Genomic DNA, 57671 nt, shown 5'->3' with positions numbered 1-57671 from the left:
GTTTGGCTGTAACCTGCCCATAACCAAGGAAAGCCTGTGAGTACCCAGCCTCTAGCCCACTCAGTGAGTGTCCACAGCGCGGGGAACAGCATTAAGTTTCGGCTGAGACTCGTTGTTGGGGCTAATTTTTGTAGCAGATAGCCAGTAATGGCTGGATATATCGCCAGATAAAGCGCCAATAGAGCCATTAAAGCGATTGATGCTATAAGTGGCATGCCGCCAAAGGTATCCATACTGACATGCACCCAGCTAATGCCTATGGCAAAACAGCCGAAGCCGAAGCTCAACCAGTATTGCATCCCTTGTTTGGCTGACAAGCCTGCACTTTGATACAGCGCAAATGCCATGGCAATTAAATATAACGGCCAGTATGAGTAGGGGGCAAAAGCAAGGGCTGTCATGGCACCAGCCGCAAAGGCTAGCACCAATCTAAGATAGGTATGATGGGCGGCTGCCCGAATGTTATTCAGCATACTGCCTCATCATGGGGGCTGTAGACGGATTATTGCTAGGCAATACTCTCGCTTACAGTTTTATCGGGAAATTTTACACGTAGTTGAATCAGTCTACGGGTATCTGCATTAACAACTTTGAACTCTATACCTTCGATCGTGACCTTTTCATCACGCTCTGGCAAATGGCCAAAAGCATGAGAAACTAAACCACCAACGGTATCAAACTCTTCATCACTAAATTGTGTTGCAAAAGCTTCGTTAAAGTCATCAATAGGCGTGAGTGCCTTGACCATAAATACTTGCTTTGCAACTTGCTTGATTTCCGTTTCTTCTGCAGAGTCATGATCAAACTCGTCTTCAATATCACCGACAATTTCTTCGAGGATATCTTCAATGGTAACCAAACCTGATACACCACCGTATTCATCGACAACAATAGCCATATGATAACGCTGAGAACGGAACTCTTTTAGTAATACATCGACTCGTTTACTTTCTGGGACAACCACAGCAGGGCGGATAACTTGGCCAAGCTCAAAAGGTTTTTCACTATTTTTAAAGCCATACTGAAGTAGATCTTTGGCGAGTAATATACCCTCAATATGATCTTTATCTTCATTGACTACTGGAAAGCGGGAGTGTGCTGAGCCGATAACAGTAGAGAGTAGCTCTTCTACCGTATTGTCTATTTGAAGTGCAACGATTTGCGCGCGTGGGATCATAATATCCCGCACTCGAAGATCGGAAACTTCTAAAACACCTTTAATCATTTCGCGGGTATCTTCACTGATCACTTCACGTTGCTCTGCATCGTGAATTACATCAACCAAGTCTTCGCGATTTTGGGGTTCGCCCTGGAATAACTGACTTACTTTGTCCAACCAGCCCTTCTTTTGGGCGCTGGTACTCGGGGGGATATCGTCACTCATAGTTTTTTATCGACTCATTTGAGTCAATTATTGCTCCTGATAAGGATTGTTATAACCAAGACTTTCAATCAGTTGGGTCTCTAATGACTCCATCTCTTCAGCCTCAATATCTTCAATGTGATCATACCCTAGCAGATGGAGACAACCATGTACAACCATGTGTGCCCAATGTGCGTTAAGGGGTTTATTCTGATCAATTGCTTCTTGCTTTACTACCGCTGCACAAACGACTAAGTCGCCCAGCAGTGGTAGCTCTATGCCTGGTGGTGCTTCAAACGGAAATGACAAGACATTGGTCGGTTTGTCTTTCCCACGATAGGTACTATTGAGCATCTGGCTCTCCGCCACATCAACTATGCGTATCGTCAACTCGGCTTGGTCCATGCTATCTCTGAGCGCTGTTTTTACCCAAAGTTCCATCTCTTGTACTGATGGAAGTTCAACGCCCTCAACTGCGACTTGCAGATCGAGCTCAACACTCGTAGCGGTATTAGTCATGGTTTGGCACTTCCTGTAGTTGATATTGGCTGTCTTTATTACCTTTGCTTGTCTGAGCTTTTAGGTCGAAAGCTTCATAGGCTTCCACAATTCTCGCAACAACAGGGTGGCGAACTACATCCTTTGCTTGGAAGAAGTTAAAGCTAATTTCACTCACCTCTCCTAATACTTCGATTGAATGACGAAGTCCTGATTTTTGATGCTTAGGTAGATCTATTTGAGTGATGTCTCCAGTAATGACGGCACGAGAGTTAAAACCTATCCGCGTGAGAAACATCTTCATCTGCTCAACCGTTGTGTTCTGGCTCTCGTCGAGAATAATAAAGGCGTCGTTTAGAGTACGGCCGCGCATATAAGCTAACGGTGCCACTTCAATCACGTTACGTTCTATCAGCCGTTCGACTTTCTCAAACCCCATCATCTCAAAGAGTGCGTCGTAGAGAGGACGCAGATATGGGTCGACTTTTTGGCTTAAATCTCCTGGTAAAAAACCGAGTTTTTCACCGGCTTCAACAGCTGGCCGCGTTAAAAGAATTCGGCGAACCTCTTGGCGCTCGAGTGCATCAACCGCAGCAGCGACTGCCAAATAGGTTTTACCTGTACCTGCAGGACCAATACCAAAGGTAATATCGTGGGAGACAATATTACGTACATAATCGCTCTGATTCGGGTTACGTGGCTTAATCACTCCACGCTTGGTTTTAATATAGAGCTCTTTCTCATCACGAGGGGCTTCTAAGTCAAGCGCGACGGCTTCTTGAATGGCTAAGTGCACGGTATCTGGTTCAAGATCAGGTGTACTGCCTCTTACCGCTTGAGTCTCTATATATAATTCTTTTAATAAGTTATTGGCTGTTAAACAGTTCTGCGGCGCACCCACAATCTGAAAGTGATTGTTACGGTAGCTGATCTCGACACCAATACGGCGCTCTAGTTGCTTAATGTTGTCATCAAATGGACCACAAAGAGAGACTAATCTACGTGTTTCAGCGGGCTCTAAATACAGGTTGAGCGTCGTTAACTTATTTGACAAGAAATAACTCCAAATATTAAGAATAAAATTGTACGCTAGCACTCTAGTTTACGAGCGAAAATCAATAAATGCGAATGGTATTTTTTAATGGTTATAGAGACGAAAAAAGCGGCATCTAAGATGCCGCCTTATCAGCTTATTTACCCGCTTTTATTCAGTCGATTAAGACGGGGTAAACTGAGTGACACCCAAAGCATCATCTAGCTTATATTTCGCTACAATATCTGATGGGCGTAGATCGCGACGTAGATCCATCTCATCTTCAGCGCGAACAAATACACCGCGAAGTGAGTTGGTGTAAACATCGACAATCTCTACATCAACAAAGCCACCAATATGTTCAGGCTTACCTTCGAAGTTAACAACGCGGCTGTTCTCAGTACGACCACGTAGCTCCATTGGATTCTTAACTGACGGGCCTTCGACTAAAATACGTTGAACTGTGCCTACCATATGGCGGCTATAACGCATCGCTTGCTGGGTAATACGATCTTGCAAGATAGCTAAGCGCTCTTTTTTCTCTTCTAATGTCACATCATCAGGAAGATCTGCTGCAGGCGTACCTGGGCGTGCGCTATAGATAAAGCTAAAGCTGTGATCAAATTGAACATCTTCGATTAACTTCATAGTATCAGCAAAATCTTGCTTTGACTCACCAGGGAAACCAATGATGAAATCAGAGCTAATCTGAATGTCTGGGCGAGCTTTACGTAGACGACGAATAATTGACTTGTATTCAATTGCCATATGGCCACGTTTCATCTGCGTTAAAATCAGGTCAGAACCGGACTGAACTGGCAGATGCAAGAAACTCACGAGCTCAGGAGTGTCTTCGTAGACGTCAATAATGTCTTGAGTGAACTCAATTGGGTGGCTGGTGGTGAAACGTAAACGGTCAATACCATCGATTGCCGCAACATAACGAAGAAGCTCTGCGAAAGTACAGATTTCATCATCATGAGTCGCACCGCGGTAGGCATTTACGTTCTGCCCTAGAAGGTTAACTTCACGCACGCCTTGGTCGGCTAATTGTGCAATCTCTAGAATGATGTCGTCTAATGGACGGCTTACTTCTTCACCGCGCGTATAAGGTACAACGCAGAAAGAGCAGTATTTGCTGCAACCTTCCATAATTGATACGTAAGCGCTAGGGCCATCGGCTCGTGGCTCTGGTAGGCGATCGAATTTTTCGATTTCTGGGAAGCTAACGTCAATAACCGCTTTCTTGCCATCTTTAATCTGATCAAGCATTTCTGGTAATCGGTGTAGCGTTTGTGGGCCAAAAATAAGATCCACACATTGAGCACGCTCTTTAATTGCTTTACCTTCTTGTGAAGCAACACAGCCACCCACGCCAATAATAAGCCCAGGCTTTTTGTCTTTTAATGTTTTCCAACGCCCTAGCTGATGAAAAACCTTTTCTTGTGCTTTCTCGCGAATAGAGCAGGTGTTTAATAGCAGCACATCCGCTTCTTCTGCTTCATCTGTCAGCTCATAGCCTTCGTATTCGTCGAGAAGGTCTGCCATCTTTGATGAGTCATACTCATTCATTTGACAGCCCCAAGTTTTAATATGGAGTTTTTTACTCATCAGTTTGTATCACTCTAGAGGCACCGAAAAAATAGCGCAATATTTTAACGCTAATACAAGCCGCTGGCTAGCATTTAGCCTATGTTTGAGTGAATTTATTCTGCTGAGCTCATTACCCCTGTACTTGCTAAGGATTCATCATGCTGTTGTTCCATTGAGAGCTTATTGCTTATAAGGCTATGTTCTTTGGCCATTTGTAGGCTACTCATGCGGGCTTGAATATAGATGTCAGCAAGTAATTGAAGGTTAAAATTACTCAGTACCTCAGTTGTATATTGATAAGCTGCGTACTCAAGTGGCGCTCTATATACGACCGACATACGATCCATATCTTGTTGGTCATTTGCAGCTAGGGCCGTAAAAGGGCTAATTATGATGATCATCAGTGCCGCGTAAATTGACTTTTTCATATCATTCTCACTCATTCCGTTGTGGGTAATTGGCTTGTAGGTAATAGGTTTGACAACTTGAGTTTATGATATGGTTTGAATCTGCGAATGAGCAGGATGTAACCAGTTGTTAGTAATTTGGCTCTCAGACACATTTGAATACGTTAGAGTGCGCGGAGACATTAAACGACATATTTGCTAGAGACATTTTGCGGATTGCAAAGGGCTGTTGATCTTTCACGGTTGTTTTTGCCTTAGCTTATTGGCTATTTTGATAAGGCGGAGGCTAAGTCGTTTAGTCATTTGCCATAAATAACCTAAAACAAAGTCAAAATAGCCAACAAGCGCGGCCCTTCGGGCTCGTTTGAAAGGTTTTATTCTTTAATGACTAGCATGCGTGACGAGGTTTTGCTTAGCCTGCTAAGCTCAAGCCTTGTACTAAAACAATTGAATTCGAACAAAAACTAAGCTCGAAAGATCTACAGCCCCTAAACAAACACAACTTTTAGATCAAATTTTGTGGTTCAAAAAAATTAAATAGGTGAGTTTTGAGTGTAAACTGGCACCAATAAAAATTACTGGCGTTACTTTTTGGAGTTAAGTTCTGTGGAACAGCTGAAAAATAAGAACCATAGTTACGATGCCGTTGTCGTTGGCGGCGGCATGGTTGGAGCGGCGACGGCAATTGGCTTAGCGCAGCTAGGGCTAACTGTTGCGGTAGTAGAAGCGTTTGCCCCTAAAGCTTATGAAAGCTCTCAACCACTCGACTTAAGAGTCTCTGCTATAAGTGCTGCATCTGAAGAACTATTGTCACGTTTGGGGGCATTGAAGTTTTTGAAAACTATGCGTCAAGTGGCTTACAAAGGTCTTGAAACATGGGAGCTAGATGGCTGCATTACCCAATTTCACAGCGACCAAATAGGCGCTTCACACCTTGGTCATATTGTAGAGAACCGCTTAATTCAGCTCTCGTTGTGGGAGCGCATAACGCAGTTAGACAATATTAGCCTCTATTGCCCTGTTAAAATTAATCAACTGCAACGTAGTCATGGTGATGATGCCATTGACGTTTCTTTAGAAGACGGACATGTATTCTCGACTAAACTGTTGATCGGCGCCGATGGTGCTAACTCCTATGTTAGGCAATGGGCGAATATAGGTATTACAGGTTGGGATTATGCTCAGTCGGCGATGCTTATCAATATTGAAACTGGTAGCGATGAGCAAGATGTTACTTGGCAGCAATTTACACCTCAAGGCCCACGCTCCTTATTACCATTACCAGGTAAGAATGCTTCTTTAGTTTGGTATGATGATGCCAATCGGATTGCACAGTTGTCACAGTTAAATAATACGGCACTGAAGAAACAGATTGATCAACACTTTCCTGAGCGACTAGAGCGTGATTTTACAGTCGTAAATAAAGCTAGCTTTAAACTTACCCGTCGCCATGCACAGCGTTACTACAGTGATAATATAGTGATCCTAGGCGATGCTGCACATACCATAAACCCGCTAGCGGGGCAGGGAGTTAACCTAGGTTTTAAAGATGTAGATGCACTTATTACAACTATTGAGTCTCAACTGCACAATGAATCAGGCTGGTGGAACTCTGAGGTTCTTAAACAATATCAAGGGTGTCGTTACCGCGATAATCAGTTAATGATGTCCGCCATGGATATGTTTTATGCCAGCTTTAGTAATGATATTTTACCGTTGAAACTGTTAAGAAATAGCGCACTCAAACTGGCGAATATAGATAGCCCAATTAAGAAGTATGTACTGAAGTACGCCATGGGTTTTTGATTCGTTAGTAAGCGAACTTGGCAAACGGAAAGCGAGTGATGCTTTCCGTTTTTTTATGCTTTGTTAAGCATGAATAAATGCTTAAATTGGCCTTCATATACCAATAACGAAATGGCCAATTTTGCGTATAATTTGTTGGCAGGCATTTTGAGTGCTAAAATGCCGCGTTTTTAATTTTGTGGCTAATGGCGGCAAAACATCAATAAGTAAACACAGACTGAGTATTATGAGCAATATTAAACTTATTGTTGGGTTAGCAAATCCCGGCGCACAGTATGAACGAACGCGCCATAACGCAGGGGCTTGGTATGTTGAAGAGCTCGCCAGAGTGTGTGGTGCGTCCTTAACATTAGACAGTAAGTACTTTGGTATGACGGCAAGAGCCACACTTCATGGTAAAGATGTGCGTTTATTGATCCCGACGACTTTTATGAACTTAAGCGGCAAGTCGGTTGGCGCATTAGCAAACTTTTTTCGGATTGCACCAGAAGAGATCTTGGTTGCCCACGATGAGCTAGATATGTCGCCAGGGGTGGCGAAATTTAAGCTTGGTGGTGGGCATGGCGGTCATAATGGTCTGAAGGATATTATTGCCAAGTTAGCTAATGATAAAGGCTTCTACCGTTTACGAATTGGTATTGGTCATCCAGGCGATAAAAATCAGGTGAGCAATTACGTGCTCAGCAAAGCATCGCCAACGGATCAAGAATTAATGGATGCCGCGATAGATGAAGCAGTGCGCTCCACAGAGATATTATTTAACGAAGATATGGCAAAGGCGATGCACAGGTTGCATTCTTTTAAAGCATAAACAAATACTTGGAGTTAGCTCTAAGTGATTCATTGATATAAAGGTAACAATATGGGTTTCAAATGTGGCATCGTAGGCCTGCCAAATGTTGGTAAATCAACACTTTTCAACGCGTTAACTAAAGCAGGCATCGAAGCGTCAAACTTCCCGTTCTGTACAATTGAGCCAAATACAGGTGTTGTGCCTGTACCTGATTCAAGACTGGATGCATTGGCCGAGATTGTTAATCCAGAGCGCATCATGCCTACAACAATGGAGTTTGTTGATATTGCTGGCTTAGTTGCTGGTGCATCAAAAGGAGAAGGTCTAGGTAATAAGTTCCTAGCTAATATCCGTGAAACAGACGCAATTGGTCATGTTGTCCGTTGTTTTGAAGATGACAACATTGTCCATGTAGCGAATAAGGTATCACCTGCTAGCGATATTGAAGTTATCAATACTGAATTGGCACTTGCTGACTTAGATTCATGTGAGCGTGCGATTACTCGTCAAGCTAAGCGTGCTAAAGGCGGAGACGCTGATGCTAAGTTTGAAGTAGCAGTGCTTGAGAAGATGCGTCCAGTATTGGACGAAGGAAAAATGCTACGCTCAATGGAGCTAACGAAAGAAGAGTTAGCTGCAGTTGGTTATTTGAATTTCCTAACCATCAAGCCAACCATGTACATTGCTAACGTATCTGAAGATGGATTTGAAAATAACCCACATTTAGATACCGTTCGCGCTATTGCCGCAGAAGAGAACGCCGTCGTTGTTGCAGTATGTGCCGCGATAGAGTCTGAACTGGCGGAAATGGATGCGGAAGACCGCAATGAATTCATGGCCGATCTTGGTTTAGAAGAGCCAGGTCTTGATCGTGTTATTCGCGCTGGTTATGACCTACTGACCCTACAGACATACTTTACTGCTGGCGTTAAAGAAGTGCGCGCTTGGACGGTTCGAATCGGCGCTAGTGCACCACAGGCTGCAGGTGTCATTCACACCGACTTTGAACGTGGCTTTATTCGTGCGCAAGTGATGGCATACGATGACTTTATCACTTATAAAGGTGAAGCTGGCGCGAAAGAAGCGGGTAAACTACGTGTTGAAGGTAAAACTTATATCGTTAAAGATGGCGATGTAATGCATTTCTTATTTAACGTATAAGTTTATTGCGGCGCCATCGCCGCAATAAATGACGAAAAACGCGGCGCTTGGGTTTATCCTCAAGCGCCGCGTTTGTATTTTATAGCAGACCAGTTTGTTCATTTTGGTGGCTAAGCTTCGGCTTTGGTTGAATTTCGGGCATTCTGTTTTTCTAATTTCAGCAATAGAGTAACTGTTGGAACAGCTTTTTTGTGGTCGAATTGTTTTAAATTAGCATATATTGCACATCTGTTGCCCAGTTTGGCGAAGTAATAGCCTAACAGTGTATTTAGTTTAAATTAGCGAAAAAAAGCAGTTGACCTGCATACGCTGAATAAGCATAATACGCCCCGTTCCTCAGCAAGAGGGACAGATAAGTAGATGGCAATGTAGCTCAGCTGGTTAGAGCACAGCACTCATAATGCTGGGGTCGCAGGTTCAAGTCCCGCCATTGCTACCATCTTCTCTGGATGTTAAGTCCCGACAATATGGCTACCATCTCCTCTAGATGAAAAATAGAGAATAGCCGATTAGTTGATTTATTAAATCAGAAATATGATTGGCATCATCTTAATCTAGATGTAAAATTGATGCAGTGCGGGAGTGGTGGAATTGGTAGACACGCCAGATTTAGGTTCTGGCGCCGTAAGGTGTGAGAGTTCAAGTCTCTCTTCCCGTACCATTTATTTTAAAGTAATGAGCTTAGGCTTGTTATTAGCAAGAAAGATTAATTGGGATATCGCCAAGCGGTAAGGCACCGGGTTTTGATCTCGGCATTCCCAGGTTCAAATCCTGGTATCCCAGCCATCTTTGGCAATGTAGCTCAGCTGGTTAGAGCACAGCACTCATAATGCTGGGGTCGCAGGTTCAAGTCCCGCCATTGCTACCATCTTTCTCGGGATGTAAAATATAGAGTATGTAGCAATAACGGTACGTAAGTCCCGGCAATATGGCTACCATCTTTCTCAGGATGTAAAAATGAGTCATCTTAATCAAGATGTAAACTAGATGCAGTGCGGGAGTGGTGGAATTGGTAGACACGCCAGATTTAGGTTCTGGTGCCGTAAGGTGTGAGAGTTCAAGTCTCTCTTCCCGTACCATTTATTTAAAATAATGAGCTTAGGCTTATTATTAGTTACAAAGCTTTAATTGGGATATCGCCAAGCGGTAAGGCACCGGGTTTTGATCTCGGCATTCCCAGGTTCAAATCCTGGTATCCCAGCCATTTTTAAAAGGTTAATTTATTGACCTTGTCAGCATAACAGCAGTAATTTATTACTAGATGTTATAATGATGAAGTAGGGAAACCTACAGTAAAGTTCGATGCGGGAGTGGTGGAATTGGTAGACACGCCAGATTTAGGTTCTGGTGCCGTAAGGTGTGAGAGTTCAAGTCTCTCTTCCCGTACCATCGAATTTTATATTGATACAAAGAGTTAATTGGGATATCGCCAAGCGGTAAGGCACCGGGTTTTGATCTCGGCATTCCCAGGTTCAAATCCTGGTATCCCAGCCATAAACAAAAAGCCCGTCTATATGACGGGCTTTTTGCCGTTTAGGGTTTGTGAATACTGCGATTTATACCAATTGCATTAACAAGTTTGACCATTCAGCGGGAATTCAAAACGTTGTAGCTAAGTAGTGGGATTTGAGCTAATAGTTATTCTCGGCTCTGGCATCCTGCTTCGCTCTCGATAATTGCTCCTGCATTATTCTACCTTCGACCATCCTTGGTCTCGTACCTCCTAAATCTGACCGCCAAGGAGGGCCGGAATGTCTTATTTTGTATGGAACAAAATAGACCATTTAGTCGTATATCCAAATCCCATAGCGAAGCATATAGCGTTTTGCCAATTTGTTTAACCTCAGCCGCACTACGTGCAGCCCCTCAGTCTTTCCACTTCTGCTTTGCATTGGCTTAAAAGGGAACAACCATTTCTTTACCAATGCGCTTTGAATTGAAAAGACTGAGGGGCTCTGAACTGGTCAAATACTTAATGCAATTGGTATTAATCATCTAACTTCTATTTCTACGTTTCTGATACTGATTGATACTAACAGTTGTCCTTTCTTTGGTTAGCAGCTCAGGTTTTTTTGCTCAAACAATACTGCTAGTGCTAATCAAGTCGCCAACCTAGATGTCCAATTTTGTAGTTAAAATTCGCAGCTGGGTGCTTATGTGCAGACACGTGCTGAAGTAGGCCTCAAGTACATCCCTTGAGGCTCAACGAAAACATCAGACCCCATGGACGGAGGGAATGCCAAATTATGTATGGAACTGAATTGGCCATGTTTTCGACGGCTTCAGGCGTAGCTACACTTGCTTATTGGTGAACTCATTGGACTGAAAGGCTTAGTTTTTAACTTGGAAGTGCACTAAAGTGCGTTGACCTTCGAATGAAGACTGATGATATTTTTATTGGTGTTACCATAGCCTGTTTGAATTTGTGATTTCATGGCTATTAATCACCTCACGCGGGGGATGTGCTTACACAATACGTCCGTGTAAGCTCAACGAAAACATCAGACCTCCATGGACGCAGGGAATGCCAAATTATGTATGGAACAGAATTGGCCATATTTTTTCGACAGCTTCAGCCGTAGCTACACTGGTTAACTGGAGTTTCAATATATTCTCTTGCGGTTTGATGCTTAACGCGGAAATGCCCCATTCCTTGCTCGAGATACAGCTCTCCAATTAACTGCAGCATTGCTTTTCTTATTGAAGCTAGGATCCGGCTCCATTCAATTAGTACCCAGTTAATAAACGAAACGCTTGCAGATGAACGGCTAGGGATGCCAATACGCCGATTTTAACTTACTGAATAATTCTCAGTCCATTCGGGTAATAAAGGTTTGCTCGTCATCCACAAAAGCCACAAAACCACCGCAATATATAAACACCCGGCCACGCCCCTCAACTAGGCAGGCAAGCTGTGGGTTCAAATCTTCTTCGTTATCCTGACTTTGGAAGGTGCCAGTATCGGTGATTACGCCGCTGAGTGTAGGTAAATATCCATAAGTGCGCTTGGCTTGATCAATCAGGTTCAATTCGCTGGCAGTAGAGAAGCAAAAGGGGATCGCACCAGCTTCTTCGACAAATATAGTTTTCAGTTCTTCAAAAGCTGTAATCACCAGCCAGTCGATGCCGTTAACATTATGGATAAACATAGAGTTTCTCGGAAATTTTGATGCGGAGATTCTATCACTATCAGGGGGATAACGTAGTAGAGATTTAGTTGCCATACTGTGCCATTTCCAGGCATTCACTAGGCCAACTTGAAACACGTTTTTGCCCAAAAGTGAGTTAGCCTTCGAATGAAGACTGATTACATTTTTTTGGTAGTGTTACCAAGAAGAATGTTTGAAGCTGTAGTTTCATAGCTATAAATCGCCTCCAGCGGGGCATGTGCAGATACTGCCGTGACACGCAGCAAGTCCATCCATGGAGGCTCAGCCATGACGTCCATGTCATGGACGGTCACGGCCGTATCTACACTTGATAGTTGGAGTAATCATTAGGCTGTAGAGTTTGGGTTTCTAGCAAGCTTTTGTCCAATAATAAGTTAGCGACTAAAGTGGGCTTACTCGTTATTCATCTGATTTAGGCTGTGCAAGCTTCTAAATCATGGATGATTTAGCAGAGCCTATAGGGATATATTCACGGCGACTTGCAAAAGCTCAATACAGCTGAATTACCATATATTTTCTGAACCCTTATACTGACCTTTAAACTCTTTGTGCTAAGGCATTCCAGTCCATTAATGAGCTTGCCCGTTGGGCAAATACCTAGCGACTAACAGCCATTACAGACTCACCTAATACACCCACTCCCCATCGGAGTTGCCGAATTACGTTGAAGAAATAGCCGTAATGCCCACACGGACGTGGGCATAGCTTTCGCGGGACAGGATGTCCCATCGGAAGCGTTAGGCTATTTCGAATAAGTATGAGGAAGACAACTTCGTTTGGGGCGCTGAGGGGGGTGACTAATGTGAAATCAAGAGCGGGCGCAAGCGCTTTGCCCCTTGGCTCGACTCTTTGTTGCAAGAATGGGCGAAGCGCCACGATCTTATATCAAACGAAGTTTGATTGGTTTGGCTTATAGATGTCGAAGTGCTCAAGCACAAACAAACTTTTGTCCAAAAACGAGTTAACGGTTAAAATAACCTTGCTAGCAATTCATCAGAATTGGGCTGTGCAAGCTTCTAAATCAAGGATGATTTAGTAGAGCCTATAGGGATATATTCACGGCGACCTGCGAAAGCTCAAGGCAGTTGAATTGCATTCAATTACCCTATTCCGCAAACCACAATACAGCCCTTTAGACTATTTGCAGTAACTCGTTTTGGCCCTGCCATGTGCCAGTAAAATGCTGACATATCTATACCATCTCTTTATGCAAAAACGATTTTAGCACTCGAAAGGGAAGCAAAGTGATTTGCTGCCGAGTCCCATTCTTGGATGAAATCCTAGTGTTTGGTAACAAATCAGAGTTTTGTTAACTATTGTCAGCTTAAAATGTGCTAACAATCACATGATATTTGCAGTTATTAACGGTTGTGTTGCTTCCTGGTTACATTTTTAGTGCTTTTTTAATGCCAGTTGTTTACCTAATTCGAAAGTTATGTGGCATACCTCTCAAGAGGTAATATTGTCAGAATTGCAATCGAAGTCATCACACTAAATCACTCGCTAAGCAGATAAATTTCACTTGCCCCAATAAAGAGGGCGGAATATAAGTGAGTGGAATTGATGATGAAAATATTCGATATGAAAGTTGCAACACTAGCAACCCTCATCGGGTTGGCCTTAGCGGGTTGTTCTGGAGATGATGGCACAAATGGTAAAGATGGTGCTCCGGGTACACCTGGAACGCCAGGCACTCCTGGGATCCCGGTTGCTACCGATGCCAAGGCCTTGACTGTTGCTGTTGACACTATTGCTGTTGGCGCAACATCCGATGTTACTTTTACCGTAACTAATGAAAAAGACTTACCGGTTGTTGGCTTAGAGAAGTTTGGTTTTATACTGTCAGGCCTTGAGCAAGGCACTGATGGTGATGCGAGTAACTGGAAGCTATTGAGCTCTGAAGCATGTCCAGCAAGTAAGTACTCTAAGTGTGGCAATTTGGTTGATAACCAAGATGGTACATATACTTATAGCTTTGAGAAAGATGTTACAACTGAGAGCGCTTTCGCCATCACCGATGAAAAGACATTAAGATTGGTAATGAGAACGGGTGGCGAAGCTGTTGGGGCAACAGAGCTTAGCTACGAGAATATGCATTATGACTTTAGAGGACAAGGTCTAGAGCCGCTCTACAGCAAGAATGTGGTCAATAACCAGAACTGTGTAAGTTGTCATGATGACTTTACTATTCATGGTGGCAAATATACAGAAGTAGAAACTTGTGTTGCTTGTCACGCAGACAATAAAGTGAGTGATATCAGCAAAGTGTTCCCAATGCTGGCTCATGAAGTTCATATCGGAGTGATCCCTGCACCAGTTGGTGGTTGTGATAATTGTCATGCAGAGAACGAGCAAGCAACTGATTTTGCAAACTGGAAGAACGTTCCTACGCAAGAAACCTGTATTACTTGTCATACAGACGTAAACTTTAAAGAGGGTATTGGTCACTGGCCATATCAAGACAATGCACAATGTGCCAATTGTCACACGTCAGATACGCTTGAAATGGTGCATTTGTCGACCTATAAAGGTCAGAATGAGCGCCGTGAAAATCTGCACTTGACCGTTACCGAAGCAAAAATGGTTGATGCGCCAGAAGCAAAAGCCAATATCGATGCCAATCTAGATACTGATAAGACTGGTTATGTACAGTTGACCGTCGATATTTTGGACAAAAATGGTAACACCCGCAATGAGCAGTTAGATCTGGTGAAGTACATGTACTACGCGGAGTTCTATATCAACTGGGGTGGCCAAGATATGGGCATGGATCGCGGTAAAGTTTTACGCGTTCACACCAACAAAGAAAACTTCCCAGGCTACGTAGATGAGCCAATCGTACTTAACTATGAAAATGGTAAGACGACCTTTGAAATCGGTCCATTCGATCTTGAAGACGATTTCGATGGTGACTTGAACGACAGCTATGGCATGGTGACACCGCGGATCTGGTTCTGTATCGACAAAGATGGCGAAACAATCCAAGACTGTGATGGCAAAACCGATTGGAGCAATGGTGCTGCAGGTTATAACTGGCAACACTTTTTCAATAAAGAAGGCATGCTAGAAGAGCGTCCACGTCGTCAGATTGTGACAAATGCGCTTTGTGGTGATTGCCATGGTACCACTACCTCTGAAGACGGCTTTGTACAGATGACGCTTAACTGTCGTAGCTGTCACTCTGTGGTTAAAAACGATAGCACCTATTTCGGTACAACCTGTGCTTCTGGCTCGGTCGACTCTGATGGTGACGGTTCTTTAGACCCAATGGTTATGATGAAGGATCTGATGCCTCGTGCAGAGCGAGACTGGACGACTGCATCAAATGCTGGTGAAGAGTGTGTTGCTTGTCATAATGCCAACAATATGCCAACTCAGGTCATTCGTAATTCACAAACCAAACAAGGTGATGAGGATTACATTGAGCAGTTGACGATGAGCCATCCAGATCAAAAAGTCTGGATCCATGCTATGCATGCCAACAACCGTGCTAACCAAAGTGGTGAAGGTTGGAAGCGTAATGTTGAGTACTCTGCTGATTTGGCTAACTGTGCTAAATGTCATGTTGAAGACAGCTTTGATGCTAAGTACCTCGTTGGTCGTAAGCCATTAGCGCTTGATCTTGATTACATGGATACCTATGACGGTCTTGACCCTGCAAATGGCAAAGACACTAGCGGTAACAAACGTTATGCCGTCGATGCTGTTGCAGATGCATTTGTATCGCCAACTGCTGCTGTATGTTTGAGCTGTCACGGAAAACGAGCTGCTGAAGAGGGTGAAGATCGCCGTCAGGTTCGTAAAGATGTGGTTAGCCATATGAAGCAAAATGGCGCTCAGTTTGGCGTAGAGATGGGCCAATACACAGGCGAAGAGTCATGTGCAGTTTGTCATGATCTTAACAACCTAAAGGAATCTCATAACCTCAAATAAAGTTTATCCCCCTGCAATTATTTTGGCCCTAGCATTTTGCTAGGGTCTTTTTTTAACAGGGTCACAATTATTAACAAAGTCTCAACTCTTTTTCTAAAACCTTTAATCGGGTCAGATTAAAAAGAGCGTCAAAGACTTAGAATAACCTAGGGGAAGCTACAGGGATGGTAGGAAGTAGGGGTTAGCTTGTGAAAATTACCGAATTTTTAATTATAGATTTAGATGCAAGAGACTTAGTCGATTTGCGCACGACAGAACGGCATGCTCTTTCTCTTGCTGAATTAGAAGTTTTAAAATGCTTAGTCAGCCATGTAGGTGACGTTGTAAGCAAAGAGCAATTGAATACTGCGGGTTGGCCTGGGCGTGTTGTCGCACCCTCATCTTTAACCCAGTGCATGAGCAGTTTGAGAAAAAAGCTGGTGGCACAAACTGACATCGAGCTGAAGAATATTCCACGTTATGGCTATAGTTTGTGTATCGTTGATGAACACGATATTGCTACTGATGAAACTAAGGCGGAAACGGTATCAACCGCTGTTCAACCACAGACTGAAGAGGGGCATGTTGCATTTAAGAGTAAGCGTCTTAATATCAATCTAGCAAGCCGCATAGTATGGTCTACGCTGGTCGTTTTGGCTGGCATTATCATCACGCTGCATTTTTCTGGTGGGCTGAAAAAGGCTGTTAATTATATTGCGCTTCTCGCCAAGCCACAGATCGCAGCCATCACAACTCAAAATTTTGAGTTTAATCATACTTCTTCTCTAGTCAGTAAGGTCTTCTTAGATTCACAATCAACCGACACCTCTCAGCAAGCGACGAGCGCTGATGAGCTGATTGCGAACTGGTTCAATTATGAAGACGTCCTAGCTGCTTCCAGTGAAAAACAGTTATTTACTTATGACAATGGTCAGTATGAGTCAATAGCACTGTGTAATGACTTTGGCAGCACTTGCAGTGATAGGCAGCCACTTAACTTAGTGAGGACTGCTGATGCGCCAGTGACCCCGCTAGACATTCAGTGGTTGGCTGATACTAAACTGAGGATGGAGCAAGTTACCTATAACAAGATTTTGCTCGACAAGTTTGAAACAGAGAATAGCGGCGTGGTTGAAGATGTTTATCGGGCGGATGTTTATTACTACTCAGATACAAAAAATGTTGTCAGAGCCGATGTTAGATTATCAATGATATTTGATTCAGATAACCGCGGTAAGCTGGTGGCTGCAGCTTGTATAACCGATGATATGCTCAGAGAGATCTCGATAAGGTATCAATTTAGCGGTGACTTTAAACTGAAGCAGTCTCTTATTGATGGCAAAGTCGTCAAAACATTTCTAGTCGACGTTGATGAGCGCAGCTTTACCAGCCCTCAGCAAGTTTCAAAGGAATCGGCAACGATTTATAGAGAGATCCGCAAGAACGTTTTGCAGAATGAGCAGATGGTGATCAGACAGGTTTACCAAGATGATGATAGCGGTGTATGGATGCTTCCCCTCTGGGGAGAGACAATGGTCTGGGCGCATAGAGAGCAAGTGTCGCTATAATGTCAGTGTGCTCGGTGAGGGAATATCTGCTTAGCAATAAATGTTAGGGATAAAAAAACGCACTCAATGGAGTGCGTTTCTTATTTCAGCATTAAGCCTAAGCGAAGTTATTAGTGCTTAAACATCGCTGAGATTGACTCTTCGTTGCTTACGCGACGAATAGCTTCAGCCATAACCGTAGACATGGTTAGCTGAGAAACTTTTTCAAGCGCTGCAATTTCAGGGCTTAATGGGATCGTATCAGTAACAATCACTTCATCGATGACAGACTCAGCGATATTTTTCGCTGCATTACCTGAGAATACTGGGTGAGTTGCATAAGCAAATACGCGGTTTGCACCGTGCTCTTTTAATGCTTCAGCCGCTTTACAAAGCGTTCCGCCAGTATCAATCATGTCATCAACAATGATGCAGTCACGGCCCTGAACATCACCAATAATATGCATTACTTGGGCAACGTTTGCTTGTGGACGACGTTTGTCGATAATTGCTAAGTCAGAATCGTCAAGAAGCTTAGCGACCGCACGAGCACGTACTACGCCACCGATATCTGGAGAGACAACCACTGGGTTCTCTAAATTCTTTGCTAACATATCTTCAAGTAACACAGGGCTACCGAATACGTTATCAACAGGAACGTCAAAGAAACCTTGGATTTGTTCTGCGTGTAAATCACATGTCAATACGCGGTCAACACCAACGCTTGAAAGGAAATCTGCAACGACTTTTGCGGTAATTGGTACACGAGCACTGCGAACACGACGGTCTTGGCGAGCATAACCGAAGTAAGGGATAACTGCCGTAATACGACCAGCAGAAGCACGACGAAGTGCGTCAACCATAACGATAAGTTCCATTAGGTTGTCGTTAGTCGGCGCACAAGTAGATTGAATGATGAATACATCCGCACCACGTACATTTTCATTTATCTGGACACTGATTTCGCCGTCACTGAAAACGCCTACTTCTGCGTCTCCAAGTTTACAAAATAGACGATCGGCTATCTTCTTAGCGAGACTAGGTGTTGCGTTACCGGCAAAAAGTTTAATGTCAGGCACTGTATGAACCTCAGGCGTATGCTTCATGATAGTGGCTGGGACTTAAAAGGTATCCCAGATATAGTTAACACTGAGCTAATCTCAGCATTAATGGCGATTTATTTGCCCCTTTGGCAACAAAGCCATTCATCGACGTAGGCAGTTTTGCCAAGGCGTCTTTAGCTTGTTGCTCCTGTTCGAATTGACCGAAAACACATGCTCCGGTTCCGGTCATTCTGGACGGCGCATATTCTAGCAGCCACGCTAAGGCTTTGGCAACTTGGGGAGAGTGTTTTGCGACCAGTTCTTGGCAATCATTTTTCCATGGGCTTTCCATTAAGGAAGTTAATGAATGCTTGGGAGTATTGCGAGGCAATGCTGGATCTTGGAAAATTTCGGCTGTTGATACATGCACATCTGGCACCACTACAAGGTACCAAGGCTGAGGAGGGTAAACGGGCTGTAATTGCTCACCAACACCTTCAGCAAAAGCTGAGAAACCATTAATAAAAACAGGGACATCAGCGCCAAGCTTTAGTCCTATTTTGGCAAGTTCATCTATGGGGATATTCAGCCCCCAAAGCGAATTTAGTGCGACTAAAGTGGTTGCCGCATCGGATGAACCTCCACCTAAACCGCCTCCCATGGGCAAGCGTTTATCTAACCAAATTTCAGCGCCTTGTTGGCATTGGCTATACTCTTGCAACGATTTTGCGGCTCGCAGAATTAAGTTATCGTTATCGGCGACAACAGTAGACATATTTGAATGCAGTTTCAAATTTGTGTTCTCAGTAACCTTAAAGTCGAGAAAGTCACAATGCTCGATAAATTGAAACAGTGTTTGCAGTTCGTGATAACCATCTTCGCGGCGACCATTGATATGCAGGAAAAGGTTGAGTTTGGCTGGTGCAGGCCAACCTAATGAAAGTGCTGCTGTCATAAAGAAGACTCATTGGCAGTGGAATTTGGTTGATTGGTCACTATTTGTTTTTCAGGAAGAAGAGCTTGCCACTTACTGACCTGAATTTTAAGTCGAATATCATCACGATTTATCTCTAGCAATCGCGGTAACTCAGCGCCACTTTGGGTTTGCCAACTCTTAAAGCTGACTTCCCAAGCAGGACGTTGATTTAAATTGATGAGCTTGATAGGACGATTGAGTGAATCTTGGCTCATCACTTTATCCCCCTCGCTGAGTTGTCCTGTGATCCAAAGCGGTAAGGCATCGATAGGAATCGTCCAACCGGTAATACGCGCGAGTAGGCGTTGGGCATTGGTATCGGTATAGGTCTTACCATCGAGTTCTAATAATGTATCACCGGCAGTACTGGATAAACTCAGTACCGTAGTACCTAACATTGTGGTTAGTGTTAACTCATCGGAAGTTTGTGTGTGCAACCAATACAGATTCGTACTAAATTTATCGTCAGCGGTACGCACCGCAAGTTTGCCTTGCATTTCCCAAGCTTGCGCTTGTTCGGCCTGCTCGACAGAGACGGGAACTAAGTTGTCTGGTATGGTAGTTGAGCAACCGCTAATGAAAATAAAGCTCAATATCACCCATGCATAAGTGTTTTTTGTGAAGCTGCTCAAATTATTCATCTATTACTGATATAAAAGAGCCCTTATGATACGAGGGGTTGGTAAATTTACCAATGCCCTAATGCAAAAAATAACCATTTGCACAATGTTTATTGTCGTCAATTGCTGTCATAGCTATTTAAAAATAGTTAAAAAGGTGACGCTAATTGGAAAAATGGGTAAGAACAGAGATTATTATTCGGTTTTGTTAAGCGTATTCTGTTTTTAACAAAGCCAATTCAGTAGAATGGCACCAATAAATAAGATGCCCAAGAGTCCAGAACGAGTCAAATGAGCCTTGTAGCAATCGGAATAAATCATAAAACGGCCACGGTCGACCTACGTGAGAAAGTCGCTTTCGCACCAGACAGAATTCATGATGCTATGAAGAGTCTTGCAACGCACACTCAGTCGGGCGAAGCCGTCATTATCTCTACCTGTAATCGCACAGAGCTTTACTGTAACAACGGTGAAGAGGCTGACGTTGTCCAATGGTTAGAAGATTATCATCAACTTTCTCATGCCGATGTAGAGCCCTGTCTGTATCAATTTAAGGATCAGGAAGCGGTTAAACATTTAATGCGCGTTTCTGCTGGACTGGACTCGTTGATCTTGGGCGAGCCTCAAATCTTAGGTCAAGTTAAACAGTCTTTTGTAAAAGCTAAAGAAGCGGGCACTGTTGCAACCACAATGGATCGCTTATTTCAGAACACTTTTTCAGTGGCTAAAAAGATTCGAACCGAGACTGAGATCGGGGCTGCTGCTGTATCGGTTGCCTTTGCTGCTGTGAGTATGGCTAAGCATATCTTTTCATCGCTGAGCACCACGCAGGTATTACTTGTAGGCGCAGGTGAGACCATAGAGTTAGTGGCACGTCATTTAAAAGATAATGGCGTTAAAACAATGGTGGTGGCAAACCGAACAATTTCACGTGCTGAAGCCATGTGTGACGAGTTCGGTGCAACTGCAATTACACTCGAACAGATCCCAGACTTTCTCCCTAAGGCCGATATCGTGATATCCTCTACGGCTAGCCCATTACCGATCCTTGGTAAAGGCATGGTAGAAAAAGCGCTTAAGCAGCGTCGTCATCAACCTATGTTGTTGGTAGATATAGCAGTTCCTCGAGATATTGAGGCCGAAGTAGCGGATCTGGATGATGCGTTTCTATACACCGTCGATGACCTGCAAAGCATCATTGAACAGAATATGGCTTCTCGAAGAGAGGCTGCCGAGCAAGCAGAATTAATTGCAGACGATCAATCTTATCAGTTTATGGAGTGGATCCGCTCATTAGAGTCGGTTGACAGTATCCGTGAATATCGTACTCAAAGTATGGCGATAAAAGATGAATTGGTAGAGCGAGCGGTCAACAAGTTGGCCCAAGGTGGTAATAGCGAGCAAGTGTTACTTGAACTTGCTAATAAGCTGACCAATAAATTGATCCATGCACCGACCCAAGCGCTTACTGCTGCGAGTCGCCAAGGTGATCTCAATTCACTTGGACAATTAAGGACGATGCTCGGACTAGATAAAGACTAAGGTTAGCGTTTTAATGAAGGACAGTGTAATTCGCAAGCTTGAAGGCTTGCTTGAACGTAATGAAGAAGTATTGGCGCTACTAAGTGATGCAGGCATTATTGCCGATCAAGAGCGTTTTCGCGCCTTGTCTAAAGAATATTCTCAACTAGAGGATGTTGTTAAAGCTTTTAAATCTTTTCAGCAAGCAGAAGAAGACCTTGAGTCTGCTAAAGAGATGATGGAAGAGGATGATGCCGAGCTGAAAGAGATGGCTCAAGAAGAGTATAAAGCGGCCAAAGAGACGATAGAAACGTTAGAATCTGAGCTACAAATTCTGCTACTTCCAAAAGATCCTAATGATGATAATAACTGTTTTATCGAAATTCGCGCTGGTGCGGGTGGTGATGAAGCGGCTATTTTTGCTGGCGATTTGTTCCGTATGTACAGCAAGTATGCTGAAAGCAACCGTTGGCAAATTGAAGTCATGAACACCAACGAAGGTGAACATGGCGGCTTTAAAGAAGTGATTGCTAAAATCAGTGGTGAAGGCGTATACGGTAAACTGAAATTTGAATCTGGTGGGCATCGTGTGCAACGTGTTCCAGAAACAGAATCTCAAGGCCGAGTACATACTTCAGCTTGTACAGTGATCGTTTTACCAGAAATCCCTGAAGCTGAAGCGATTGAGATCAATAAAGCAGACTTAAAAGTTGATACTTTCCGAGCATCAGGTGCGGGCGGACAGCACGTCAACAAAACTGATTCTGCGATTCGTATTACTCACATTCCAACTGGGATTGTTGTTGAGTGCCAAGACCAACGCTCGCAGCACAAAAACCGTGCTCAAGCGATGAGTGTTCTTTCTGCTCGAATTCAAGCGGTTGAAGATGAAAAGCGCCGTAGTGAAGAAGATAGTACTCGTCGTAACTTAGTCAGTAGTGGTGACCGTTCAGAACGTATTCGTACTTATAACTTCCCACAAGGTCGAGTGAGCGAGCATCGCATAAACCTTACCTTATACCGCTTAGGCGAATTTATGGAAGGTGATATCGATGTGGTGATTGAACCTCTAATCCAAGAAACCCAAGCTGATATGCTTGCAGCTCTTGGCGAAGGTTAACGGCTCAGTTCTATCGTTATTCGATGAATAAGGACATTCCTTGCAATTGACTATATCAGGGGCCCTAAAGTGGGCCTCTTCTCAATTAGAGACTATTTCAGATTCGGCTATGCTGGATGCTGAAGTGATGCTGCTGCATATTATTAATAAGCCACGCAGTTACCTCTATACTTGGCCTGAAAGAGACTTAGATTCGGCGCAAGTCTCTGAGTTTAAACAGATGCTGGCCAAGCGCCTCCGGGGAAACCCCATCGCGCATATTGTTGGTGAGCGAGAGTTTTGGTCACTGCCATTTAGAGTCAACCCAACCACTTTGATCCCAAGGCCTGACACCGAAATCTTAGTCGAAACGGCGCTCAATCTTCCTTTAGCTGAGAATGCGCGGGTATTGGACTTGGGCACTGGCACTGGCGCGATCGCGCTGTCATTAGCGCACGAGCGTAATGAATGGCAAGTGTGCGCCATCGATAAGGTTGAAGAGGCGGTTGCGCTAGCGATTGAGAATCGAGTTAACCTAAAACTTGAACATGTTGACGTGTTTCAAAGTGATTGGTTCGATGCGGTCGAATGTTACGACTTTAACTTGATTGTGTCTAACCCGCCATATATCGACGAAGAAGATGAGCACCTATCACAAGGCGATGTGCGATTTGAGCCGCAAAGTGCCCTAACTGCTCCGTTAAAAGGCTTTGCCGATCTGTTTCATATCGCCAATTGTGCCCGTGATTATTTAGCCCCTGGCGGTTACTTGTTACTGGAGCATGGCTACCAACAAGCGATTGAACTGAGAGAAAAGTTGATTGAACTAGGCTTTGAGAATGTCGCGACTGTTAGAGACTTTGGCAGTAATGACCGTTGCACCATAGGTCGTTGGCCAAGATAGAGCGTTAATACTTCTGATAAAAAGGCACTTTATAGTGCCTTTTTGATATCTCTTCGCCACAACAATTGGGTTATAAGGTTTTAACCATAAAATATTTACAACCCGTCTTTGGGTACGCTGCTTGTGTCCACTGCACTTGATAACCCCTCGCTTCATAGAAGGGCTTAGCTTGAAAGTTTAACGTATCTAGAATGGCAAATTTGCAGCTTTTCGCAAGTGCTAGCCGTTCAGCTTCTGCTAATAGTTGGTGGCCGATATTTTGCCCTCGTAGACCCTCCGATACCCACAGGTAATCAATCATTAACCAGTTGCCAAAAGTGCGTCCTGAAAAAACTGCCAACAGTTCACCGTTGTCACCTTGCATTAGCTTGCCAAATACACTCTGAGTAGATCAACTTCTTATACTGATTGGTATAGACTCTGCAATTTTATCTTCGACGGATAGGGCAAACTCTTTGCTGTTATCGGTAACAAACTGGCTCATCGGTATACGGCTCCAGGGGCTTTAAGTGAGGATGTTGAACTTTAAATCGGTATATTTTCGCTGTGTGTTAGCTGATAAGTGTTTATAAAAAGCGTTACTCGTCATTGTTGCTCTGTGCTCTAATATATTTTCATCTAGTGATGAACTAAATCCGCGAATAGTCGGTCTTATCTTTTAATAACTGCAAGGCATTGGTAATCATTGATACATCGGGAGTGCGTTATCCGTTTTTTTTGTAAAGTAGCAATGGCTAGAAATTCGATCGTCATGGTTTTTACTGTGTTGGTCATTTTGTGTTTGATGCAAAACAGCGGAATATTACGCAGCATAAATCAGCTTGTTGGAGAAGAAACGCCACAGTTGAGTTTACAAAGCCAAAGCTCGTCAATGGAGGAGTTAACGCTAGAGACGTGTGAACTGTCTGAAAAATCATTGCGAGTTTGCATGGATGAGCCCAATTTAAACCTTGTTTTGTTATTGCTATTTTTCATTCCGCTATTACCGATTATTTTCCGTCAATTACCTCGGATTTTCGATATCCCCACTTTGCCTAAGCCCAGGCGAATACATCTCTGTTTTTGCCGATTTCAAGAGTAAGGACAATCCCCGTTCTACCTGAAGATGCAGGGTTCAGTGGGAATTTAATGGGCTTTAATCAAGGCATTGATTGCCATTAATGGTCGTTCCTTTAGTAAGATCAATAACACAGAGTAAAGCCCATCAAACCCCATCGCAGAAGGTTTTGTGCCAGCCCACTTCGTTGTTGCATTAACTTAAAAGGAATAACCATTTCTACGTTAATGCGCCTAGAATTGAACTGTCCATAGCCTCTGAAACGAGCATATTCAAGTAGAACGGGTATAGGTCAACGTATACAGTCACTAACTTTAGCGCTAGATTGACCTGATGTGCGTTGTTCTACCTGTTTAATCAATGTATTGCTGCAGTTTGCAGCCATTATGAAAATACGCTGACAACATAACGACTCAGTTTTACTATTCGCTTATTTATTAATTAGATAGCTGAGATTATGTCTGTTACGGAGATAAAATTGAAAACTATTAAATATTTTTTGCTGGTGCTGAGCTTATTATCCAGCTCTGTTTTGGCACAATCAACCGATTGGATTGAAAACCCAAATCACCCGCCAGTTCAAGTTAGATTTATGTTGACGGGTGAACTCGATCCTGTAAGCAATACTTTGCCCGCTGTGCTAGAGGTAAAATTAGATGATGATTGGAAAACCTATTGGCGCAGTCCGGGAGAAGGAGGGATAGCTCCCAGTATCAAATGGGATACTTCAGGTAATCTTGCCGATGTCAGCTGGGATTGGCCTGCACCTGAGGCTTTTTCGTTACTAGGCTTGCAGACCTTTGGTTATAAGCATGATGTAGTCTTCCCCATGCAGGTAAAGGTTAAAGATATTAATCAGCCGTTTGAGCTTAAAGGGCTACTTACTTTATCGAGTTGTACCAATATCTGTGTGCTAACTGATTATGACATCAACCTAGATGTTGACCTTAAAACAATAACTGCCGATCCTGGGGCCATGTTTGCCTATAACAAGGCCAAAGTTAGCGTACCACAACGTAAAACATCGGCCGATATCAATCTTGGCTGGGACAATTCAAAACAACAACTTCAAGTGATATTGAAAGAGGGCGAATGGCAATATCCACAAGTGATTATTGATGGTGAACCCGATGTCAGTTTTAAGCTTAAACATATAGAGACAACTGAGGATGAGCAAGGGAGCAAGCAGCTGAAAGCCGTTTTCGACGGCAGTAGCTGGTTAGGTGAAGCTGATGTTATTGGTAAAAGTTTAAATATAACGCTAATCGAAGCGGAAAATGCTATTGAATATACTGCGGTTGTGACGGCCGCGGAGATTGTCAACCACAGCTCTCCATTATGGACAATGATGCTGATAGCGTTGCTTGGTGGTTTAATCCTAAACGTGATGCCATGTGTTTTACCAGTATTGGGGATGAAGTTAAGTGCTGTAGTGGCGGCGCCGGATCTTAATAAAACCCAAATTAGGCAGCAATTTTTAGCATCAGCGCTAGGAATTCTGGTGTCATTTTGGCTATTAGCGGGCTTTATCCTAACTTTAAAAATGACTGGCCAGGCGATAGGTTGGGGCGTGCAGTTCCAAAACCCATGGTTTATTGGCTTTATGGCGCTGGTTACCTCTGTATTTGCCATCAATATGCTAGGCGCATTTGAGATCAACCTGCCGTCTAGCTTGCAAACTAAGCTTGCCACAAGTGGTGGCAATGATAACCGCGGCCACTTCTTGCAAGGCATGTTTGCCACACTATTAGCTACGCCCTGTAGTGCGCCGTTTTTAGGAACAGCAGTCGCCTTTGCCTTAGGGGCTGACGTGGTGAGCCTGTTTGTTATTTTCACCGCATTAGCTGTAGGAATGGCATTGCCTTGGTTATTGGTGGCGGCTGCTCCTCAAGTGGCAAATTACTTTCCAAAACCTGGCCGTTGGATGAGTGTGGTTAAAGTTATTTTTGCAGGCTTACTGTTACTCACCAGCCTTTGGTTAATTAGCTTGTTAGCCAACTTCATCTCTGCAGGTATTCTTTGGGGTGTTGCAGCGATATTACTGCTGTTATTTATCGTGTTGATGGCAAGGCTACATGGCGCGGCAGCGGTCATTGCCAGTGTTAGCATGGCGATTCTCATTAGTGCAATAACAGCGTTTGCAACATCAGATAATTGGGCGCGTCCGCTACCTACTGATTTAAGTTGGACACCACTTCAACAAAGTGACATTCAGGCACAAGTTGCCAAAGGGCAAACTGTGTTTGTGGATGTCACGGCAGATTGGTGTATCACCTGTAAAGCCAACAAAGTAGGTGTGATTTTGCAAGATCCAGTCTACAGCCGTTTAAAGCAAGCTGATATGGAGCTTGTCATTGGTGACTGGACTAAGCCATCTGCACCAATAACTAACTATTTGCAAAGTCATAATCGCTATGGTGTGCCGTTTAATGTGGTTTATGGACCCAATGCGCCTGATGGAATCGAGTTGCCGGTAATCCTTACAGCAAAGCAAGTGATCGATGCGATCAATCAAGCTTCAGCTCAATTGTAATCGACTTGCTGAAATATCTCATTCGCTAGCGTCAACGCTAGCGAGTTCCCCATTTATTGATAACTGCTATTGATAATCGCCACCAGGCGCTTTGAAGATAATCCGTAGCAGAGTTTTGAAGAGACTATATAGATGAATTTTACCATAAAAATTAAAGCCATTATTGGCGTGACATTTGCCATAATTGCAACATTTATTACGATTCAAGCGATAAGTAGTACAACGGTCAATGCGGCTAATACAAGCCTTAATACTGCGCAGCAACAAGAGGTAAGAGCGATAGTCAAAGAGATGTTGGTCAATGATCCAGATTTACTTAAAGAAGCTGTTATTGCGATGCAAATACGTGAACAAGGTTCACAGCAAGCAAGTGTAAAATCGCTTATTAAACAGCATCAGCAATCTCTGTTCAATTCCAAAACTGATCCTTGGAAAGGTGCCGAAAACCCAGAGCTAACCATGGTTTACTTTACTGACTTTAACTGTCCTTACTGTAAGAAGTTAGAGCCTGAGTTGGAGCAGTTAATGGCTGCGTTTCCACAGTTAAAAATCATAATAAAAATGGTACCGTTACAAGGAAAAGGGGCTGAAGACGCTGTAGATTTGGCTCAAACTGTTTGGTTGAATGAGCCGGAAAAGTACCAAGCACTTAAAGATACTTTGATGGCGGCTCCGCGACGACTCGACTCTGCCACCATTGCTAAAGTGGCTAAGTTAACCAAAACACAAGATTGGTTAAACCAGAAAGACAGTAGAGTCGATAGTATTGTGGATAATAATCTACAACTTATGCGCCAGCTTGGCTTTCGCGGTACTCCGAGTATGATTATTGGCGAGCAAGTTATCCCTGGTTTAGTACCTTTTGAAACGCTTAAAAAAGCAGTTGAGAGTGCGCTTGAGGAGCAAAAGGATGGATAAGAAAGCACCTTCAAAGCCCATGTTAGCCAGAGTGTTAAACGGGGTAAAACAACTAGCCATTATGTTGCTGTTGTTTACATTATTCTCGGCCGCTATCGACCTGTGGCGTAGTAAGGATATCCCAACTGATAATCTACCTGACTTACAAGCTATGACGCTCAACGGCAATGGCGTTGATGTTTTAGCGATGAGTTATCAAGAACCTGTATTGGTTTATTTCTGGGGAACATGGTGCCTGGTGTGCAGCTTTGTAAGTCCATCGGTTGATATTATGGCAAGCCAATACTCAGTGGTTACAGTTGCGATGAACTCGGGCGAAGATGAAAAGCTTAGTCAGTACTTGAAGCACAAGCAATATGACTTTCCGGTAATTAATGATCACAGAGGGCGATTGGCTCATGATTGGTCCGTCAACGTGACACCGACATTGATGGTGATTAAAGACGGTGAGCTGCAGTTTTATACCAGCGGTTTTACCAGCTTGCCGGGTATGTGGTGGCGGATGTTGCTAGCCTAAGTGGATTAGCCGCACATATGCTCGTTAAAAGGTAACCTCATGGGTTACCTTTTCATCTTAGTTGCAGGGTTAAATTCAAGGCTACTTTATCTGAGGTAGCAAAAGCCTACTCTCTTTGACAGGTGTTCTATACTGGTAAGCATCATTCTGTTTTACCCTGTTGGAGCTTGTTATGAGTCATACCTACAAGATTATTGAGCTTACGGGTTCGTCGCCTATTAGCTCTGATGAAGCGATCAAAAACGCAATAGCAGCCGCCAATGAATCGCTACAGCATTTAAGGTGGTTTCAGGTAACCGAAACTCGAGGCCATTTAGAAGAGGGAATGATTGCTCATTGGCAAGTGACTGTGAAAGTAGGATTTACACTTAACCCTAAATAATAGTATTCGCTTCGCTGCTTTAACTGATATAGGGGTTACGCATCACGTGCTAACCCTTTTTCCACTGTACGGATCACTCGTTGTGTTTTACGGCTGAGTTCAGCGTGTTTGCTACGCTGCTGCTCGAGTGCCCAGTCGATATGCTCAATTACCATTTCGTCCACTTCATCAGATAGCTTTCTCGATTCTAGTGCCGCAATTATTGATGCGTTTGTTGGGGCATTACCAAGTGCTATAGCAATGTTACGCAGCCAGCGCTTATGGCCAATACGGCGAATAGCGCTACCTTCGGTGAGTTTCAGAAACTCAGCCTCACTCCAAGCAAACAAAGTTAATAGTTCTGGTTGTTGTAATGGTCCGCGGGTATGAAAATCTTGCTCATTGGTGATAGGTGCCTGGCTATTAACTGGGCAGACTAGCTGGCAGTCATCACAGCCATATATACGATTGCCAATTGCTTGGCGAAACTCAGTAGGAATAGCACCTTGAAGCTCAATGGTGAGGTAGGAGATACAGCGACGCCCATCAACGATATAAGGCTCTACAATGGCATTGGTAGGGCAAGACTTAATACAGGCAACACAGGTATTACAGTCTGCTTTAACAGGCACGTCGACAGGAAGTGGAAGGTCTATAAATAGTTCTCCCAGAAAAAACCAACTGCCAGCATCGCTATTCAGCAGTAAGCTGTGTTTACCAGTCCAGCCTAAGCCTGCTTTATCAGCAAGAGGGCGCTCAAGGATCGGCGCTGAATCGACAAAAGGGCGTGAGTTTGGCTGGCTAAATCCTAGTGTTTTAAGCTCTACTTCTATTTTGTCACCGAGTTTTTTCAGGCGGTTACGGATCATTTTGTGGTAATCACGACCACCAGCATAACGCGAGATATAAGCTAAATTAGGGTCTTTTAAATTGGTAGCAAAACCGGCATTGGGTGGCAGGTAGTCCATCCTGGCACTGATGACTCGTCGTGTGCCAGGGTGTAACTCATGAGGTCTTGCGCGCATCATGCCGTGGTTGGCCATGTAACTCATCTCGCCGTGATAGTCGTTGTCTAACCACTGCTGTAGTTTAGGCTCCTCCTCGGTGAGATCAGTATCGCAAATACCGATTTGTGCAAAGCCCAGTTCTTGGCCCCAGACCTTTACCTGCTCTGCCAGTCTACGCAGTGTTTCTGGGGATATTTGGATTATGGGGTTCAGTTCGCAATCAGAATTTGGCATAGGTAAAAAACGCTTAAGAGTGACCGCTAATAATAGCAGCAATTCTCCTACGCTGAAATCCTCTGCTCCCTATTAACGAATAGGCATTAGCACTTTTGACAAACTGCTTGATTGCGACCAGCATTTTTTGCGCTGTAAAGGGCATCATCTGCGCGATTGATGAGTGTTGCTAACTGTAGGTCTGATGCCTGTAATGTTGCAACGCCTGCGCTAATCGTCAGGGTAAAGCCTGTTGGTAGTGCACGGTAGTCTGCATCTTTTACATTATTTATTAGTTGAGTTGCGATGCGCATTGCTGCAGTTAGATTGGTGTCCGGCAGTAAAATCAAAAATTCTTCGCCGCCTGTTCGTCCAACTATTTGCGGCTTTCTCATCAGCTCTTGTGCTGAGATTGCTAAGGTTTGCAGGGCGACATCGCCAGTTTCATGACCAAAGGTGTCATTGATGCGTTTAAAGTGGTCGGCATCAAAGCTGATAACAGAAAGCTCGCTGTTATGGTTACGTGCATGGTTGAAAAACGCTTGTGCTTTTAGATAGATCTGACGTCGATTAGGTAGCTGGGTTAGATGGTCCGTCATGGCCAAAATGGACAGCATTCTATTTTTTTGGGATTGTTTGAAGGTTAATACCGCTAAGATCACTAAAATGATGCTGCCCATGAGGATGATGATCAGCTGCTGTAACTTATTTATCTCTAGGATCTCAACTTCCTGTTGTTTTAATTTCTGATTTTCAACAAGGTGTTTGTTTTCTTGCTCTACTTGCTGTGAGTTAAACTGAGTTCGCATGGCGATGGTTTTGCTTGAAGTTCGCTGCTCATTTAGCTGTTTATTAATATCGACATATTGGCTAAGCGATGCAAAAGCACGCTGATAATCCTGTTCCTTAGAAAATAGCTTACTCTCTAACTCTAGTAACTGCTCAGTGCCACGTAGATTGCTTACTGAGTCGAATGAGATGCGCGCGGCATCGATATTCAAATGTGCTTCATCAAGTTGGTTGCTTAGTAGTAATGCCTTCGCCCGAAAGAGTTTCATAAAGCTATAGATTGCAAAATTATCAGCTTTGACCACCGCTTCGGCTTCATCAAGATAAACCATCGCTTGCGGTATGTTTCCCATCTCAATGAACACGCTGGCTAGATTAACGGCAACTTCGGCTTTTACTTCTATTTTTTCTTGGGAGTCCCAATATTGGTAGGCCGCTGTAAAGCGGCTTAAGGCTGCCTCTAGATTACCTAGTTTCTCTTCTACGATGCCTATCATTACTTGCACATAATTGTGATAATCTAGCTCTTGATCTTTAGCATGCCTTACTTCTATTTGCAGATAGTATTTAAGCGCATTTTCATAATCACCGATTTTACGGAAGATGGTGGCAATACCTACAAGAAGGTCTTCAGCTTCTATTGGACGGTTTAATCTCTGGAAAAGAGCGTGAGCGGTAATGAGATCTTCTAAGCTTTGAGTGAAGTGACCTTGGTAGTGGAGTAGGGCACCACGGTGCGAACTAGCATCGGCAATTTGTAGTAACTCTTGACGCAGTGTTGCCTCTTCTATCACCTCGCTGTAGCCTTTTATCGCGCGTTCTACGTCACCAGACTCTTGTATAAACCAGGTGTGGCATAGCTTTAAATCAAGCCTGTCCTGATGATATTGCAGCATCATTGGATTTTTGAGCGCATTGCTGGCAAAGGCAATCGCTTTTTCAGTCTCCCCTTCGATTTCGCTATCAAATAAGCGGCATTGAAAGCGAATGTAACGGGCTTGACGAGCTGTATCGTCAGCTTGCAGCAGTGATTCTACCTCTGCCATTGCAGCTTCAAATTCAGTGAAATCTTCAATTTCATCGCTGTCTATATAGACAAACAGCGTATCGATCCGTTGTTGAGCTGCTGTACGGCTTTGTTCGGCGTGGTTTTCAGTGCTAGTGGAGGCCGCTGCACTAATACTACTAAAGAGCTGTAAGCAAGATAAGCACAGAGCTAGGCTTAGTTTTTTTATTATGGCCATTTTACTCATAGTACGTCGAAGTATATGAATTGATAAGGATATTGTATCCCAACAAGCGCCAGTTAAACTGAGTATTTATTATACGGGTTACAGCATTTCATTCTGCTAAATACTCCTTTTGCTTTTATTCGGGAGGATCTGTATAACAAGCAGCTTGCAGATGTAGCAATGGCATATAGATTGAATACACACTGTAGGCCATATTAGAAATTGTAATAGAGATTGAAAATGACTGAGATAAACGCAGAATATAGGGCACGTGCTGAGCTGGTGGCATTAAATGTTTGTAATACGGTTATGCCGATGGATCAGATCCCAGAAAATTTACTAGAGGCTTATGCAAACCTTTGTAATGAGCTGATTGAAGATACCGATCTTAAATTCAATAGTGGTTGGGATGCACTGCCCGCTAGTGCTAGAGCATTATTACCAAAAGAAGATTTCCATGGATTCTATATCGCCAATGCTTGGTTTCAGTTAAGTCGAGTGGCGCAAGATATTGCCGAAATGGCTGAGACCGATGATGAGATTGCTGAAAAAGAGTATAACGGGATTTTCACTCGTCTGTCTGATGCATCGTTAAAAGAAAGCGTTCGTAAACTTAAAAAGTCACGAACCGATCGCTCTATGCTTAATAGCATTAAAGCGGTTATTGAAGGCAAATAAACACCTACTTTAATAGGGTGTTATACCAATCAGTATAAGAAGTTGATCTACTCAGAGCGTTTTTGGCTCGCTAATTCAAGGCCGGCTAATTCAAAGTGAGTAATGACATAATGGTTATTCCCTTATGAGTTTATTCAACGCAGAAGTAGCAAGCCAAAAACACTCCTAAAGGCGAGTTTTAGCGGCTTTGATGCTGCGTTAATGAATTTGAACCTAGTTTAACTATGCTCTTCATTCATTGCTAACCACATGGATGTGGTGAATGTCATTAATGCAGGAGCATTTAATGACCTTACCTCAAAGTCGCTAAACTCTCGCTGAGTGATCAAATCTTTATACTGATTGGTATTAGCTGTGATAGTCTACAAGACAAAAGGTTATGCGCGAGTATAGCCTTTTTAATACTCGCGAAACTGATAAAGCGTGTTAATCGGATTTTGAGGAGGGCAGGCGGTCTCGATGACTTTTAGTGATATCGCTGGCGCCTAAAGAGCCGTCATTTAGTGCGCTGCCATAGTTATCTCGGCAATGCAGACAGGGACTCATCTTGTTTACGACGCGGCCTTTCTTAGTGTACTTCCTTATGTATGCGTGGGAGATCTCGACATTACCTTGGTGCAATTTTTTTTGACTGCCTAGTTTTAAGCGTAGATTGCTAATTGCCGCATCTTCGGCGCACATCAAGTCATTTGCTCGCCCCCATGCTATGACATCTTCGCTAGAGTTTGCCCCTATATATCTCGCTGCTACCCAGGGACCACTATGGTTACCCGTGGGTTGACCATCTGCAAAATGTGAAGGCTTATCGGCTAATAGAAATGCCACCCGTTCAAGTTCATTACTGGGTAATGTGCCGGTATATACAGCGCCAAGTGACTGACTTTGTTCAGATATGAAATAGTGATGATTGTGGCTGACCATTAAGTCGTGGCATTGGTATTGCCCTTCTACAACCTTGATATTGGTAATTTCAGCAATGGCGCCATTTTTTGCCAATATCGTAGAACCTACTTTGAGTTCTTTGGCTTTTGTCCAGCTTTGTGTACTGAGAAAAAATGTGTGCTCGGCGTTTACAAACATTAAGGTGGTTATCTCACCAATTGAATATTCAATCTCAATCATATCTAGAGTCGGTTTCCTAATCTTTTTCTCAATTTAGGTTGGTTATACGGTGTGAATAACAGTGCACGTTTGCGGATTATAACGTCTGTTGGGGTGGGGAAAAAGAACGTTGCTCAAGCCTTACCCTAAAACCTTTGAATTCGAAGTCAAATTAAGCTCGCAAGTTCAACAAACCCAAATAGCCTATAAGCAAAAAGCAGCCTAATAAGGCTGCTTTATTGTATTTTTAGCTTTGAGCTAAGTCTTAGAATGAGGTTCGCTTATAGCGACGATATTCTGCGGTCCAGAAGTTGTCTTCTATGGCCTGGCTTAATAGTTCATCACTGGTTGGTAAAGCGTGACCCTCTTCGATAGCGACTTTAGCAACGGCAAAAGCGATATGCTTGCTGACTTTATGAATGTCCTCAAGCTGTGGCAGTAGCGAGCCCTCTCCATTAATTGATAATGGTGAGCATTCTGCTAACGCGCGACTTGAAGCCATCAACATCGCGTCACTGACGCGCTCAGCTCCTGCAGCTAAGACACCAAGACCGATGCCTGGGAAAATATAACTGTTGTTACACTGGGCGATCTCATAGGTAATGTCATCGACCACAACTGGCTCAAATGGGCTACCTGTAGCAACAAGAGCTTGGCCCTTGGTCCAGTGTAAAATATCTTTTGGTGTCGCTTCGACGCGGCTTGTTGGGTTTGATAGTGGGAATACAATAGGGCGTTCACAGTGGCTGTGCATCGCTTTAATTATCTCTTCACTAAATAGCCCTGGAGCGCCAGATACGCCGATCAATATTGTTGGTTTAGCATTATTGACTACATCCAGTAGGGAGATATTTTCGCTGAAGTTATCCCAATTTGTTATGTCATCACAATCTTGAGCTAACTTCTGCTGGAAAGGCAGTAGGTTTGGCATATTTGATTGCAGCATGCCCCAACGGTCAACCATAAACACTTGTTTGCGCGCTTGGGATTCTGCTATTCCTTCCGACACCATCTGCGCCACGATAGCTTCAGCAATACCGCAACCCGCAGAGCCCGCACCCAAAAAGGTGATGCGTTGCTGACAAAGTTGTGTGCCTGCAGCCTTACATGCGGCCAGAAGAGAGCCGACAGTGACTGCGGCAGTGCCTTGAATATCGTCATTAAAGCAGCAATATTGGTCTTTGTATCGCTCTAGTAATGGCATGGCATTCTTTTGGGCGAAATCTTCAAACTGAATGAGTGCATCAGGCCAGCGGCGATGAACGGCCTGCATAAAGGCTTCTACAAATTCAGTGTATTCTTCGCCACCAATACGCGGGTTACGCCACCCCATGTACATTGGATCTTCTAGTAAGTGCGGATTATCGGTACCGACGTCGAGAGTAATTGGCAGTGTGTAAGCGGGGCTAATCCCGCCACAACTGGTGTAAAGTGAAAGCTTACCAATTGGGATCCCCATGCCACCAATACCTTGGTCGCCAAGACCTAGAATCCGTTCACCATCTGTTACCACGATGATTTTTACTTTTTGTCGGGTAGAGTTATTAAGAATATCGTCGATGCGGTCTTTATTAGGGTATGAGATGAACAAGCCACGGTTTCGACGATAATCCTTTGAAAAACGCTCACATGCCATACCTACAGTTGGGGTATAGATAATAGGCATCATCTCGGTAATGTGGTTTTGCACTAAACGGTAGTAGAGTGTTTCGTTGGTATCTTGAATGTTTCTAAGGTAGATATGCTTATCTAGATCATTAGTAAAATTCTTGTACTGGTCATAAGCACGTGAAGCTTGCTCTTCGATCGTTTCAATCACATGGGGCAACAAGCCTTCAAGGTTGAAAAAAATACGTTCTTCGTCGGTAAAAGCACTGCCTTTGTTAATCAACGGTGCTTCAAGAATGGCAGGACCGGCAAAAGGAAGATAGAGCGGGCGTTTGTTATCGTCCATTAGAAACCTTTTCTCTGTTTTTGTTAGTGTAATGGTGAGCTGTGATGCTAATCACCGAAGACTAACACAAAGTGTGATCATTATTGTATTTTGTAGGCCGATAAAGTGATTTTTTTAATGGCTAGGTTGTTTTAAACGCTGTGAGGTTCAGGCACAAAAAAGCACAGCAATTGCTGTGCTTTAAATTCAAAATAGGCGACTGCTTATTTAGGACGGTGCTTAAGGGAGAGTCCCATCAAAAAGTTTCGTAAAACCTGATCGCCGCACGGTTTGTAATGCTTATGTCCTGGCTTTCTGAACAGTGCACCCAGCTCAGATTTAGACATATTAAATTCGGCGAGTGTCAGCGCTTCAAGAATATCGTCTTCACGCAACTCAAAAGCCACTCTTAATTTCTTAAAAATAAGGTTATTGGTTAGCTGTGATAGAGGCTCTGGCACTTCAGCACCAGGCTTGAGTCCGCGCTTATAGATCACGAAGCCATCAAGGAACATACACATGGTTTTGTCATTACAAGGCTGGTAGCCCTCTTCTGACTCTTTTTTCAACATGTCTATCATCTGTTCTTGAGTGACTTCATGCTTAGCTTTGGCAAAAATGCGGATCATTTTTGCGTTGCTTAAGTCAAGAATGTAGCGAACTTTACGTAAAATATCGTTGTTAATCATATATGTGCTTTCTTTAATCTATTTGACCACGCGGCTGCGTAGTCATCGGAGCGTATTATAGCAGAAGTTATTGGTTGAATAGCAATTACTCCGCTGCTTTTAAAACCGTATTAGCGGGTGCCATTGCATTCTCAACGGCGCTGACACCGGCTTGATATAATTTGGCGACTGGGCGGTCTTCGAGCGCTATCAGTTTTGCGCGAATACTGTTACGTATGGCGTCATGCAACCCAAATGTGCGCTTGCGGTCACTGAGATCCCAGGAGGTATTTTCTAAGATCACTATGCTGACCTTTGATTTTGGGTAATAGACTGCGAGACTGACGTAACCTGGTAGATAACCACTGTGGCTGTATTCAATTAATTGTTCATCACGGCTTATTTGCGTGCCATACCCGTATTCCAATACTCCCCATCTATGATCACGAGTGGCTTGTTGTGAGGTCATTAGTGCTAAGCTCTTGGCGCTAATTAACTTGCCCTTGTAAAGTGAATCTTGAAAACGGCTGTAGGCTTCGGCAGATGCGAACATGCCACCAAACGCAATCATAGGCTCATCAATCTTGATATCGACGGGCTCAAACAGTGACAGGCTCTTACCTTGAGCATCATGGGTTAAGGTTTCAGTTTGACCTAGAATAAAATTAGCATGGGCAGATTCAATGCTAGTGATGCTGCCTGCTTGGGCATTTAACCCCGCGAGTTGACCTTGCTGATTGAGTCGTTTTACTAGCTCATCAATCGGATGCTGGTAAACCACTTCGAGTATGTCGCCTAATAGCGCATAGCCATAGTTAGAATATTGAAATTGACTACCGGGTTTATGAAGTGGTGCTTCCCCCATTTTGACTAAACCTGATGTGTGGCTGAGTAACTGCGATACGGTTACGCTTGGTGGCACATAAGCGCGCGGTCTATTGCCATCTTTTAATAAGTAATGGCTAACACTGTTATCTAACTCAATGAGGCCGTCATCGACGGCTTTTAGCACTAGCGTCGCAGTGACTTGCTTTGAGAGTGAACCAATTAAAAAGCTTGAGTTATTATTAATATTTTCGCCAGAGATATAAGCAAACACTGGCTGGTTGTCCTGCTTAATCATGACCACGCCGCTAAAAGGACGCTCACTTTGATTGATAATAGTAGGAAGTTGGCTGGCGATATCGCTGTTAGCAACGAGGTTCGCACTGGCTTTATTCGCTGCCCATAGCAACAGCGTGAGCACTAAAATGCTAAGTAGAGTTTTGGTTAGAAATTGCATTAGGAGTAGGGCGTTCCGTTATTTAGTCAGCATCCAATAAATGAATAAAACAGCAAAACTTACTAAGTAAGTTAAACCGACCAGAGAGAGTACTCTCATTTTTGCACCATAGCGATCTTCAACAGGAATTGCTGTGCTGATCATCAACTTATAGTTAAGCCAAGCAAAAACCACAGTGGTCATAAAGGCGAGGATCATAACAAACTCAAGCAGAGGAAGCAGTGCACCCTTGAAAAATAAAATGATAGCGAGTCCACATAGACTCATTAAACACATCACTACATTGAGCCTTTTCTCACTGGGACGACCAGCCTTTAATAATTGCCAACCCATGTTCAGTGTACGGCTATAACCGTCTATAACGGTCACTGTGGTGCTAAAGATACATAGAAACGCCACCATCCCTATTAAGTAGCGACTCTCACTGCCCATGACTTTGCTATAAAGACTGATCAATTGCTGAGAAAACTGTACCCCAGATGCTGAGAATGTCTCGCCGCTACCGTGCATAACGAGCGTACCAAGTGCTAAGAACACGACAGCAAGCAGAGCTGTGACGACATAACCAAAGTTAAAGTCGAGAATAGCTTGCTGTTTACTGACTTGTTGGCTTTTTTTCTTTTCAAGTAACCAAAGTGAATTCCAGGCGCTGACTTCAATTGGCGCAGGCATCCAGCCCATCATCGCAACTAAAAAGCCAATGTAGGCCCATTGCCATGGTGAGGTCGATACAAAACCAGGTTGCACAATGGAGGGAGCGTTAAATGCCAAAGCAACTGCTATTAAAGTGGTTAAGGTTAATGCCAGCATAATGACCTTGGTCATCTTATCTAGCAGTGCGTAATGTCCAAAAATAAGAATCGTTAAACTCGATAGCAGTACCAGTAGAGCTAATAGATCAATTGAAAGCGGTACAAACTGAGTCAACATCGCCGCGGTTAACATGGCGACACCTGCTGTGCTCGCTATTGCTGCTATGACATTGAGGCCTGTGAATAGCAGTAAATACTTGCGTCCTTGCTTTAAATACCCCTCAAGTAGACTTTCACCTGCGGCGGCAGTGTAGCGAGCACCCGCGGCAAAGAAAGGGTACTTAAGTATGTTTACTGCCAGGATCACCCAGGCTAGCTGCCAACCAAATTCAGCGCCAGCACGAGTCGATGCGACTAAATGCGAAGCACCAATGGCCGCTGCAGCCATCAAAATGCCAGGGCCCATAGCCCCAAATAACGAACCTAGTTGAAAGGATGATTTGGTTAAAGAGTGGCTATAACTATTACTCATGGTTTGGCTACTGTATTGTTGATTAAGAGGGGCTATGTAACAGCATTATTTTTACTGTTAGCTTCGATGCGTTTGAGCGTATCAGATATTTCTTGTAAAAGACTCACAACCTGAGTGTCATTATTTTCATCTTGTATTTGGGGGACTTCGAGCTGGTTTAATTTTTCTTTCTGGGCTAATACCATGCTTCTAAATTCGGCAGCATTAACGATACCTGTTAAGTTTAACAATGCGCCACTATCAGATTGTCCTGCGGTTTCTACTGTCAGTTTATGTAATTTAAAAAATCGCATCAATGGCCCTTGGATCAGTGCCATATCGGTGATTTTATCCAGCGGAACCGAGTTTTCAGTGCGGGTGAAAACACCTTTGCGGACAATGAGTTTTTTATCGGTTAGTTCGATACTCATGTTGGCAATGTAGCGACGAGTGAACACATGACCGATAGGTAGCCAGAGCAAAAGTAAGGGGAGACCTACAATTGTTATAGCTAAAAATATACTAAAAGGAGTTAGCCAATACTGAGCTAAATTACTAACAAATTCTGCGTTCTTGATGCTTGTTTCCGTACTCTTTTGCATTTAATGTCCTTTTCTATTTCACTTTATTTGAACTGCGAATTATTACTGAGAAAGCCTGAAATTTTATAGCTATTTGTCTTCTATTAACTTAAGCAAAATTGAATCTAATTTAAAGCCATTTTATATATCTCGGATAGAAGAGTGGTGGAAGCGCTAATTTTAGGTTTCTATTCTCGCCCTATGGGAGTAGCTTAGTGGTCAATGTTAATTCAGTTAAGGAAGCGCAAGATGATTACTTTATATGGGGTGCCACGTAGCCGTTCACTGAGAGTATCTTGGACTCTGGAAGAACTGGGGCTTGAGTGGCAATATCAGTTTATTAATTTTTCTAAAGGTGACAGTCGTCACCCAGACTTTCTAGCTGTTAACCCGTGTGGCAAAGTGCCGGCACTCATTGACAATGACTATGTGATAACTGAGTCTGCAGCCATTGCGCTATTTTTAGCTGAAAAATATGGTGAAGGTCGCTTGTTACCTAAGGCTGGATCTGATGCGTCAGCGCTACACCATAAGTGGGTGAGTTTTATTACCTGCGAGCTTGAGCAGCCTCTGTGGACGATAGGTAAGCATAAGTTTGCCATCCCTGAAGAGTTAAGACTTGAAGCTATGTTTAAAGTTGCAAAGTGGGAATTTGATAAAGCCGCTGCAATAGCGGAACTTTGGCTACCAGATACAGAGTTTTTACTTGGTGATGAACTCAGTATTGCTGATATTCTATTGGGTCATACCTTGTTGTGGGCTACGCGATTTGAACAAGATATTCCACCTAAACTTGCGGCTTACCGGGATCGAATCACTGCTCGTAAGGCGATGGCGAACGCCCTTGAAAAAGAGGAAGCTGGCGCAGCTTGATGTTATTTAGCAACGGCTAGCAATCAAAAAAGCATCCTATTGGATGCTTTTTTATCTCTGAAGCTTCAGTTATGCCTTGCTAACCGATATTGCCTTTTAGGCGAACATTATCGTTTGCTTATAACTGAGCTGCAGCCCATTTAGCGCGATTCTCGCGACTCTCTTTTAGGCCGTCTTTGTCACGGAATGCTTTGTAAGACTCAAAGTTAAGCGGTACCAGCACCACCTCCACTTCAAGCATCAATTTACACTCCTTCTTGATACGCCAAGCTGAGGTGTTGTATAGCTCAGCAAGGGGCAATGTACCCAAAAACTCAGGATTATATTGAGCATATAAGGCTTGAGTTGGGTAAACCACAAAGCTCAGCGTGCGCTTTGGCTCTTTAGTAAATAGTTCTTCAATACCGTCGCAAGTATTTAGCACCTGCATTTCGATAGCTTCATCAATCTCAATCAGCTTTTTTTGTACTGGCATATGTGCTGGCTTTTCGCCCGCTTCCCATGCAATAACGTCAGCTTCTGTAACTTTACCTATCTCGGCAACTTGTGCTGTGGATAGCGCAAGTGAATGTCGAAGGTACTGCATTTCAATGGCATTTAGGCCGAGATCTTTAGACATGGTGTTTCCTTAATAAATTTAATATGTTGCTAGCGCTTAACTACGCATCCAAACATCTTCAGCCCATTCCCAGAATGTTTCCCAGCTGTCCTCTTCTATTTCATCGTCTTGCCATAACTTCACTTCGCCCTCTTGGCTAATAAAGAAAAAGGCATCGCCACGTTGGCAGATAGGGACAAATTCGCGCGGTAAGCCGATAGACCAGGCATAGGCTGCGACTTCAGGCAAAAAGGTATGGGAATGCGGATCGCTGGCAGTGACAGGCTCTAAGCTGCCAACGATAACGTCACTGGCTTCCATCAAGTACTCTTTCAATGCTAAAGGCAGTGGAATTAAGATCTCTTCCTCCACTTCAACAATTTGTTCGAAGGTTGCAAGCTCTAACGGTACAGGAACCGTTTCGCTCATCTCTTGTAGCTGCTCAATGATATCGTTCATATTTTTTCGCGTGTGAAGACTATTGGGCGGGAGTATAGACTTTTATCAGGCAAGTCACAAAAAGAGATGTCAGTTGTAGGGGGGAGTTTCCCCCCATATGAGTTGTTTTACGCTGCGGCTAGGATATTGGCTTGATCTAGGCGTTTATATCTAAGCCATGCCTTGTGATAAAGCTTGTGTGACTGCTGGCGTAGCTGCACGATTTTAGCTGTCTCTAAGTCGTTTAGTTGACGTAACTGCTCAGCGGCATCAGCTTGGATCTGCTGCACTTGTTGGTAAACTTGATGTTCATCGCCACTTTTTATCTCTGCGATATCAGCCAAATGTAGTTGGATCTCGGCAATCATCTGTGACTGGGGCAATCTAACCAGCAAGTTGAGATCACGATAACCAGACTCTTTCGGTTCCGCAAAGCGGTTTTTAACTTGGATGATTTGGCTATCTGTTTTAACCAATGCAAATGCTTGCATCAGATTTTGAATATCGTTACTAACTATGCTTGCTCTAACCAGATCGGTAAGTTGACCGGCATCACCATCGAGTTTGTTTCTCACTTTAGCCTCTGCTCTTTCACGAGTTTTTACATCGGCGAGAATAGATTGGGTTTGAGTTTGCTCGGTAATGTGGTTTAGCAAATGCGCCAGCTCTTGCTGAGCGTTTGAAGCGTTTGCATAAAGGGAGTCTAAATCTGCGCTAGTTTGCCTTGGTTGTTGATACTGTATTGACTCGATAGCGGTGAGACCATCTAGGTCATTGGAAAATGCCAGTTTAGCGTTATAGCTACCTTTTGAGGTATTGATATCGTGTTCGAGAGACACAGACTGTGCGAAGGCTGAACGGGTCGAAAGTAGTAATAAGAAAATGAAAAACGTTCGTAATATCCGATTCATAGCTATCCCTTTTAATGGCTGTAGACCTATAACAAATCTGATTGTCTCTTTGGAATATAAGAGGCACTGCTAATCAGATTTGGTATTAATCTAACCTGTGGATACTTAAGCTACGCTGAATGGCAAATTAACATTTATTCATTATCAGAAGTGTGAGGGCAATAGCAAAAAAAAGCCGTTGAATGAGCGTGTCATCAACGGCTTTTATTATTGCTAATTACGTGGCTTTAATTACCAAATTTTAACGCGCTTTTCTGGAGCAATATACATAGCATCTCCTGGTTTTACATCATAAGTGCTGTAAAATTCAGGCATATTAGATAGTGCGCCAAGTGAGCGGAATTGTGCCGGCGAATGTGGATCTGTCGCTACACGGTTACGCATTGACTCTTCTTTGATTTTTGCACGCCAGATTTGGGTGAAACCAATGAAGAAACGCTGATCGCCTGTAAGGCCGTCAATCACTGGTGCCTCTTGGCCGTTCAGTGATTTCTTGTACGCACGGTAGGCGATGGTGACACCTGAAAGATCACCAATGTTCTCACCAAGCGTCAGCTCACCGTTAACATGTAGGTCGTCAAACACTGCGTAATCATTGTATTGATCGATAAGGGCTTTACCGCGGGCAGAGAACTCTTTTAAGTCTTGCTCTGTCCACCAATCACGCATGTTGCCTTCGCCGTCAAACTTAGCGCCCTGATCGTCAAAACCATGGCCCATTTCATGACCAATAACCGCACCAATACCGCCGTAGTTAACTGCGTCATCAGCTTCCATATTAAAGAATGGAGGCTGCAAGATCGCTGCTGGGAATACGATTTCATTCATGGTTGGGTTGTAGTAAGCATTAACCGTTTGTGGGGTCATATGCCATTCCCACTTGCGAATTGGGCTACCCAGTTTCTCTAGTTCTTTTTCATGGCTCAACTCGCTTGCGCGTAGGTTATTACCGAAAAGATCATCAGACTTGATGGTTAACTTGTCATAATTTTCCCAACGGTCAGGATAACCAATCTTAGGATCAAACTTAGCTAACTTATCTTTAGCTGCGACTTTAGTGTCAGCACTCATCCACTCTAGTGACTCAATGCTATCGCCGTAGGCACCACGTAAGTTCTCAACCAAAGTTTGCATGCGAGTCTTGGCTTCTGGGGCAAAGTGACGCTTAACGTAGACTTTACCAACCACTTCACCAAGTAAACCGTTGACTGATGCAACACCACGCTTCCAACGAGGTTGTTGCTCTTCTTGGCCGTTAAGTGTTTTAGAGAAAAACTCAAAGTTTTCATTATCTAACTCTTCACTTAGGCTGCTTGCTGCATGTGTCAATACCTGCCACTGCATGTAGGTCTTCCAAGTATCTAGGTCTGTCGTCTTGATGACGTCATTCAGTCCTTGGATAAAGCTAGGCTGGTTGATGATGATGTCAGCTTGTTTATCTGCGCCTAGGGTTGCTAGGTAACCATCCCAGTTGATGTCTGGTGCAAGTGTTGGTAGATCTTTGACTTGGTATAAGTTGTAGGTCTTAGTGCTATCGCGAGTTTCAACCACATCCCAATGCTTTTCAGCAATTGATGTTTCTAGAGCGAGTACCGCTTCAGCGCTAGCCTTAGGGTTAGCTAGACCCGCAAGGGTATACATCTTTTCAATGTGTGCTACAAACGCCTTACGGATATTTACGAAGCGCTCGTCTTGATTAAAGTAGTAGTCTTTTTCTGGCAGGCTTAAGCCATACTGCCAGATATGTGTTGCATAACGGCTAGAGTCTTTCGCATCGACACCGATGTAAAATGCCATTGGAGTACCGCCGCCAATGACTTGGCTACGAGCAAAATAAGTCACAAGCTCTTCTTTATTCTTAATCGCATTGACTTTATCAAGTTCGCTCTGAATTGGTGTCACGCCCAGTTTATTGAGTGTTTCAACATCCATGAATGAACGGTATAGATCAGCCACTTTTTGTTCATCACTACCGGCTTTAAGGTTAGGTGTAGCAGCGACTTCTTCGATAATTGCTTTTACGTCATCACGTGACTTTTCTCGAAGATCATAAAATGCACCTGTGCTGGTGCGATCGCTTGGAATAGTGGTATTTTTAACCCAAGTGCCGTTTACATAAGAGTAAAAGTCATCCTGTGGGCGAACAGATTTATCGAAGTTGGCAAAATCTATACCTGAAGTTAGTGCTTTTTGCACGGCAACGGCGGCTTCTGTTTTGCTTGTTTCTGGTGCTTTAGGGGCCGCGGTGTCGCTATTGCAGGCGCTTAGGCCCACGATAAGGGAAGCGCATAAGCCCCCAACGAGTACTTTTTTCATTTTTCTCCCTTTATATAAACCGTCAATTTGTTTTTGTTTTATAAATCAAGCGATGCACCCATGCTTTTATCGAGGTAGCACGAATTACATTGAGTAACACATGTTAAGGTTTTTGATGCTCTGTGAATATGGCTTGAGGGTAAACTTATCGACTAAATTGAATCAACATGTGTAAGAAAAGGTTTCCTAGCAGTTTTTTTGATCTTTTTGTCGACTAAATTTGGTGAATGTTATTATGGTATTGCGCTGCTACCGAATATTTCCCCATCCAACTGATAATGCAAAATCCTGTGGGAATTAAATTAGAAGTATAAATTGCCGCGATGAACAGTAAGATTAAGTGTTCGCAAATCTTTGCCCTTTATGCTTGCAGCCCTCATAATGTCGGTCATTATGGTCATATAGCTGAGTGTTACTGTGCGTTTAGATAAATTTATTTGTGAGTCAACTTCCCATTCTCGTGTTTCAGCTAAAAAAGCGCTGCATCGTGGGGACGTCACTTGTAACGGTGAGGTGGTTAAAACTTCAGGTTTTAAAGTGACAGACGAGCACGAAATTCGTCTCGAAGGCGAAGTGTTAAAGGTTATTGGTCCACGCTTTATCATGCTCAATAAACCCGTTGATACCATCTGTTCTACTATCGATGAAGAGTATCCATCAGTCATTGGGTTGCTTGATGTTATTCGACCTGAAGACTTGCATATTGCGGGGCGTTTAGATGCCGATACTACAGGTTTGGTGCTGATCACTACAGATGGAAAGTGGTCACATAAAATCACTTCGCCGAAAAAAGAGTGCGGTAAACGTTACTTGTTAGAGACTGCAGACCCACTAACTGAAGAGCTAATTGGAAAGTTTGCAACTGGGTTACAACTGAATAACGAAGATGGCCTCACTAAGCCTGCAAAACTTGAATTGCTGGGCACTCATCAAGCAAGATTGACGATTACTGAAGGTAAATATCATCAAGTTAAACGTATGCTCGCAGCCGTTGGCAACAAGGTGACTAAACTTCATCGTGAAGTCGTTGGTGAAATTGAACTCGATAGCTCTCTTGAGCTGGGTCAATGGCGCTTTTTAACTGAGGCTGAGATAAAGTCTGTTAAATAAGGTACAAAGAAAGTTTTTACTAACCGAGACTGGTTGGAACTTGGTAAAAAAGGGGCCCTCAAATGAGGGCCCAATGACAAGGTTAAGCAAATCGCAACTGCTTAACGTTATTGCTCTTGAAGATTAATGTCGCTTTTTACGTGAGCTTGCGACTAGTCCAAGTAGTGCGAGTGCTAGGAAGCCTAAGCTACCACCGCTTGAATCGTTAGACTCCTCCTCAACAGGTGGTTCTTCTGCTGGTGGCGGTGTAGGTTCTACCCCGTCGGAGTTAACGGTCAACATAAAGCTAGTGCTGCCCTGATCTGAAGGATAGGCCATGTCGTGAACCGTTACCGTTACCTCAGTAGTACCGTGCCAATCGGTATCTGGTGTAATAGCAAATGTTTCACCTGTGACTACTGCAGTAATGTAATCACCCGTAACCGTCATGCCATTTACCGTCCCCTTCACGTCGTTGTACATCACTGTTAAGCCTTCTATTGTGCTATTTTCCTCCATCACCATATCTGACATTGCTGCAACGGTAATATTGGTTGGCGTCGATAACGTGTGTGAGACAGAAACTAGCTCTGAGTCGGCGTACTGAGTGTCTACTGAAACAACATTGTCGCTACCAATTGCTGCGGCTGATACTCGTGCTGAGAACTTAAGAGACAGTGCTGTTTGTTCTGGACCGCGATAATCGGCACAAACTACCGTACCTTCGCTAACTTTTTCATCGACGTCGTTAAACGCAAAGCCATCATTGAAATAGCCTGATAGCGGACCAAACGGTGTTCGCTCTCCCCAATAACCGTGTAGACCAATTGAACCAAAGTGATCATTCGCTGACTTTAAAGTCTTATAAGCAAAGATCATCTCAGGTGTTTCAGGGTCAAAGCTAATTGAGTTAGAAATAATGGTCTGAATGTTAAATTTAGCGTCTGGATCTGGGTTAGTATTGCCCACTAAGAAACTATTCCACTCTTCACCACCATCCCACTGGAAGATGTAGTGATCGTTGGTCACGACACCATATACCACGTTGATATAGCGGAATGTTGCCCAGTCAATCGAGCCCTGTGGCATCTGCACATCACCGCGCCATAGAGGAGCTATGACTGTGTCTGGGAAGGTTTGGAACATATCCGTGAAAGGTTGGTTATAGTTCCAGAACTCAGGGTTTTGATCCAGTTGGATATAACCAAATGGCGAAATTCCTAGCGTATTCTGGGCAAAACGCTCAGGGTTTGCGTATAGAGGAATGTGGGGTAAACCATTTTCTTCCATTGGAATATATAGCATTTGGTTAGAAAGACCTGAAATACCTAAGTCTTGGTAGCCTTGCATAGGTAAGTCATAGAATGTCTCATCGTCGCCATAAGGGACCTTACAAGTCGCATCATCTAAGTTAGTGGTATAAACGTAATGACGCTTCATGTCACTTGAAGAGGCTTGAGCGGCGCTGATACTTATCGCATTACCATTCACTGTCAGGCCTGCTTCATAGTCTCCTACACCACCGACAACGATTGAGTCTTCAATCAACTGCATCCCTTCAGAAATGGTCGCATTCAGTGTGAACTCTCGCTCTGCTCCCACTAAGTTTGGCGCCAAATCGACAACATAGTTAACCACATCTCCGACTTTAGCCGCAGTTTGCGATGCTGTAATTTCAGTGTCCGCCCCCATATGTTGTAACTTAACAGCGAAATCACCTAAGTTTGTTGCGTTATAGTCATCACTGCCTAGCGCAACAACACCATAGTATGTGTCACCATCGGTAGCACCTGGTAAGTTGTAGTTAAGCTGCAGCTGGTATGGAGTCATACCATCAGTTGTTGCTGGGCCTTCAACTGTCATGTTGGCATCATCTGACTCTCCCACGATACCTAAGCTGAGAACAAACTCATCCGCAAGGTTCTTAGGATCTTCAAAATCATATTTCCAGTTAGCCGCAATTGCCCAATAACGACCTGGAGCTGGGTTGTTGATTGCACAGAAATCACCGTTATCTGTGAAGGAGTAGCAGATAGCTTCATCTAGCCATTGAATATCACCATCTTCATTGATATCCATACCCAGATCGATAGAGGTGTAGGCGTGTTTAGGCGCTGAAAGGACCTCCCAAACGATACGTTGAGTGCCAGCAGGCACATCAAAGAAGTGAACTTTAGCTCCGCCATCGGCTTCTATCTCTTCTACGGTTAAACCGTCGGAGTAAAGGCGTGCTTCGGCTCTTGGTAGTGCGTAGGTAAATGTTTCACCTTTAGTTAGACCAAAGACCTTAGAGTTAAGTGATTGGATCTCATCGGTGTTAAGCATTGGCGTTAACGTATGCCCCTGCTCACGATGGATGATCCCTGAAACTTCAGGAGGTAAGTTGTCGCCGCTATAGCGTACACCTACTGGTAGATGTTGCATTGGGCTGCTGCTATTTGCAGGTGTTAACTTAACAGAGCCTGTAAGCTGAAGCCCTGATGAATCGGCGCCAATGGCCTCAACTTCAAGTACTTTTGCTTTTAGGCTAATAGATTGAGACTCACCTGCTTTCAAGGTGAAGGTTTTTGGTGAAACCTCCAGCTCTAACATTGGTGCACCATCCATAATGTTGGCCGTTGCATCAACCGTCCAAGTGCCATCTTCTGTTGCTGTTACTGTGCGCATCCAGCTACAACTTCCCGCACAGTTATCTTGATAGAAATAAGGTAGGTTCAACGTGTGAATATTACCGCCATTATTTGGGTTGGCTGCGCGGTAGTTTTCAGCTGTCTCGCTAAGCAATAAACCAGCGTTATTAGCACGTGCTACGTTTATGACTCCGCTACCCGCGTCACTGTAACCTGCAGGTACAGGATCATAGGGAGAACTATCGCGTGAGCGAGTGGCACTGTCCAGTGACGCTGTAGTCATTAATGCAGATTGGATTTCGGCAGGCGTCCAATCAGGATGTGCTTGAGTTAGCAGTGCCATGGCGCCAGCTACGTGAGGCGCAGCCATCGATGTACCACTAATGGCTGCATAATCTGCTGGCATGCCTTGCATGCTAAATGGCATTTCATCGGCCCAAGCGGCAAATACATCAACTCCTGGTGCAGCTAGGTTTGGTGACATCACATCTGGCGCTTCGAGGTTTGGGCCACGAGAAGAGAAATCTGCGACGTAATCTGCATCTCGCTCATTGGCAACAACTTCAGAGGCGGTGATGGTTATGCTGTGGTTATCACCAGCCGCAAGCCAGTCTTGTAATCCAAAGTAACCATTTTGGTAATTACCATAATAGCTACCGTAGTCAATTTGAATACCTGGAATTGAAAATGGATCGTTAGCTATGGTTTCTGCGTATCCAGAGTTCCACAGGATAAAGCCACCAGCCCCCCCAGCTTCAACGTTTGTAGCTTTCGCTACGCGGGCAATGTCACCTCGTTTACACACCACAATTGGCGCTGTGGCGAAGGGGTTTCCATCTGGATCTACCGAGAAAAAGTCAGCAGGGAAAGGGTCGTTACACTTTTCAAATTCACTACCGTAAGCTTTAGCTTCAACAACTGGGCCTGTATAAGCGCCAGTAATGCCACCACCGACTAATTCAAGAGGTTGCTCTCCACCAGTCGCATTGGTAAGTGTTTTACCTTCGACCGCTATTTCGCGGCCATGGGTGGTGGCAGCAACAGAGGTGATCCAAGGTGAAAAGTGATCGATAGCTCCTCGAGCTTGGCTGGCATATTGGGGCGCATAGGAGTTGCCCGCAGACGCGGAAACCGAGATCCCAGCTTCGCGTGCAGCAAGGAAACCCATCTCCATTGGGTCGTCCCAAGGGAAAGTCCCAAAAGGACTACCGATGGAGTAGTTAATTACGTCAACACCATCAGCCACCGCATCTTCAATGCCGGCTAACAATGCAGAACCTGGACAGCCTCCGTAGTTGTCACCGTAGCTGCCATCGCCAGGGAAACAAACCTGGTACATGATGATATTTGCGCGTGGTGCAACGCCTGACACTTTGTCAAACACCAGACCCGTTCCTAAGCCATCACCTGTTTCACCCGTAACAGCAACCACATGCTCTACATTAAATAGCTCGTTACCTGCAGCTGTAGAGGCTGTGTGTGAACCGTGACCATTATAATCTTCACCATTTTGCGGACGTTTAGGCTCGGTGATATTCCAAGAGGGCTGATCAGGCTGAAAAGCCGCATCCATATAGCTCTCAGTGATGCTCTCATATGAACGAACACCGATAAGCTTATCGTTACACATGCTAGCAAATTCGACTTTCTCACAGTCGCCTAGGTAGCTACTATAACGGTCAGGCATTTTGTGGGTATAACCGTCACCAGCCACTGCAGCAAAAGAGGCATGGTCTGAATTAATCCCCGTATCGAGTACCCCGACAACGATACCTTCACCTTTGTATTTGTCATCTGCAGCACTTCCTGTCCAAATACTATCAGCGCCGATGTGTCCTGGGCCATTATCAGTGTGTAATTCGTACACTTTTTCAAGACTAACGTTACGAATACCTGGAAGGTTAGCAACGTTGGCTGCCTGCTCTTGCGTCATACGCAGTGCCATACCGTTAAACGCCAATGTATAACGGTTTTTAATATCAAGATTTGCGCCAACCTTTGCAGATATCTGGTTGAGGATCTGATCTTGTTTACCGGTAAGGTATTGACTGTACTGTTTAACTGAGCTGCTTTTGGTATCCAGCTTGTTGTGGCCACGGGGGCTTAACATGCTTGGGACTGCGTTTACTGTTGGTGATGTTGCTTTAAATTGTTCGACGCCACCGCGGTAGAGGGAAACTGGTTTGTCGCTCAATTCGACAATGTAAGTTTGTTCACCTTGTAGTCCAGCTTGGTGTTTAAACGGTACCTTGCTGTTTTGATTTGTAGCGATCGCTCGATGAATGTTTTGCGTATTACTCGCTGGTCGGTTTACGGTGTTACCGGCTCTGCTGTTACCACTTCGGAGCTCTTCGTTATATTTAATGATCGCATCGGTGATTTCGATGCTGCGCATGTTGTTATTATCATTGCCTGAAGCGGCAACGGAGCCTGCACCAGCTGCATATATTGCAGCTATTGTCATCAGACTTATTTTTTTTAGTTTCATTATTCTGCCTTCTGGTTGCATTTGTGCAACTAGATTGTTAACCGTAAGTTAATCTCGTGGCGAATAGGTAAAGCGTATTATCCAATAGGCTATGGGTATTTTAAAAAAAGTTTAAAAACAAAGTGAGTTTTTAGTAGCCATAGTGGTCAGTTCTATCATTTTTTAATGTTGTGTCACTTTGGTGTGAAATAAAGGCCTAGTGTTACTTCCATGAATAAAAATACTGTTTTAACCACTAAATATCTCCTGGATACACTTGATTCAAATTGATACAAATTAGCAGAGCCTTGCTTGAACTTAATTAGGTTTTGAAATACTTTATGGCGGTAATTAACCTGTGGTACGTGGTTTTATGCTCCTATGATTATAGTTAATCACAGCTTAAGGTATCAATGTTAGAGTCTATATTCTATTTTGATTGGCCCTTTTGTTTTTATATTTCAGTAGCATTTTAGGAGGCGATATGGAATTAAGACATATAAAGCATTTTGTAGCGCTTGCGCAATCTAAAAGTTACAGTGTTGCCGCTAGTAAATTGGATATTTCACAACCCTCTTTAACTCGTAGTATTCAAAAGATGGAACAGAGCTTAGGTGTAAAGCTATTTATAAGGGACTCTAGACGGGTATCGCTGACTTACCACGGCGACCTAGTGTTGAAGCATAGTGATAAAATTCTTAATACAGTTTGTAATCTAGAGGCCGATATTAAAATTAATAGTGGACGTTCAAATGGAAAATTAACGATTGGTGGCGGAACGCTAGCGTCGAGTAATATACTAAATGACATACTGCATAATTTTTCAAAATTGCACCCCAATGTCAGTGTTGAATTAAGAACTCGTGATATTGATGAACTATGTTCATTACTATCAAAAGGTGAAATAGATCTTTTTATTTCAGAGATAAAAATATCTGGTCTCTCTGAAAGAGAGGAATTACAGGTCATTAGTTATAAAAAGTCCAGAGGTGTATTTTTTTGTAGGCCAGGTCATCCACTACTAAATGATAAATATCTATATACTCCAAGACTAAAAGATTTTCCTATCTCTTTACCTAGAGCTACAACATCTGATATTGAAAGTTTATTTGGTGATCTTTTCGATGTGAATCGTAGTGCATTTTCTGGTTTGTTTAAATTTGAATACTTCCATTCTGTAAGTAAAACGATTGTAGAAAGTGACATGATAGGCTTAATTCCTGAGATCGTTATTGCTAATGAACTAGCTTCTGGAGAATTAGTTTTGTTAGACGTTTTAGATATGCCAGAGATTAAAGTTGACTACGGGGTCGTGTTTCATAAATCCCGAGTTCCTGATGGGACAAATAAATTGTTTCTCGAGTTCTTTAAGTCGCTTGTCGCTAAACCCTGTCATTGAGCTGCTAATTGGGATTGAAAAGATGAAAAAACAGCTTGAGTCAAGGCCTGTTATGAATGTGACAGCTGAGAAAAAAGGGCGCCAAATTAAATTTTCTAGCGCCAATTGGGTTACTGTAACTAATCTCTAGTTTGAAAGCTCTATATTGCCACTGATTGTGGAAGCATTGAGAGTAGCACTGCCATCTCCTGCTTGAAACTTAAGATATGTTTGCGGTGAGTATTGCTCTTTAGATACTTTATCATTGGTTAGTTTATTTGTGATCTTGCCGCTTGGTCCGCCATTGATATCGAATGAGGCATTTACCTTAGCGGTAAAGTGGACATCGATATCACCACTGACACTACCTAGTTTTGCTTTATCTTTAAGGCTGTTAATTGACAATTCGATATCACCACTAACGGTTTTTATACTAAGGCTCTCTATATCACCAAGAGCGAGGCTCGCATCACCAGAGACTAACTCGACAGAGACTTGATCTGCACGACTACTTGCTGTTAATTCGCCGCTGACCAAGCGATAAGCCACTTTTCCTGCGCTATCAGTATCTTTAATTTCACCGGAGACGGTTTCTAACATCACTTTACCGTTAAGTTCTCGACTACTAATATCTCCTGATACAGTATGAATCATCACTTTATCTTGTAATTGAGTCGCCTTAATATCACCACTAACCGAGCTAATATCCATTTTACCGTTGAACCCATCAATCCGGTAATTGGCCGAAACGCCCTCAGCTTGTAGCTTTATCCTTTGCGGAAGCATGATGGTTAATTGCGAACCCTCTTTGTTGCTACCGTTGTATTGTCTCGGCATCTTGTCTTCGATCACCACATGGCTACCATTTACGGTGAAGGTTAGCCCTTCGCTCAATTCATCAAGTTCACCTTTAACTGAAATCTCATTTTTATCCCAGGGTTTAAAGATCACATCTCCTCGCTGAACATTAACACTGACTTTTGCTTCTCCTTTGAACGATTGTGTTTGGTCGACGGATTCCGCTGCAATAAGCGTTTGGCTGAAGACAAGTGTGGTTAATGCTAGGCTGATAAGTGGTGTTTTAATCATATTAATGCTCCCTGATTTAAATCTGCAGCAGGCAAGTTCTGACCTTGCTGTAATAATTCTATTTCTCGTTGTTGAGTCCAAAGCCACAGTTGCCATAGCTCTTTATCATTGGGGGTTTTCTTTAGTGTTTGATAAATTTTTTCAGCGGCTTTTCTAAGTTGCTCGATGCCTTTGTTTAATGGCAAACCGAGTTCGCTGCTTTGCCAATTTACCTTTTGATTTTGTTCTAACAATTCGACTTGTTGCTCGTGTTCAAGCTTAATTTCAGCCAATGTTATCTGTAGTGGAGACGCTTCTGTTTGCGCCGTATAACTGGGTCTAATTGCGGTGTTGTTCCATATAAAGGTGCCTACAATTGTACAAAGCAGTACCACACTGGCGACTGCGACTCTGCGCCAATGGTTAGGTTGGTTGTATTCTGGTTTATCGAGCTGTTTTTCTATATCGGTCCACAGTTCACGCTCTGGCGTTAATGTCTTTGGCGTGTTTGCGATCAATTGCTGCAATTTATCTTGTGAATGGTTCATCTGTGTATTCCTCTTAACCACCATCTAATCCAACATGTCGGCTAATAACTTCTGTGCCCTATGGTATTGCGCTTTGCTGGTTCCTGACGCTATTCCCATAAGCTGCGCAATCTCTTCATGCTTATAGCCTTCAAGCGCATACAGCACAAACACAATTCGAGCTCTCTCGGGTAGGTTAACCAAAATCTTATCGAGATTTTCATATTCATCACTTACCGTTTCGATATCAGCTTCGCTGGCAACAAACCGCGACCAAAATGAGCGATGCTTCTTCAGGCTATTGAGTGCCTGGTTCACCGATAAGCTGTGCAGCCAAGTTGTGAACTGACTTTGACCTTTAAACTGTGGCAATTTTTGCCACAGGGCCACAAAACAGTCTTGGGTAGCATCTTCTGCTAATGCAACTTGACCAGTAATACGAAAGCACAGCGCGTAAACACGTTTGTGGTGTTGCTGATAAAGCTGTTTAAAAGCGGCTTTGTCGCCTTTTTTGGCGCTATCGATAAGGTCCGATTCATTAAATGAACTCTGCTCAAAGACCTTCAACTGTGCTGTCACTACATGTTCCTTATGTGCCTGTCGATATAGTCAATACCGATTGCGTTAAAAGTTTGACCATTCAGCGGAAATTCAAAACGCTGTAGGCAAGTATTGGAGCTTGAGCTAATCGTTATTCTCGGCTCTGGCATCCTGCTTCACTCTCGATAATTGCTCCTGCATTATTCTACCTTCGACCATCCTTGGTCTCGTACCTCCTAAATCTGACCGCCAAGGAGGGCCGGAATGTCTTATTTTGTATGGAACAAAATAGACCATTTAGTCGTATATCCAAATCCCAGAGCGATGCATGCAGCGATTTGAAACCCACACTACGTGAGCTCCTCATGCTTTCCACTTCTGCTTTGCATTGGCTTAAAAGGGAATAACCATTTCTTTACCAATGCGCTTTGAATTGAAAAGTCTGAGTGGCTCTGAACTGGCCAAATACTTAATGCACTTGGTAATTAGACAAAGCTAACCTATAAAAAGGTTTAAACAGAAATAGAATAAATTTTAAATTAGCAATATTGGTAAGGTGATAGTGGGTTTAAGAGTAGGGGAGCTAACAAGTAAGTGGTGGGGCTGAGAGGTGCAGCCCCAGTTGCGGAAGACTAGTCTTGGCTGACTTTAGCATAAACAAGCTGAGCACCCACAAGATCTGACAGCGCAGTGCCAACAGTTTTAAATAGGGAGATCTGTTCATCACTTGTACGCGCAAAAGTGCCTGACTGACATAATTGCGCCAATTCACCTTTAACATCATCGAGAGAGAAAGCACCTTCAGCCACGGGGATTAGCAGTTCGCCTGCTTCGGCAAACACATTGATTTTTGAATCTACGAATACCGCTGACTTTTTAATAAGTCCGGTATCGCACTCACGACGGTCATGGTTGTGGTTGCCGACAAAATCGGTATGGGTGCCCGCTTGAACCCATTCTCCTGGAAATAGCGGTGTTGGCGAGCCAGTTGCACAGCTAATGATGTCGGCTTCACCCACTGCATTCTCAAGTTTGTCACACAAGATAACTTCAATATCGCTGCGTTGATTACGGATTAGCTCAATGGTTGCGCGCGCTTTTTCTTCACAACGCCCCCAAACTTTAATTTGCGTAATAGGACGTACACTGGCGTGGGCAAGCGCCATGAAAGAGGCTAAATTACCGGTACCACAGACTAAAAGTTTGCTTGAATCTTCACGAGATAGGTAGCGGCTGCCAAGTGCAGAAACTGCAGCTGTGCGCCAATAAGTAACACTAGTGCCATCAACTAACGCCTGTGGCTCGCCCGTTTCACGGCTAAAAATGAGAATTTTTGAGTAAAGGCTAGCGAGGCTAGCATCCTTTTGGGGGTTGCCAGGAAAGTAAGTAAATGCTTTTACGGCGATGGTTTTTTCGTTCCAAGAGGGGAGCACTGCAAAAGCATCACTGTGGCTTACCGACTCATCTAGGCTAAAAACTTGTCTTTGTGGCATACCTGCTGGGCGAGAAAAGGTTTCATCGAGAGCATCGACTAGTTCTTTGAAGTTTAAGGATTGGTGCACCGATTCGGCTGAAATGACTTGCATAATTGTTTCTCACTTTGAAGGGTATATTTTATATTATTTTGTCGTTACAGATCAGTCAATCGACATTTTATACTCGATTGTTTTGTACCTAGATGGCAGCCGCAAATTATGGAGAGTAATAGCGATACATTTCATTAACGACTGCGTGGTGTTTAACGATGGTTTCGGGGCATAAGTATGATGTTATCGTTTGTGTGAAACATTAAAAAACTCAGTATGTTACTCAAGAGGTATATCAGGGGGATTAGTTGACTAGCATAGAAATGTGACATTTTTATGGTTTAATTGATTAAATGTGCGGCCATATTTAGCGTAATGTTGTAGAATCGCGCCTATCGTTAATACAATTGGTCTTACTCATAAGATGTTTTCATCTTGCCGTTGGGGGTTATATGTTGATCCGTCATAAGTTGCTTTTTAGTGCAGCGGTGTCTATTGCTGCGCTTGCGGCTATGTTTGGTTTACAGCTTTATTTTGGTCAAGTTCAGTCTGAACTCTCTAAGGCTTCTCAAGAGATCTCCAGTCTTAAGGGGGAAGTGTTAAGTCTACGCCGTGACGAAAAAGACTTTCTTGCAAGGTTAGATCTTAAGTATGTCGACAAACACCAATCAAATCACAACGATATTAGAGCACTTACCCAAGACCTCAATCGCATATTTAGCAGGCACAATATTCCAACTGAGGCACTAACCGCATTTAACCGTGATTTAGGTTTATATAGCAAAACCTTTAAAAACGTCGTCGCGCTAAACAAAGAGATAGGCTTAACCCCAAAGTCAGGATTATATGGCACGCTTCGTGGCGCTGTTCATCAGGTGGAGTCATTAGTTAAGCAACATGACGAACCTAGTTTAATGGTTGAAATGCTGCAGCTTAGACGTGCAGAAAAAGATTTTATGCTTAGACGCAGTGAGAGCTATATTGCAAAATTTGCTAATGGGATCAGTCAATTTAATAGCACATTATCGAGCTCTAGTTTAGATGAGTCATCTAAACAAAATATCGCTAAATATATTAAACAATATGACGCAGACTTTAATGAGTTAGTCATTAAAGAGCGACAGCTTGGCCTCAGTATTACTCAGGGAGAGATGGGGAAGTTGAGAAAAGCGGTAGCGAACACGGATAGCGCATTAATCCAACTTGAATCTTTGGCTCACTCCGCGATTGAAGCTAAAGAGAATTCGGCTTTCTATGTTGGACTGACAATTGCGGTACTTATAGCGCTTGCTTTAGCTGCTGCCACATTTGTAATTATCCGCAGTATTATTGATCCTGTAAAACAGATCACGGCGGTTATCACTCACATTGAAGTAAACAAAGACCTATCAATGCGTTGTGACGACAGTAGTGACGATGAGCTTGGCCAAATCGCCAAGCACTTCAATAGCATGGTTGAAAGTTTTCAAGAATTGATTGAGCAAGTTACTACGTCGGTAGATACCATGAATCAATCTTGCCAAGAGCTAGCAAGTAATGTAACTCGGGCATCAGAAGGGGTGAGCAGTCAGCTAAATGAGACTGATATGGTTGCAACGGCCGTCACTGAGATGGGCGCCACCATCGAAGAGATCGCTAAAAACACTGAACTTGCCGCGAATAAGGCCAGTACAACTCATGAGAATGCGCAACTTGGTCAACGCGGTGTAGAGCAGACCATTGAAAAAATAG

At 43.5% G+C, this 57671-nt stretch carries 44 protein-coding genes, 8 tRNA genes and 1 pseudogene (2 of these 53 running past the window's edge); 25 read left to right on the top strand and 28 right to left on the bottom strand.

Annotation, left to right across the window (positions count from 1 at the left end):
- The 6 genes from lnt to SWP_RS17430 all read right to left on the bottom strand — a co-directional run.
- Window positions 1-473, bottom strand: partial view of an apolipoprotein N-acyltransferase gene (gene lnt / locus SWP_RS17455; RefSeq protein ID WP_020913928.1) — the beginning only. 1084 nt of this gene lie to the left of the window's left edge; 473 of the gene's 1557 nt are visible here — the first part of the coding sequence; its start codon is at window positions 471-473; the stop codon falls past the left edge of the window.
- 35 nt (window positions 474-508) lie between these two features.
- Window positions 509-1384, bottom strand: a complete 876-nt coding sequence (gene corC / locus SWP_RS17450) for a CNNM family magnesium/cobalt transport protein CorC (RefSeq protein WP_020913927.1) — start codon at window positions 1382-1384, stop codon at window positions 509-511.
- Between the two features lie 27 nt (window positions 1385-1411).
- A complete protein-coding gene (ybeY, locus tag SWP_RS17445; RefSeq protein ID WP_020913926.1) occupies window positions 1412-1882 on the bottom strand; it encodes an rRNA maturation RNase YbeY in 471 nt (156 codons plus the stop codon).
- Window positions 1875-2915: a PhoH family protein gene (locus SWP_RS17440; RefSeq protein WP_020913925.1), complete on the bottom strand. Its 1041-nt coding sequence runs from the start codon at window positions 2913-2915 to the stop codon at window positions 1875-1877. Before SWP_RS17440 ends, ybeY begins: the two co-directional genes overlap by 8 nt.
- A 162-nt stretch (window positions 2916-3077) precedes the next feature.
- Complete coding sequence (gene miaB / locus SWP_RS17435; RefSeq protein WP_044556051.1) at window positions 3078-4505, bottom strand: tRNA (N6-isopentenyl adenosine(37)-C2)-methylthiotransferase MiaB; 1428 nt, start codon at window positions 4503-4505, stop codon at window positions 3078-3080.
- Between the two features lie 95 nt (window positions 4506-4600).
- Complete coding sequence (locus tag SWP_RS17430) at window positions 4601-4915, bottom strand: hypothetical protein (protein WP_020913923.1); 315 nt, start codon at window positions 4913-4915, stop codon at window positions 4601-4603.
- A 642-nt stretch (window positions 4916-5557) separates the two neighbouring features.
- Here SWP_RS17430 and SWP_RS17425 point away from each other — a divergent pair.
- The 11 genes from SWP_RS17425 to SWP_RS17375 all read left to right on the top strand — a co-directional run bounded on the left by SWP_RS17425 (window position 5558) and on the right by SWP_RS17375 (window position 10148).
- The gene (locus SWP_RS17425; RefSeq protein WP_420804973.1) at window positions 5558-6700 is read left to right on the top strand and encodes an FAD-dependent monooxygenase; all 1143 of its coding nucleotides are present in this window, start codon (window positions 5558-5560) and stop codon (window positions 6698-6700) included.
- 226 nt (window positions 6701-6926) lie between these two features.
- Entirely contained in the window at window positions 6927-7511 is a 585-nt protein-coding gene (gene pth, locus SWP_RS23990) for an aminoacyl-tRNA hydrolase (RefSeq protein WP_044556503.1), read from the top strand.
- Window positions 7512-7562: 51 nt separating this feature from the next.
- On the top strand, window positions 7563-8654 hold the full coding sequence (ychF, locus tag SWP_RS23985; RefSeq protein ID WP_020913920.1) for a redox-regulated ATPase YchF: 1092 nt from the start codon (window positions 7563-7565) through the stop codon (window positions 8652-8654).
- A 362-nt stretch (window positions 8655-9016) separates the two neighbouring features.
- Window positions 9017-9093, top strand: a tRNA-Met gene (locus SWP_RS17410).
- 137 nt (window positions 9094-9230) lie between these two features.
- Window positions 9231-9315 (top strand) — tRNA-Leu (locus tag SWP_RS17405).
- 50 nt (window positions 9316-9365) lie between these two features.
- A tRNA-Gln gene (locus SWP_RS17400) sits at window positions 9366-9440 on the top strand.
- 5 nt (window positions 9441-9445) lie between these two features.
- Window positions 9446-9522, top strand: a tRNA-Met gene (locus SWP_RS17395).
- Window positions 9523-9648: 126 nt separating this feature from the next.
- Window positions 9649-9733 (top strand) — tRNA-Leu (locus SWP_RS17390).
- Between the two features lie 50 nt (window positions 9734-9783).
- Window positions 9784-9858 (top strand) — tRNA-Gln (locus tag SWP_RS17385).
- Window positions 9859-9958: 100 nt separating this feature from the next.
- Window positions 9959-10043 (top strand) — tRNA-Leu (locus SWP_RS17380).
- Window positions 10044-10073: 30 nt separating this feature from the next.
- Window positions 10074-10148: transfer RNA gene (locus SWP_RS17375), tRNA-Gln, on the top strand.
- A gap of 1316 nt (window positions 10149-11464) precedes the next feature.
- On the opposite strand, the gene SWP_RS17370 is transcribed toward SWP_RS17375, so the two are convergent.
- On the bottom strand, window positions 11465-11803 hold the full coding sequence (locus SWP_RS17370) for a hypothetical protein (protein ID WP_044556502.1): 339 nt from the start codon (window positions 11801-11803) through the stop codon (window positions 11465-11467).
- A gap of 1584 nt (window positions 11804-13387) precedes the next feature.
- On the opposite strand from SWP_RS17370, the gene SWP_RS17365 reads away from it, so the two are divergent.
- Complete coding sequence (locus SWP_RS17365) at window positions 13388-15757, top strand: multiheme c-type cytochrome (RefSeq protein ID WP_143711211.1); 2370 nt, start codon at window positions 13388-13390, stop codon at window positions 15755-15757.
- Window positions 15758-15945: 188 nt separating this feature from the next.
- Window positions 15946-17304 (top strand): winged helix-turn-helix domain-containing protein, encoded by a 1359-nt coding sequence (locus SWP_RS17360; RefSeq protein ID WP_020913916.1) that lies wholly within the window; start codon window positions 15946-15948, stop codon window positions 17302-17304.
- A 110-nt stretch (window positions 17305-17414) separates the two neighbouring features.
- Here SWP_RS17360 and SWP_RS17355 read toward each other — a convergent pair whose 3' ends face one another.
- The 3 genes from SWP_RS17355 to lolB all read right to left on the bottom strand — a co-directional run bounded on the left by SWP_RS17355 (window position 17415) and on the right by lolB (window position 19943).
- Window positions 17415-18362, bottom strand: coding sequence for a ribose-phosphate pyrophosphokinase (locus SWP_RS17355; RefSeq protein WP_044556501.1), 948 nt, complete (start codon window positions 18360-18362; stop codon window positions 17415-17417).
- Window positions 18363-18426: 64 nt separating this feature from the next.
- Window positions 18427-19281 carry a 4-(cytidine 5'-diphospho)-2-C-methyl-D-erythritol kinase gene (gene ispE, locus SWP_RS17350; RefSeq protein WP_020913913.1) on the bottom strand — a complete coding sequence of 285 codons (855 nt, stop codon included), beginning with the start codon at window positions 19279-19281 and terminating at the stop codon, window positions 18427-18429.
- Window positions 19278-19943 (bottom strand): lipoprotein insertase outer membrane protein LolB, encoded by a 666-nt coding sequence (lolB, locus tag SWP_RS17345; RefSeq protein WP_020913912.1) that lies wholly within the window; start codon window positions 19941-19943, stop codon window positions 19278-19280. The genes ispE and lolB overlap by 4 nt, the downstream gene beginning before the upstream one ends.
- Window positions 19944-20213: 270 nt before the next feature.
- Between lolB and hemA the strand changes: the two genes are divergently transcribed.
- Genes hemA through prmC form a run of 3 tightly spaced genes read left to right on the top strand, consistent with a single transcriptional unit; the run spans window position 20214 to window position 23446 of the window.
- Window positions 20214-21464, top strand: coding sequence for a glutamyl-tRNA reductase (gene hemA / locus SWP_RS17340; RefSeq protein ID WP_020913911.1), 1251 nt, complete (start codon window positions 20214-20216; stop codon window positions 21462-21464).
- Between the two features lie 13 nt (window positions 21465-21477).
- Window positions 21478-22563, top strand: a complete 1086-nt coding sequence (gene prfA / locus SWP_RS17335; protein ID WP_020913910.1) for a peptide chain release factor 1 — start codon at window positions 21478-21480, stop codon at window positions 22561-22563.
- Window positions 22564-22603: 40 nt separating this feature from the next.
- Complete coding sequence (gene prmC, locus SWP_RS17330; RefSeq protein WP_020913909.1) at window positions 22604-23446, top strand: peptide chain release factor N(5)-glutamine methyltransferase; 843 nt, start codon at window positions 22604-22606, stop codon at window positions 23444-23446.
- 70 nt (window positions 23447-23516) lie between these two features.
- On the opposite strand, the pseudogene SWP_RS17325 reads toward prmC, so the two are convergent.
- Window positions 23517-23798 (bottom strand): annotated as a pseudogene (locus SWP_RS17325) (GNAT family N-acetyltransferase); the annotation flags it as partial.
- 1162 nt (window positions 23799-24960) lie between these two features.
- Between SWP_RS17325 and SWP_RS17320 the strand changes: the two are divergent.
- The 4 genes from SWP_RS17320 (at window position 24961) to SWP_RS17305 (ending at window position 28853) form a co-directional block, all read left to right on the top strand.
- Complete coding sequence (locus tag SWP_RS17320; protein ID WP_020913904.1) at window positions 24961-27036, top strand: protein-disulfide reductase DsbD family protein; 2076 nt, start codon at window positions 24961-24963, stop codon at window positions 27034-27036.
- Window positions 27037-27168: 132 nt separating this feature from the next.
- A complete protein-coding gene (locus tag SWP_RS17315) occupies window positions 27169-27954 on the top strand; it encodes a DsbA family protein (RefSeq protein WP_020913903.1) in 786 nt (261 codons plus the stop codon).
- Window positions 27947-28471, top strand: coding sequence for a protein disulfide oxidoreductase (locus SWP_RS17310; protein ID WP_020913902.1), 525 nt, complete (start codon window positions 27947-27949; stop codon window positions 28469-28471). Before SWP_RS17315 ends, SWP_RS17310 begins: the two co-directional genes overlap by 8 nt.
- Before the next feature lie 172 nt (window positions 28472-28643).
- Window positions 28644-28853: a dodecin gene (locus SWP_RS17305; protein ID WP_020913901.1), complete on the top strand. Its 210-nt coding sequence runs from the start codon at window positions 28644-28646 to the stop codon at window positions 28851-28853.
- A gap of 35 nt (window positions 28854-28888) precedes the next feature.
- Here the strand turns inward: SWP_RS17305 and queG are convergent, their stop codons facing one another.
- Together queG and SWP_RS17295 are read right to left on the bottom strand one after the other, a co-directional pair.
- Complete coding sequence (queG, locus tag SWP_RS17300; protein ID WP_020913900.1) at window positions 28889-30073, bottom strand: tRNA epoxyqueuosine(34) reductase QueG; 1185 nt, start codon at window positions 30071-30073, stop codon at window positions 28889-28891.
- Between the two features lie 86 nt (window positions 30074-30159).
- Complete coding sequence (locus SWP_RS17295) at window positions 30160-32085, bottom strand: tetratricopeptide repeat-containing diguanylate cyclase (RefSeq protein ID WP_020913899.1); 1926 nt, start codon at window positions 32083-32085, stop codon at window positions 30160-30162.
- A 228-nt stretch (window positions 32086-32313) separates the two neighbouring features.
- On the opposite strand from SWP_RS17295, the gene SWP_RS17290 reads away from it, so the two are divergent.
- A complete protein-coding gene (locus SWP_RS17290; RefSeq protein ID WP_020913898.1) occupies window positions 32314-32751 on the top strand; it encodes a DUF3069 domain-containing protein in 438 nt (145 codons plus the stop codon).
- A 426-nt stretch (window positions 32752-33177) separates the two neighbouring features.
- Here SWP_RS17290 and SWP_RS17285 read toward each other — a convergent pair whose 3' ends face one another.
- From SWP_RS17285 to SWP_RS17260, 6 genes are all read right to left on the bottom strand, one after another.
- Window positions 33178-33873 carry a polymorphic toxin-type HINT domain-containing protein gene (locus SWP_RS17285; protein WP_020913896.1) on the bottom strand — a complete coding sequence of 232 codons (696 nt, stop codon included), beginning with the start codon at window positions 33871-33873 and terminating at the stop codon, window positions 33178-33180.
- Between the two features lie 244 nt (window positions 33874-34117).
- Complete coding sequence (locus SWP_RS17280; RefSeq protein ID WP_020913894.1) at window positions 34118-35806, bottom strand: NAD-dependent malic enzyme; 1689 nt, start codon at window positions 35804-35806, stop codon at window positions 34118-34120.
- Between the two features lie 203 nt (window positions 35807-36009).
- Window positions 36010-36474: a YehS family protein gene (locus SWP_RS17275; protein WP_020913893.1), complete on the bottom strand. Its 465-nt coding sequence runs from the start codon at window positions 36472-36474 to the stop codon at window positions 36010-36012.
- Between the two features lie 85 nt (window positions 36475-36559).
- Complete coding sequence (locus tag SWP_RS17270; protein ID WP_020913892.1) at window positions 36560-37735, bottom strand: serine hydrolase domain-containing protein; 1176 nt, start codon at window positions 37733-37735, stop codon at window positions 36560-36562.
- 18 nt (window positions 37736-37753) lie between these two features.
- Window positions 37754-38953 carry an NRAMP family divalent metal transporter gene (locus tag SWP_RS17265; protein ID WP_228371162.1) on the bottom strand — a complete coding sequence of 400 codons (1200 nt, stop codon included), beginning with the start codon at window positions 38951-38953 and terminating at the stop codon, window positions 37754-37756.
- 98 nt (window positions 38954-39051) lie between these two features.
- Window positions 39052-39600: a PH domain-containing protein gene (locus SWP_RS17260; RefSeq protein WP_020913890.1), complete on the bottom strand. Its 549-nt coding sequence runs from the start codon at window positions 39598-39600 to the stop codon at window positions 39052-39054.
- Window positions 39601-39828: 228 nt separating this feature from the next.
- Between SWP_RS17260 and SWP_RS17255 the strand changes: the two genes are divergently transcribed.
- On the top strand, window positions 39829-40452 hold the full coding sequence (locus SWP_RS17255; protein WP_020913889.1) for a glutathione S-transferase family protein: 624 nt from the start codon (window positions 39829-39831) through the stop codon (window positions 40450-40452).
- A gap of 118 nt (window positions 40453-40570) precedes the next feature.
- On the opposite strand, the gene SWP_RS17250 is transcribed toward SWP_RS17255, so the two are convergent.
- The 4 genes from SWP_RS17250 to SWP_RS17235 form a co-directional block, all read right to left on the bottom strand.
- A complete protein-coding gene (locus SWP_RS17250) occupies window positions 40571-41071 on the bottom strand; it encodes a DUF4447 family protein (protein ID WP_020913888.1) in 501 nt (166 codons plus the stop codon).
- Window positions 41072-41107: 36 nt separating this feature from the next.
- On the bottom strand, window positions 41108-41509 hold the full coding sequence (locus SWP_RS17245; protein WP_044556050.1) for an SMI1/KNR4 family protein: 402 nt from the start codon (window positions 41507-41509) through the stop codon (window positions 41108-41110).
- A gap of 107 nt (window positions 41510-41616) precedes the next feature.
- A complete protein-coding gene (locus SWP_RS17240) occupies window positions 41617-42399 on the bottom strand; it encodes a RelA/SpoT domain-containing protein (RefSeq protein WP_020913886.1) in 783 nt (260 codons plus the stop codon).
- A gap of 231 nt (window positions 42400-42630) precedes the next feature.
- Complete coding sequence (locus tag SWP_RS17235; protein WP_020913885.1) at window positions 42631-44715, bottom strand: M13 family metallopeptidase; 2085 nt, start codon at window positions 44713-44715, stop codon at window positions 42631-42633.
- Between the two features lie 417 nt (window positions 44716-45132).
- Here SWP_RS17235 and rsuA point away from each other — a divergent pair, with 417 nt between their 5' ends.
- Entirely contained in the window at window positions 45133-45825 is a 693-nt protein-coding gene (rsuA, locus tag SWP_RS17230) for a 16S rRNA pseudouridine(516) synthase RsuA (protein WP_020913884.1), read from the top strand.
- Between the two features lie 123 nt (window positions 45826-45948).
- On the opposite strand, the gene SWP_RS24725 is transcribed toward rsuA, so the two are convergent.
- Entirely contained in the window at window positions 45949-50922 is a 4974-nt protein-coding gene (locus SWP_RS24725; protein WP_020913883.1) for a S8 family serine peptidase, read from the bottom strand.
- Between the two features lie 463 nt (window positions 50923-51385).
- On the opposite strand from SWP_RS24725, the gene SWP_RS17220 reads away from it, so the two are divergent.
- Entirely contained in the window at window positions 51386-52300 is a 915-nt protein-coding gene (locus tag SWP_RS17220) for a LysR family transcriptional regulator (RefSeq protein ID WP_020913882.1), read from the top strand.
- A gap of 126 nt (window positions 52301-52426) precedes the next feature.
- Here SWP_RS17220 and SWP_RS17215 read toward each other — a convergent pair whose 3' ends face one another.
- The 4 genes from SWP_RS17215 to lhpI all read right to left on the bottom strand — a co-directional run bounded on the left by SWP_RS17215 (window position 52427) and on the right by lhpI (window position 56000).
- The gene (locus tag SWP_RS17215; protein ID WP_020913881.1) at window positions 52427-53368 is read right to left on the bottom strand and encodes a DUF4097 family beta strand repeat-containing protein; all 942 of its coding nucleotides are present in this window, start codon (window positions 53366-53368) and stop codon (window positions 52427-52429) included.
- Window positions 53365-53895, bottom strand: a complete 531-nt coding sequence (locus SWP_RS17210; protein WP_020913880.1) for a hypothetical protein — start codon at window positions 53893-53895, stop codon at window positions 53365-53367. The genes SWP_RS17215 and SWP_RS17210 overlap by 4 nt, the downstream gene beginning before the upstream one ends.
- A gap of 24 nt (window positions 53896-53919) precedes the next feature.
- Window positions 53920-54453, bottom strand: a complete 534-nt coding sequence (locus SWP_RS17205) for an RNA polymerase sigma factor (protein ID WP_020913879.1) — start codon at window positions 54451-54453, stop codon at window positions 53920-53922.
- Between the two features lie 593 nt (window positions 54454-55046).
- Window positions 55047-56000, bottom strand: coding sequence for a bifunctional Delta(1)-pyrroline-2-carboxylate/Delta(1)-piperideine-2-carboxylate reductase (lhpI, locus tag SWP_RS17200; RefSeq protein WP_020913878.1), 954 nt, complete (start codon window positions 55998-56000; stop codon window positions 55047-55049).
- Window positions 56001-56392: 392 nt separating this feature from the next.
- Between lhpI and SWP_RS17195 the strand changes: the two genes are divergently transcribed.
- Window positions 56393-57671 carry the 5' portion of a methyl-accepting chemotaxis protein gene (locus SWP_RS17195; RefSeq protein WP_020913877.1) on the top strand. 584 nt of this gene lie beyond the right edge of the window, so 1279 of the gene's 1863 nt are visible here — the first part of the coding sequence; it begins with the start codon at window positions 56393-56395; the stop codon falls past the right edge of the window.

The sequence above is a fragment of the Shewanella piezotolerans WP3 genome (assembly GCF_000014885.1).
Taxonomy (GTDB): Bacteria; Pseudomonadota; Gammaproteobacteria; order Enterobacterales; family Shewanellaceae; genus Shewanella; species Shewanella piezotolerans.
This window is presented reverse-complemented; position numbering and strand designations above follow the sequence as displayed.

Bases quoted from the DNA above. Each gene is read 5' to 3' on its own strand.
- pth (WP_044556503.1), top strand. From the start codon at position 6,927: ATGAGCAATATTAAACTTATTGTTGGGTTAGCAAATCCCGGCGCACAG.
- SWP_RS17270 (WP_020913892.1), bottom strand. From the start codon at position 37,735: ATGCAATTTCTAACCAAAACTCTACTTAGCATTTTAGTGCTCACGCTG.
- hemA (WP_020913911.1), top strand. From the start codon at position 20,214: ATGAGCCTTGTAGCAATCGGAATAAATCATAAAACGGCCACGGTCGAC.
- SWP_RS17215 (WP_020913881.1), bottom strand. From the start codon at position 53,368: ATGATTAAAACACCACTTATCAGCCTAGCATTAACCACACTTGTCTTC.
- SWP_RS17430 (WP_020913923.1), bottom strand. From the start codon at position 4,915: ATGAAAAAGTCAATTTACGCGGCACTGATGATCATCATAATTAGCCCT.
- ychF (WP_020913920.1), top strand. From the start codon at position 7,563: ATGGGTTTCAAATGTGGCATCGTAGGCCTGCCAAATGTTGGTAAATCA.
- SWP_RS17240 (WP_020913886.1), bottom strand. From the start codon at position 42,399: ATGAATCGGATATTACGAACGTTTTTCATTTTCTTATTACTACTTTCG.
- SWP_RS17425 (WP_420804973.1), top strand. From the start codon at position 5,558: ATGGTTGGAGCGGCGACGGCAATTGGCTTAGCGCAGCTAGGGCTAACT.
- SWP_RS24725 (WP_020913883.1), bottom strand. From the start codon at position 50,922: ATGAAACTAAAAAAAATAAGTCTGATGACAATAGCTGCAATATATGCA.
- SWP_RS17235 (WP_020913885.1), bottom strand. From the start codon at position 44,715: ATGAAAAAAGTACTCGTTGGGGGCTTATGCGCTTCCCTTATCGTGGGC.
- lhpI (WP_020913878.1), bottom strand. From the start codon at position 56,000: ATGCAAGTCATTTCAGCCGAATCGGTGCACCAATCCTTAAACTTCAAA.
- prfA (WP_020913910.1), top strand. From the start codon at position 21,478: ATGAAGGACAGTGTAATTCGCAAGCTTGAAGGCTTGCTTGAACGTAAT.
- SWP_RS17320 (WP_020913904.1), top strand. From the start codon at position 24,961: ATGTCTGTTACGGAGATAAAATTGAAAACTATTAAATATTTTTTGCTG.
- SWP_RS17255 (WP_020913889.1), top strand. From the start codon at position 39,829: ATGATTACTTTATATGGGGTGCCACGTAGCCGTTCACTGAGAGTATCT.
- SWP_RS17295 (WP_020913899.1), bottom strand. From the start codon at position 32,085: ATGGCCATAATAAAAAAACTAAGCCTAGCTCTGTGCTTATCTTGCTTA.
- ybeY (WP_020913926.1), bottom strand. From the start codon at position 1,882: ATGACTAATACCGCTACGAGTGTTGAGCTCGATCTGCAAGTCGCAGTT.
- SWP_RS17265 (WP_228371162.1), bottom strand. From the start codon at position 38,953: ATGGGCCCTGGCATTTTGATGGCTGCAGCGGCCATTGGTGCTTCGCAT.
- ispE (WP_020913913.1), bottom strand. From the start codon at position 19,281: ATGACAGCAGCACTTTCATTAGGTTGGCCTGCACCAGCCAAACTCAAC.
- SWP_RS17305 (WP_020913901.1), top strand. From the start codon at position 28,644: ATGAGTCATACCTACAAGATTATTGAGCTTACGGGTTCGTCGCCTATT.
- SWP_RS17365 (WP_143711211.1), top strand. From the start codon at position 13,388: ATGATGAAAATATTCGATATGAAAGTTGCAACACTAGCAACCCTCATC.
- SWP_RS17290 (WP_020913898.1), top strand. From the start codon at position 32,314: ATGACTGAGATAAACGCAGAATATAGGGCACGTGCTGAGCTGGTGGCA.
- SWP_RS17250 (WP_020913888.1), bottom strand. From the start codon at position 41,071: ATGTCTAAAGATCTCGGCCTAAATGCCATTGAAATGCAGTACCTTCGA.
- SWP_RS17280 (WP_020913894.1), bottom strand. From the start codon at position 35,806: ATGGACGATAACAAACGCCCGCTCTATCTTCCTTTTGCCGGTCCTGCC.
- SWP_RS17210 (WP_020913880.1), bottom strand. From the start codon at position 53,895: ATGAACCATTCACAAGATAAATTGCAGCAATTGATCGCAAACACGCCA.
- SWP_RS17245 (WP_044556050.1), bottom strand. From the start codon at position 41,509: ATGAACGATATCATTGAGCAGCTACAAGAGATGAGCGAAACGGTTCCT.
- SWP_RS17310 (WP_020913902.1), top strand. From the start codon at position 27,947: ATGGATAAGAAAGCACCTTCAAAGCCCATGTTAGCCAGAGTGTTAAAC.
- miaB (WP_044556051.1), bottom strand. From the start codon at position 4,505: ATGAGTAAAAAACTCCATATTAAAACTTGGGGCTGTCAAATGAATGAG.
- SWP_RS17220 (WP_020913882.1), top strand. From the start codon at position 51,386: ATGGAATTAAGACATATAAAGCATTTTGTAGCGCTTGCGCAATCTAAA.
- SWP_RS17285 (WP_020913896.1), bottom strand. From the start codon at position 33,873: ATGATTGAGATTGAATATTCAATTGGTGAGATAACCACCTTAATGTTT.
- SWP_RS17275 (WP_020913893.1), bottom strand. From the start codon at position 36,474: ATGATTAACAACGATATTTTACGTAAAGTTCGCTACATTCTTGACTTA.
- SWP_RS17315 (WP_020913903.1), top strand. From the start codon at position 27,169: ATGAATTTTACCATAAAAATTAAAGCCATTATTGGCGTGACATTTGCC.
- queG (WP_020913900.1), bottom strand. From the start codon at position 30,073: ATGCCAAATTCTGATTGCGAACTGAACCCCATAATCCAAATATCCCCA.
- SWP_RS17260 (WP_020913890.1), bottom strand. From the start codon at position 39,600: ATGCAAAAGAGTACGGAAACAAGCATCAAGAACGCAGAATTTGTTAGT.
- corC (WP_020913927.1), bottom strand. From the start codon at position 1,384: ATGAGTGACGATATCCCCCCGAGTACCAGCGCCCAAAAGAAGGGCTGG.
- SWP_RS17370 (WP_044556502.1), bottom strand. From the start codon at position 11,803: ATGTTTATCCATAATGTTAACGGCATCGACTGGCTGGTGATTACAGCT.
- lolB (WP_020913912.1), bottom strand. From the start codon at position 19,943: ATGAATAATTTGAGCAGCTTCACAAAAAACACTTATGCATGGGTGATA.